Here is a 57671-nt window from a genome sequence, read left to right as displayed (position 1 = left end):
TGATTGAAGCAGATAAACGAATGGGCTCGCACTACCATCCATAATTGGAATTTCAGGTGCGTCTACTTCGATAATCAGGTTATCGATACCCATACCCGCTAGGGCTGCGTTCAAGTGCTCAACGGTTGAGATACGTACGCCTTCGTCATTAACCAAAGCTGTACACAGCATAGTGTCGCGCACAGAGTTAGCGTCCGCTGGGAAATCCACAGCAGGTTCTAGATCTGTACGACGGTAAATAATACCAGTGTTTGCTGCTGCTGGGCGAAGCGTTAGAGTCACTTTTCGACCAGAGTGAAGACCCACACCAGTAGTTTTGACAATCTCTTTTAAAGTACGCTGCCTAATCATGCAATACCCCTTATTAACACAAAATGGCTGACTAACTTAAGTCAGGTCGCACATCCTACCAGTTTTTTGACCATTGTCAAAAAATTGAGCAATTTAATCCGCTTGGTTACGTAAAAATGCCGGAATATCTAGGTATGCACTCTCAGGCTGACCTGCGTTTGCTGGTTGCTGAGCTGCACCGCCACGAGCTACTGGCTCTGCCTTCTTCGGAGCAGGTGTTGTTTGAACCTTCACCTCTTCCTGTACTGGCGCCGCAGCCACCTTAGGCTCAACTGGAGCTGGAGCAACTTTTGGCTTAGCCGTACCAGAAACTAGAGTAATCTCAGGCTTCTTCTCGTTACCAATACCGGTTGCTACTACAGTTACGCGGAATTCGTCAGACATATCTGGGTCTAGCGAGGTACCGATAACTACAGTTGCATTGTCAGATGCGAATGCCTTAACCGTGTTACCCACGATTTCAAACTCGTCCAGACGCATGTCCATACCGGCTGTAATGTTAACAAGCACACCACGCGCGCCAGCAAGATCGATATCTTCCAGTAGAGAGTGAGAGATAGCCGCTTCCGCTGCTTCTTCTGCACGGTCTTCACCCGTAGATACACCGCTACCCATCATAGCTTGACCCATTTCAGACATTACAGTGCGAACGTCCGCGAAGTCGACGTTGATCATACCTGGGCGAGTAATTAGCTCGGCGATACCCTGAACCGCGTCCTTAAGAACGTCGTTCGCATAGCCGAATGCTTCAAGTAGGGTTACGTTACGGCCGTAAACCTTAAGTAGCTTTTCGTTTGGAATAGTAATCAAAGAATCAACGTGCTTAGACAACTCCTCGATACCTTGCTCTGCAAACGCTAGGCGTTTTTTGCCTTCGAAGCCAAATGGCTTAGTTACTACCGCTACGGTTAGAACGCCAAGCTCTTTTGCAATCTCTGCGATCACTGGAGCTGCACCTGTACCAGTACCGCCACCCATACCAGCAGCAACAAACACCATGTCTGCGCCATTTAGTACTTCTTTGATCGCTTCACGATCTTCTAGGGCTGAATCACGACCAACTTGAGGGTTCGCGCCGGCACCTAGTCCTTTAGTAATATCGCCACCGATTTGAATTACTGAATTCACAGTCGATTTACGTAGCGCTTGAGCGTCTGTATTGATGGTGATGAATTCCACACCTTCAATTGACTCACGCACCATATGCTCGACAGCGTTACCACCGCCGCCGCCAACACCAACGACTTTGATTACCGCTTCATCACTCATTTCTGTCATCGGTTCAAACATGTGCTATCTCCGTTTCCTGACTTCCCAGGTCTTAAAATTCTTTTTGTATCCAATTACGCATTTTGCTGAACAAACCACTAAACGATGACTGTTTCGGCTCTGAATATTCGCCATCGTCGTTAAAGCGGCTGTCTTTCCCATAATGCAATAAACCAACTGCCGTGGAGTGGTAAGGTTCTTTTACATAGTCGGTCAGGCCTTTTACTTCTGTCGGTTTTCCGATTCGGACCTGATTGCCAAACACTCGTTCAGCACATTCGACTAGACCTTCGATTTGCGAGGCACCACCAGTCAGCACTACGCCGGCTGCAATATGATGATGCTTAACGCCACTCTCTCTCATTTTATTTTGTGCGTTTTCAATCGCCTGATTGATCAAGCCCATAAGCTCAGTATAACGCGGTTCTATAACTTCCGATAAGGTTTGTCGTTGCAAACTGCGAGATGGACGCCCCCCAACGCTAGGAACGTTAACTGTGTCATCTTTGCTCACTAGCTCACTCATAGCACAGCCATATTTCACCTTAATTTCTTCGGCGTCATTAATAGGTGTACCAAATGCAAATGCAATATCGCTAGTTACAGAATTACCTGCGTATGAGAATACCTCTGTGTGACGAAGTGCGCCGCCAGTCCATAGAGCTACGTCCATAGTGCCTGCGCCGATATCCACCACACATACGCCTAATTCTTTCTCATCTTCGGTGATCACAGCATCGCTAGCCGCTAGACCGGAGAAGACCAATTGCTCGACGGTCAAGCCACAACGCTCAACCGCTTTAATCACGTTACGGGCCATATCGTTATGGCATGAAATCATATGGACACTCACTTCCATACGCACACCAGAAAGCCCGAGTGGATTCTTAATTCCACCCAAGTGATCGATCTTAAATTCTTGTGGGATTACGTGAAGGATTCGTTCTTCTTCACCTATCTTGATTGAGCGAGCGGTATGGATAGCGCGTTCCATATCCTCTTGAGAAACCTCCTCATCAGAGATGGCTCCCATACCCTTTTCAATGCGGCTGGTAATATGCTGACCCGAGATAGATAAGAACACATTGCTTATCTTACACTCCGCCATCAACTCTGCTTGGTTGACAGCGCGCTCCACAGACTTAATAACGGAGTCAAGGTCATTCACTCCGCCTTTGTCCATTCCGCGAGAGGGACTACTGCCAGACCCAATAATATTGATCTGACCATCTGGAAGGATTTCACCAACCAGTGCTGACACTGTTGATGTACCTATATCCAGACCGACAATCAAACTATCATCCATGCCCTTGGTCATTACTACTCTCTTGCCCTTTCTGTTCCGACAACCAGCCAATAGCGGCTCCGGTGTCGTAACGTAAGTCTATATAACTGATCTGTTGAACCTTATCGTCCATATGCTGGTAAAGCTCAACAAATCGCTCAATTCGTTCGTCCAATGCATCCTTTCCTAGTTCCAGGCGGATGCCATTGTCTAAAATCAATTGCCACGCCTGCCTGTCATTGAGCACCACAGAGGTGATCTCTAGGCCTAACGCTTGAATCTTGGGGGTAATCTTATGCCAGGTATCTAACACCTTTTGGCTGGAATTCTCCGGTCCATATAGGCGCACGATATCTTGGTCTTGCTGATGCAGTCCCCCAACATCAGCCTGGAATACTACCGCGTTTTCATCGAGTAGTGCGTTTCCGTTCCACACCGCCATAGGATGATGTTCGACCACGAACACTTTCACCGTATTTGGCCACTGCTTTCGAATTGACGCATTCGCCACCCAAGGTAAAGATTCCACCGCCTGTTGCAGTTCATCTACGTCTTGAGTCATGAATGTTCCAAGTGGAAGGATACGCGAAAGTGCGCCCTGAACGTCAGAGCTTTGTACGTATTCCAAGTCACCTTGTAAAACAAACTGAGAGAGGGGTAACCGTCCACCATCTCGCATCCATGCTACCGTGGAACTTATACCGAGAGCGATTGCAACCACTACAGCAATAAAAAAGCTGAGGTCTACCCAAGAAAACTTGAATCTTTGAGCTCTATTCGTCTCAGTTTCGACGTTTAATACTGATTCCATATTATTAACAGCGTCGACTTCCTATTTAACAGCCTACTAAGTGTTTCAGGCAAGCAATACTTAAATGATTATACTTGCCTGAGACCATCTTTCCATACAATTAAAAGACAATTCTTCTCAGAAATTAGCTTTTTTGCATGGCTTCAATGTTAAGTTCGAGACTTTCCAACCTTTTAGCAACTTTACCTACGTCACCCGCACCCTGAGTAAGTACTAGGTCGCCCTCTTTAATTAGGTTTGACAGTACTTTAGGCAGGTCTTCTTTATCAGCAACGAACACAGGATCAATCTTGCCACGACTGCGGATGGTTCGACATAGTGAGCGACCATCGGCACCAGCGATAGGCGTTTCACCAGCAGAGTAAACCTCTAGCATGATGAGCACATCGACTTTATCCAGTACGTTAGCGAAATCGTCATATAGGTCGCGAGTTCGGCTGTATCTGTGTGGTTGGAAAATCATCACAAGTCGTTTGTCTTCCCAACCAGCGCGAGCTGCAGCAATGGTTACATCCACTTCACTAGGGTGATGACCGTAATCATCCACCAGCATAACCTTGCCGTTGCCTGTGTCGAACTCACCTAAGTGCTCGAAACGACGGCCAGTACCTTGTGTAGCGGATAGCGCCGCAAGGATTGCCTCATCTGAGATGTCATCTTCACTAGCTACTGCAATAGCCGCAGATGCATTCAAGGCGTTGTGCTTACCCGGAAGGTTAAGTTTGATATCAAGGTCAGCTTTACCCTTACGTTTTACCGTGAACAGGCTCTGATGACCTTGCTGGCGATAATTGGTAATGCGCACGTCCGCTTCTTCACAGAAGCCGTAGGTAATAACTTGGCGGCTAATATCAGGGATCATCTCTCGAATTACAGGATCGTCCACACACATGATCGCCTGACCATAGAACGGTAGCTTATGCAGAAAATCGATAAAGGTTTGTTTTAGAACATTAAAATCACCACCATAGGTATCCATATGGTCGGCTTCAATGTTGGTTACTATGGCAACCATAGGCTGAAGGTGAAGGAAAGATGCATCACTCTCATCCGCTTCAGCAATCAAGATACGACTCGAACCTAGACGAGCATTAGTGCCGGCACTTTTAACCAGGCCACCGTTAACAAACGTTGGATCTAGGCCTGCTTCAAAGTAGATCTGAGTAACCAGAGCAGTAGTTGTGGTCTTACCATGAGTACCCGCAACCGCAATACCGTGGCGATAGCGCATCAGCTCAGCTAGCATCTCTGCGCGGCGAACTACTGGAATACGTGCATCTTGCGCGGCTCTCAGTTCAGGGTTTTCACGGTTAATGGCAGTCGAGACTACTACTACGCTCGCGCCGTCGATGTTCGCTTCAGAGTGACCGATAAAGATGGTTGCACCTTTTTCAGTCAGACGTTCAGTAACTGCGTTCTGCGCAATGTCTGAGCCTGAGATAGCGTAGCCTTCGTTTAGCAACACTTCAGCGATACCACTCATACCGGCACCACCGATACCAACGAAGTGGATGCGTTGTACGCGGCGCATCTCAGGGATCATTGCGCGGATCTGCGCTAGGTTCTGCTTATGTTCAATTACCATAGGGTTCTCTTTTATTATTTTGTTAGCGCTTGGATAGCTTCTGCTACCACTTTATCCGCGCTGACTTTGGCAGCTTTTCGCGACTCAATTGCCATCTGCAGTAGCTCTTCACGTCCTAAGTCTGCAAGCATCTCGTGGAGTGCATCTACCGAAAGTACATTTTGTTCAATCATCTTGGCCGCACCTGCGTCCACCAAGTAGTCCGCATTTAACGCTTGTTGGCGGTCCTTATGCGGATAAGGAATAAATATGGCGGCGAGACCCGCTGCTGATACTTCAGAAACAGTCAGCGCTCCTGAGCGACATACGATGACATCTGCCCAAGCATAGGCGTCATCTACATCATCAATAAACTCGGTCACCTTGGCATCTGTAACACCAGCATCGACATATCTTTGATTCACATCGTCGAAGTTGTTCTTGCCCACTTGATGCCAAATGGTAAATCCAGCACCTAGCTTGCCTACCACTTCAGGCAGGGTATGGTTTAGGATTCGAGCCCCTTGGCTCCCTCCCATCACCAAGATTCGGATATCACCCTCTCGCTCGGCAAGTCGCTCTTCAGGGCTTGGCAAATCAACTACACTACTGCGCACTGGGTTACCCACTACCTCAGTATCTTTGAAAGCACCAGGAAAGGCTTGAAAAACCTTACTTGCAACCTTAGCCAGCCAGCTATTGGTTAAGCCCGCTACCGCATTTTGCTCATGCAAAACTAGAGGGATACCACACATCTTAGCGGCAATACCGCCTGGACCACTCACATAGCCCCCCATACCCAGCACTACGTCTGGTTGGTAGTTCTTGATATGCTGCTTTGCTTGACGAATAGCGTTCGAAATCTGAAACGGAGCCGCGACTAGCTTAGACAAGCCTTGACCGCGAAGACCTTTGACCTTGATGAAATCGATCTCGATACCATGCTTAGGTACCAGTTCCGCTTCCATACGATCTGCTGTGCCAAGCCAGCGAATCTCCCAACCTTGCTGTTGAAGATATTTCGCTACTGCCAGTCCTGGGAATACATGACCGCCGGTACCACCGGCCATCACCAACAGACGCTTATTTCTTGTCATTATCCGCTTCACCTGTATTAAAGGATTCTAAGTATTCATCAACGCGATATTCATGGTCGATTCGAATCACTATCGCCACGGCGATAGCCATGATAATCAGACTCGAACCACCGTAACTGATCAGGGGTAGTGTTAGACCTTTGGTGGGAACCATACCTGCAGCAGCCCCTACGTTTACTACTGTCTGAAATGCAAACCAGATACCGAAGCCAAACGCTAGGTAACCACTAAAGATGTGCTTAGCCTCAAAGGCGCGTTTGCCGATAAACAGGGTTTTAAATACCAAGGCAAACAGCAGTAGCAAGATGGCACATACGCCAACAAAGCCCAGCTCTTCACCGATCACCGCAAAAACAAAGTCAGTATGTGCCTCTGGCAGGTAAGCAAGCTTCTGAATCGAGTTACCCAGACCTTGTCCCATCCACTCGCCACGACCAAACGCCATCAAGGATTGCGTTAGCTGGTAACCACTACCGAACGGGTCTTCCCAAGGATTAAGGAAAGAGGTCACACGCTTCATACGATAGGGTTCAATGACGATCAGGATAACGATGCTCAGCACCCCCATGCCAGCAAGCGCAAGGAACTGCCACAATTTGGCACCTGCAATAAACAGCATGCCAAACATGGTTACTAGCATCACAACTACTGTACCTAAGTCTGGCTGTCCTAGAAGCAACACAGCCAAGGTACCGAATACAATAATGGGTTTGATAAAGCCACCGAAGAAGGTGCTACGAACCTCTTCTTGCTTACGCACCAAATAACTTGCCATAAAGATAAATAGAGAAAGCTTGGCAAGCTCAGCGGGCTGGAAGTTTATTGGCCCTAGCGGAATCCAACGTGAAGCACCGTTTACCGACTTACCAGCAAACAGCACCATAAACAGCATTAAGATACAGACCGCCAGCATTAATGTGCTCCAGTTCATCCACCGCTCGGTGGGAACATGCACCACAAATGCCATTACACTGACCGCCAAAAACAGATACACAGCATGCTTGAACATATAGTGAAACGGCACTTCGAAGTGAGAATAGCTGGCTTGTATAGAGGCCGACGACACCATCACCAATCCCACTAGCATTAGGATAAGAGATAGCCACACCAACTGTCGGTCATACATAACCGGCATGCGAGTCTCAATTTGTTGCGACTCGTCTTCAGGCACAGGCAAGCTCTGCTGCTCTACGACTTCAGTTGCGGGTAATTGGGAATCTGACTTATCGGACGATTCCTTTCCATGGAACCTAGAAAACCACTTCATATATGTTTTTTATTGCTCGTGTGGGGTAGCTTGACGTGCTAGTTCAGTAAAACGCTCACCACGCTGCATAAAGTTAGCAAACTGATCAAAACTGGCACACGCAGGTGAAAGCATCACCATATCACCACTGCTGAGTTGCTGTCGAATCGAGCCTATGGCTTCAGCCATATCCTTAAAGTAAACACTGTTTTCAGATAACGGCATAAACTTGTCGCCATCTGCACCGAAACAACATAGTTGCACATTAAGTGGCTGCAGGGCAGGTTTTAGCTCAGAGAAATCTGCCCCTTTACCGTCACCACCAACCAGTAGATACAACTTACCTGGGATCTGCAGGCCCTTGATAGCGGCAAGGGTGCTCGCCACATTAGTGGCCTTTGAGTCATTCACCCAAGTCACACCCTGTTGGCGATTTACCACCTGACAGCGATGCGCCAGACCTTGGTATTGTCTCAGGGTATCGAGAGCATTGGTCACATCAAAGCCCGACAAATCGAGAAGTGCGATAGCCACCAGCGCATTGAGTTGATTGTGCTGACCAACGATCGATAACTCATCGCCAGCAATAATTGGGTGACCTTGCTTGGTTAGCCAAATGCGTGAGTCTTGTGCTTGAAGATGATAATCACCGCTATTGATACCAAACTCAGTAACAGCTCGCTCGTTATCTGGATAGGTCGCTTTATCGTCAAGATTTACCAGGGCATGTTCAGCATGAGTAAAGATACGCAGCTTAGCCTTACGGTAATCCTCCATACCTGTGTAGCGATCCATATGATCTTCAGACAGGTTAAGGAAGGTTGCCGCTTTTGGTTTTAGGCTAGAGGTAGTCTCAAGCTGGAAACTAGATAGCTCCAGCACGTAAAGATCAGCATCCTGCTCAAGAAGATCGAGAGCAGGAACACCAATATTGCCACCCACACCAACGTTTACATCCAGCGCTTTGGCCATCTCGCCAGTGAGGTCAGTAACCGTGCTCTTGCCGTTTGAACCAGTAATAGCAATAACTGGCTTATCCACTGCCCAAGCAAATAGCTCGATATCACCGACAACCTTTACGCCCAGCTGCATAGCTTGTTGCAACTGCGCAGTTGCCAAAGCAATACCAGGATTGGCCACAATAAGATCGGCTTGGTTGAGCCACTCTTGATTCCAACCACCAGAATGCAATTGCACTTCAGACGGCAGTTTGTCCGCGCCCGGTGGCTCGGCTCGGGTATCGATAACCTGAATGGAAAGCGAGTGAGGTAGCTTATGCAGGTGGCGCACAACAGAAAGGCCGGTTATTCCTAAACCGACCACAACTACTTTTTGGATTCCTTGCCAAGCCTGCATGGATTAACGCACCTTCAGGGTCGCAAGACCGATAAGAACCAATACGATAGAGATGATCCAGAAACGTACGATTACGCGCGGCTCTGGCCAACCTTTCAGCTCATAGTGGTGGTGGATAGGTGCCATACGGAATACGCGCTGGCCACGCAGTTTGTAAGAACCAACCTGTAGGATTACCGATAGGGTTTCCATTACAAATACACCGCCCATGATCACTAGCACAAACTCTTGGCGAACAAGAACTGCAATCGTGCCAAGCACACCACCTAGGGCTAGAGAGCCCACATCGCCCATAAATACCTGAGCTGGATAGGTGTTAAACCACAAGAAGCCAAGGCCTGCACCTACTATAGCGGTACAGAAGATCACAAGCTCACTGGTGTAAGGGATATATGGAATATGTAGATACTGAGCGAAGTTCACGTTACCTGTCGCATAGGCGATCACAGCAAAGCCCGCAGCCACCAAGATAGTCGGCATGATAGCTAGACCGTCTAGACCATCAGTCAGGTTAACCGCGTTACTGGTACCCACAATCACAAAGTAGGTAAGCACCACATAAAACAGACCTAGCTGAGGCATGATCTCTTTAAAGAAAGGCACCACAAGCTGAGTTGCAGCGGTATCTTTACCATGAGCGTATAGAGCAAAGGCTACCACTATAGCTATGGTCGACTGCCAGAAGTATTTCCAGCGAGCAATCAGACCATCGGTGTTCTTGCGAACTACCTTACGATAGTCGTCCACAAAACCCACAGCGCCATAGCCAAGCAATACAAATAACACCGCCCAGATATATGGATTAGAAAGGTTTGCCCAAAGCAAAACAGTAATGGTAATAGCCGCCAAGATCATTACGCCACCCATGGTCGGAGTGCCGTGTTTGCTTAGGTGTGATTCAGGACCGTCATGACGAACAATCTGACCGATCTGCAGCATCTGTAGACGAGCAATCAGTCTTGGGCCCATCCACAATGAGATACCCAGCGCTGTCAAAATACTCATGATTGAGCGGAAAGACAGGTAGTCAAAAAGACGGAAAAAAGAGAAATATGGCTGAATTAAATCCGCTAGCCAGATAATCATTTAAGCTTCTCCTTCAAAGCAGCGGCTACCTTGCCCATTTGTGCGCTGTTGGCACCCTTCACTAGCAAGGTGTGTTGAGATTGTGAGTCTAATAAAATGTTCTGTTCGACATACTCGAGCATGCTCTGATGATCTTCAAAGTGAATACCACCAGTTTCTTCGCTGATAGCCTTAGTGTCTTCACCATAAGTCAGCACATGCTCAAACGAAAATTGAGCCGCATGTTGTCCGACTTGACGATGAAGTTCAACACTTTCTTCACCTAATTCAGCCATATAGCCCAATACCAGCCAGCGCTTACCGGAGAAGGTAGAGAGCAGATCTGCGGCTGCTTTCATGGCTGGCACGCTTGCGTTATAGGTATCATCAATAAGACGAATTGTCGGAGAAAGTCGCTCAACGGCAACTCGGCCTTTAACCTGCTGCATTGCCTGTAGGCCCTCAATAACTTGAGGCATAGGCACGCCCATATTAAGGGTAATTGCAGCAGAGGCTACTGCATTGGCGACATTATGTTTGCCGACAATATTCAGCTTTATTTCAGCCATACCAAATGGCGAATGCAGATGGAACAAGGCACATCCGTCTTCATCTACTTCAATTTTTGCAGCGTAAAACTCGGCTTGAGAGTTCTCTAATGCAAAGGTTTGGACGCGGGTCGCAGAGAGCTTCTTCTGCCACATTTCACCGCCTTGGCTATCTAGGTTGTATAGAGCTAAACCCTCAGGTTTTAGGGTGTTAAATATCTCGCCTTTTGCCTGCTTAACCCCATCGATAGAACCAAATCCTTCAAGGTGTGCGGCGGCGACATTATTCACAACAGCAATATCTGGCTGAACCAGTTTCACCGTGTAATCGATCTCACCAACATGATTCGCGCCTAATTCAATAACCGCAAAATCATGTTGCTCAGTAGCGCGCAATAGCGTCAAAGGTGCACCGATGTCGTTATTAAAGTTGCCTAACGTGGCAAGGACCTCGCCTTGCAAGCCTAAAATAGAGGCTACCATCTCTTTTACCGTGGTCTTGCCACAGCTTCCGGTGATCGCCACTTTTGGCATTTGCATCTTAGCAAATACCCAAGCGCCTAATTGACCTAGGGCAATGCGAGTATCCTCGACGATAAGCTGAGGCACATTAACTGGGAGCTCTCGCTCGACCAGCAGAGCAGCTGCACCGTCAGCAGCAGCCTGCTCACAAAAATTGTGCGCATCAAACTTATCGCCCACAAGGGCGATAAAGAGTTGTTCTGCTTGGATATTTCGGCTATCGGTGGAAACTGAAGTGATAGAGGTATCGTTACCTACTAGCTTGGCATTCAATGGCTCAACTAGTTCGGAAAGCTGGCAACGAATCATGAGGCGTTCTCCAACAAAGTCATCGCTGACTCCCTGTCTGAATAGTGAATAGTCTTATCTCCGATAATCTGATAGTCCTCGTGCCCCTTGCCTGCAATCAAGATAATGTCTTTAGTTGAGGCATTTTCAACAGCATAGGACAAGGCGCTAAATCTATCATGCTCGACCTGTACATATTTTTGATCTGACACGCCTTTTAGCATGTCTTGTATGATCTGCTGAGGGTCTTCGCTGCGTGGGTTATCGTCAGTCAGAATGATCTGGTCAGCAAATTTTTCACCAATCTCAGCCATCATAGGACGCTTCCCTCTGTCTCTATCACCACCACAACCAAATATGGCCCAGAGTTTTCCTTCGCAGTGAACACGCAAGGCGCACAACGCTTTTTCTAGAGCATCTGGAGTATGAGCATAGTCAACGACTATCTTAGCCTTGTCAGCAGTTTGAAAGAGTTCCATCCGGCCAATTACAGGATTAAGTTCGGTAGCGGTTTTCTCCAGAGATTTTCTGTCCGCACCAAGGGCTAGCAAGGTAGCAAAAGCAAGTAGTAGATTGCTGGCATTAAACTCTCCGATTAGCGGAGCATGTAGTCTGCCTTCACCCCAATGGCTTTGATACTCGATCTCGATGCCCTGTTCTGAGTAGCGAACGTTGGAGGCAAACATAAACTGTTTGGTTTGTGGCTTAGCAATCAGAGAAACCGCAATCGCATCTGGCAAGATCTCAATCCACTCCTGCCCCACGCTATCATCGGCGTTGATCACCTTATGTTGGCAATCGTGTTCAGTAAACAAACTCAGTTTCGCCTTGGCGTATTCAGCCATAGAGCCGTGGTAATCCAAGTGATCACGGCTTAGATTAGTAAACACACCCGCAACAAAATTCAGTGCCTTGATGCGGTGCTGAACCAACCCATGGGAAGAGGTTTCTAGAGCGGTATACTTAGCGCCTTTACTGGCTAACCCACTCAATATCTTACGGATCTCGACTGCGCTACCCGTGGTATTCTTAGCTACCTGCAGATCATCAAGAAAGCCATTACCGGTTGTGCCCATTACCGCGGTCGGCAGGTTCACCTTATCGAGCCACTGGGCTATTAACTGAGTAATGGTGGTCTTGCCGTTAGTGCCTGTAACCGCAATAAGCTCGAGGCCATCACTTGGATAGAGGCGGCCTGCTAGAGCTGATAAACGACTGCCAAGAGAGTCTAGATAGATAACCGGAGTATTCTCTATCCACAATAGGGTGCCGTGAGGATAGTCTTCATCGCTTTCGGCTATGACTGCATTAGCCCCGCTTTCTATCGCACCTGAAATAAACTTTCGACCATCGACCGTGTGGCCTTTCACAGCAACAAAGGTCGTGCCCTCCGAGATGGCTCGACTGTCCAACTCGAGCTCGGAGATAGAGATATTGGCTATCTTGTCATCAACGGATTTGAGCCAAGGTTCAAGTAGATAAGCTAGGGTGCAGTTCGCGTGCATAGCTAAATTATTCCTTCGGAGCATCTGGGGTAACGTTTAGGATCTGCAATGCGCCCTTCATTACCTCACCAAAAACAGGTGCTGCCACTGCACCACCATAGTATTCATCGCCTTGAGGTTCATTCACCACAACCACCATAGCAATACGTGGGTGACTGATGGGAGCCAGGCCTGCGGTCAAAGAAACATACTCATCACTATAGCCACCCGCATTTGCTTTACGTGAGGTACCCGTTTTGGCTCCCACGCGATAGCCTGGAACGCGAGCACGTATCGCAGAACCGCCTGGTTGAGTTACCGCCTCAAGCATTTCCAGCACCTCAGCGCTATTGTGTTTGGATAGTACCTGCTTTGCTTCAAGGCCTTTTTGAGATTTAACAATATGTAGTGGCATAAACTTGCCGTAGTTACCCAAAGTTGCATAGGCATGAGCAAGTTGTAACGGGGTAATCGCCATACCATAGCCAAACGCTAAAGTTGCGATCTCAAAATCTGACCAACGGCGACGATTAGGGAAAAGCCCGGGGGTTTCACCCACAAGGTTGATGCCGGAGGTAGAACCAAAACCAATTGAGCTATAGGTGCCCAGTAGCGCATCCAGTGGCATACCAAGTGCTAGCTTAGCCACACCCACGTTACTGGATTTCTTCAGGATGGTTTTAAGGTCGGCCTTACCTACGAGCGAGGTATCTCGAACGCGGCTACCACCGATTCGGAAGATACCATTACCGGTATCTATGATGGTCTCTTCGTCGGCTGTGCCTGTCTCTAGTGCTGTAAGCACCACGAACGGTTTCACCGTAGAGCCAGGCTCTAACGGGTCCGTAATGGCGCGGTTACGCATCCTAAAACTTTGTAGCTGCTCACGAGAGTTAGGGTTGTAAGATGGTGCATTTACCATAGCCAGCACGCCACCGGTTTCCACATCAAGCACTACAACAGTACCTGAGGTAGCCCTGTGGTCAGCCACTGCTTGCTTAATAGCGCGATAGGCGATCGCTTGAATGCGCTGATCGATAGTCAATTGTAGAGGTTTGCCCTGCTGGCCTTGAGTTGAAGAGATATTCTCCACCACGCGACCGTCTCTATCTTTGCGGATCTTTCGCGAACCATCAGAGCCAGAAAGCCACTTATCGAAACTCTTTTCTATACCTTCCTGACCGTGACCATCGATTCCTGTAATACCCACGATATGAGCACTGATCTCACCAGCAGGGTAATAGCGACGCGACTCACTGGACATGCCAATGCCTTTCAGCTTCAGCTCTTTGATGTACTTGGCCATAGCAGGGCTCACCTGACGAGCAAGGTAGATAAAGCGGCGTGTCTTGTTGCGTTCGATACGCGAGATCATCTCTTCAGGCTCTAGCTGTAGAACCTGAGCCAACGCCTGCCAGCGCTTCACATCGGTTAGGGCATCGCCTTTTTCAAAGATGGTTTTAGGGTCGGCATATACTGCCTGAACCGGAACACTGACCGCTATCTGCTCACCATTGCGATCGGAAACAATACCGCGAGCAGAAGGCACATTGTGTACGCGTACTGAACGCATATCACTTTGTTTTATAAGGGTATCAGGTTCGATAATTTGGATATAGGCAACGCGCGCAACTAGTGCTGCTAACAACAGAAAGGCGAATCCGAGCACTGTCATATAGCGCCAACGGATAATCCCAGATTCCATCACCTCGGTCATGGTATTGGGTTTCTTATTCACCACGCGTTTATTCTTTGGTTTTGACTTTTTTGGCTTCATTTCAGTTTAACCAAGACTTCCTTATCAGAATCAGGACGTGTCATTTCCAATTCGGAAACCGCCACTTTTTGCACTCGGCTATGCTCAGACAACGAATTCTCTTCGATGATAAGATTTCGCCACTCATCATCCAGCTTCTCACGTGCCGTTAGCGCCTGATTCTTATGATCGATAGCCTGTCTAGTTAGGTGCGTGGTGAGCACAACCGACATAGCACTAAAGAAGATAATAATGAGCAGAAACATAGGGATACGACCTGCGGTAAACAGGTCGCGCACGATATGAACACCCAGTAGCGGAATCTGTTCATGATCAGGGGTTTCAATACGCTCACCAAACGGCTGAGTGATCAACTCCTTGATAGAAGGTTTAGTGCGCTTGCGCGCGAAAGGTCGATTAACTCGAACCTTCTTTGATGCCTCGGCACGTGGTTTACGCTTAGCTGTGACCGCCTGTTTAGGCTTTATCAACTTCCTTGTCTTCTTGGTCATAGTTTTTCAGCGATTCTCAATACTGAGCTTCGAGCACGTACATTAACATCCAATTCGTTTTTGGATGGTTTAATAGCCTTACCCACGGTCTTAAATGCCGCACTTCCTAACGCCTTGATCTGATCTTCCGTCATAGGAATACCGTGTGGCACTTGCGGCCCCTTGCTCTCTTTACGCATAAACTGCTTCACCATGCGATCTTCAAGGGAGTGAAAGCTGATCACCGATAAGCGACCTTCAGGTGCAAGGATCTTCTTGGCACCATTTAGTGCTGTCGCGATCTCATCCAGCTCACTGTTGATATAGATGCGAAACGCTTGGAAAGCTCGAGTCGCAGGGTGCTTCTTCTCTTTAAAGCTCTTTGGTGCTGCTTCAGAGATAAGCTTTGCCAGTTGGGAAGTACGAGTTAGAGGTTCGTTCTCTTCATCCTCGCGGTAAGCCACGATAGCTTTGGCGATACGCCAAGCGTGTTTATCTTCACCAAACTCACGAATCACCCAAGTGATATCTTCAACGTCTGCTTCAGCGAGCCACTTAGATACCGGAATCCCAGAAGTCGGATCCATACGCATATCCAGTGGGCCATCTTTCATAAAGCTAAAGCCACGCTCTGCGTCATCAAGCTGCGGAGAAGATACGCCCAGATCTAGTAGTACACCATCAACCTTACCTTCAAGACCTCGCTCCACTGCGTACTCAGCCATACCAGAGAACGGGCCATGGATGATGTTGAAACGCGGGTCATCGATCTTGTTTGCTTCCGCAATCGCCTGAGGGTCTCGGTCAATGCTATAAAGCTTGCCGTTCTCACCTAGCTTGGACAGGATAGTTCGGCTATGGCCGCCACGACCAAAGGTGCCGTCGATATAGATACCGTCTGGCTTGATGTTAAGACCATCGATGGATTCTTCGAGCAGCACGGAAACATGCTTGAATTGTTCGCTCATTTGGAAAGCTCGGTTGGGTTGTTGAAAACAATACTTTAGTGTACTGAAAACAAAGAGTTTCGTCAGCGTTTGTGAGTGAAATCTCACAATTAATCTACCGAAAATTGTCAAACCTGAAGAGTTTACGGAACGAGATTCATACTAGTTATGAAACCTCTGCTTTCAGAAAGCAATTAGGCCCCGAACTTTCGTTCGAGGCCTAATCTTAATTGGAGGAGCTTACCGATAAGCCGGGTTCTGTCCCGCTTGCGCGGTGATAGCCATTCGTCTAGGCCAGCAATCGCTCACTGGCTCGAGCAACCTACCCGCCCCCTTACGCGAGCAACGCAATGTGAGGGCCTATTTGGTCTTGCTTCGGGTGGAGTTTACCTTGCTACGAACTGTTGCCAGTCGCACGGTGCGCTCTTACCGCACCCTTTCACCCTTACCTGTGCCCGAAGGCCATCGGCGGTATTCTCTCTGCTGCACTTGTCGTAGGCTTGCACCCCCCAGGCGTTACCTGGCACCCTGCTCTATGAAGCCCGGACTTTCCTCCCCTCCGTCAGTCTCCCTAAGGACATCAACGAAGCAGCGACTATCTGGTTAGCTCCGGCGCGGATTGTATAGCGCTCAGCAATAAAAGTCTACAACAGAGAGTTCTAGCCTTAGTCTAGGTTTTCTAGACCCCACTTATATAAGGCATTCTTCTTCAGGTTGTAGATCTCAGCCGTCATTGCAGCAGCCTTCTTCAAAGGAAGCTCTTTAACCAAGATGCCAAGGGTGCGTTTTACTTCTTCAGGCAGTTCATCACTGGCCTGCTCACGATAGCCATGCACTAGAAGTACCATCTCACCACGCGTACGATTTTCATCTTCTTTAAGCCAAGGAATTAGCTCGCCTAATGGCATGCCTTGAATGGTCTCAAAGGTTTTTGTCAGCTCACGCGCCAAGACCACCTGACGCTCAGGGCCAAGAATAGCCAGCATGTCGTCTAATGAGTCCATGATGCGATGTGGTGATTCATAAAAGATACAGGTGCGCTCAACCTTAGCTAGTTCAAGAAACTTATCACGACGCCCCTTGCTCTTTGGTGGCAAGAAGCCTTCAAAGCTAAAGCGATCTGATGGCAAGCCTGATGCACTAAGAGCCGCTATCACAGCGCACGCACCAGGAAGAGGCACGACTCTTAGCCCTGCCGCACGACATTGGTTTACTAGATGATAACCAGGGTCACTGATAAGTGGCGTGCCTGCATCAGAAACCAAGGCAATGCTCTGCCCCTGCGACAGCTTTTCTACCAGAACCTGCGCTTTTTGCTGCTCGTTGTGGTCATGCAGGGCAAAGGTGCGAGTAGAAATATTTAGATGTGAAAGTAAACGCCCCGTATGCCTTGTATCCTCGGCTGCAATCAGGTCAACCTGACTCAGAACCTGAACGGCACGCTCAGTAATATCACCCAGATTTCCGATAGGTGTGGGTACTATATAGAGGGTCCCTTGTTCGGTTACTGTAGGAGTTTCGCAAGAATTGTTATCTGTCATTTGTTTACCGTCACTTGAGGGATTAATATAGAGGAACTAACCCACACGATTTAAAGAACTCATGGCGCAAAAAAAACGATCCGAATACAGTGTATCACGCATTCTTACCCCAATTGCATTGTCTGTACTTCTTGCCGCCTGTTCAACCCAACCGGGCCCGGACGTAGCGCAACAGTCTAATATTTTGAATGAGCCGACTCAAACCTCAGAGTTTTATCTGATGAAAGCAGATGGTGCCGAAGGCTCACTGCAGGTAGATTGGCTGATTCTATCCCTTAAAGCGGCAATCGACGAGAACAATACCGATCTTGCGAACCGTATTATCCGTCGCCTTGCCCAACTTCAGATGAGCGAAGCGCAGCAGGCTGAATGGCAATTGGCTCGTGCAGAGCTTCTTTTGAACAACGACCAGCCAACCGATGCTATCAAGCAACTGAACTTCCAGAACCAGTGGAAGCTAGACCGTGACCAGTGGCATCGCTACTACGAACTGCGTGCTGATATCTACCAAGCCCTTTATCAACCAATCAAGGCAGCTGAAGAGCTAATCTATGGAGCGGACTTCCTAACCGAAGATCAGCAGCAACAGAATTCTGACCACATCTGGGCACTATTAACCTCAGCCTCTGTCGATGACCTGAGTGCCATTACAGTAAATGAAGATGAAAAAGACCTAGATGGCTGGCGTGAACTTGCTATCCACCAACTGACTTTGGGTGGAAATCTGCCAAGACTGCAAAAAACCGTACAGCAGTGGATTGATAACAACTTCAGCCACCCTGCGGCACTTTATACTCCAACCGAGCTACGTGAACTGCTGGCACTAGAGATCCTACAGCCAGCAAAGACAGCACTGGTTCTCCCTCTGAGTGGTAAGTTTGCGAAACAGGCCAAGATCATCCGCGATGGATTCGTATTTGGTATGATGCGCGATCAAGAGCGCGATCCAAACACCGACTACATAGTGATCGACAGCAACAAGTCGAGTGCCGAAGAGATCGACCAGCAGCTTATCGAAGAGAACGTCGACTTTGTTGTTGGCCCGCTGATGAAGGATGAGATTGAAAAGCTTCAGCAACTGCAGCAAGAAAGTGCGAATCCAATTCCTATGCTGGCGCTAAACTTCCCAGATGATGTGATTGCTGATAATCAGTTCTGCTATGTGACGTTATCTCCAGAACAAGAAGCAGAAGAAGCGGCAAAACACCTAGCAGAGTCTGGTGCCAAGTATCCGCTGGTGATTGCACCGAGTGGCTCTTACGGTCGCCGAATGGCTAAGGCGTTCCAAGATGCATGGCAAGAACAGCAAGATACTAAGGCGGCAACCAGCTACTTTAAATCAAACAGCCAGCTACAGCTTGCGGTAAACAGCGTGTTTGGCCTTCAGCAGAGCCAACGCCGTATTGCGCAGATGGACAAGCTACTGGGTATGGAGCTTGAATCTTCTGAGCGCTCTCGCCGTGATATCGATGCGGTTTACGTGATTGCTAAAGACTCTGAGCTAAACCTTATCAAGCCGTTTATCAGCGTAGCCATCAACCCAGAAGCAACGCCACCAAAGCTATACGCTAATTCACTGAGCAACACAGGTGTGAAGCGTGCATCGCAAGACCTGTCGGGCGTAACCTACAGCGATATTCCTATGATAGTGAGCCCGGACCAAGAGCTTGAAAAAGAGATGGGTTCTATTTGGGAGAAATCTAGCTTCCAGGTTAAGCGTCTGCGCGCGCTTGGTATGGATGCATACAGCCTAGTGAATGCACTTCCAAATATGAAGGTAAGCCCAGGGCTTACGGTTCAGGGTCAGACTGGCGTACTTAGCATAGATGACGACTGCGTAGTTCAACGCCAGCTAAGCTGGGCAGAATATGAGACTGCTCAGAAATAAGCTAAAGCTTGGACACACCTTTGAGACCAAGGCTCTGGAATATCTTCAGGGCCAAGGTCTCAAGCTCATTGAGCGAAACTTTAGAGCAAAGTGCGGCGAAATCGACCTCATAATGCTCGATAGAGAAGAAATAATTTTTATAGAGGTGAAATACCGAAGTAGCGAGGGCTATGGCAGTGCAAGCGAAGCCGTTACCTCCTCTAAGCAAGCTAAGCTATTTAAAACCGCTCAGGTATGGCTGGCTAAAAACAACAAATCACCTCATCACAGCTACTTTCGATTCGATGTCATCACTGTCACAGGCTCAGAGCATCAAATCGAATGGATACAAAATGCATTAACCGAAGGATAGACATGCACGACAGCATCAAAGCCAGTTTTACCGAAAACATCCAGATTCAGATCGCAGCGGCAGAAGCCTTGCCAGACGTCATTACCCATGCGGCACAGGCTATGGTCAGTACATTGCTTAACGGCAACAAGATCCTATGTTGTGGTAACGGTGGCTCTAACGCCAATTCCCAGCAGTTCGTCTCCTGCCTACTGAATCGCTTTGAGACTGAGCGACCAAGCCTTCCAGCTATGACATTAACCTCTGATATCGCAACCCTGACTGCAGTAGCGAACGACTACCACTACCAAGAAGTGTTCTCTAAACAGGTTCGTGCCATCGGCCAAAAAGGCGATATCCTGCTGGCAATCTCTACCAGTGGTAACAGCAAGAACATCATCAAGGCGATGGAAGCGGCGGTAACCCGTGATATGACCATCATCGCTCTAACTGGTGGTGACGGCGGTGAGATGGCAGGCCTACTGGGTGAACACGATGTAGAAATCCGCATTCCGTCGAACCGCACGCCTCGCATTCATGAAGTGCATATGTTGACGCTACATTGTCTCTGTGACCTTATTGATCAGGTACTATTCCCAAGTCATACAGAATAATCAATCTAGGGTGATTTCATGTTGTACACTCGAAAAATCAAACTGGCCGCTACAGCCTTACTTACCAGCCTACTTCTAAGTGGCTGTGCGGGCTCGCTAACTCGTGGTGCCGACACCCAAAGCGTGTCTGATATCCGCTCTACTCGCCAAGTGTGGCAAGACAACAACGTAGAGTTTGAAGCTGCTGCTATCAGTAACAAATCTCCTTTCAAGGGGCAAGCGCGCATAGCCGCCAACTCCTATCGTGGTCGCGTAGTTCTAATGGGACAGGTGCCAACTGAAGAGATGAAGCAACAAGTAACCGAGCAGGTTAAAGAGGTTGCAGGTGTAAGCAAGGTCTACAACCAATTGCGCGTTGAGCCTGTTATCGGTGTTAGTCAGATGAGCCGTGATAGCTGGATTACTACCAAGGTGAAATCTGCCTTTGCGCGAGAAGCTAAGCTAAAAGGTGCGAGCATTAAAGTAATCACTGAGAACAACGAAGTATTCCTGTTTGGTTACGTCACTGCAGAGCACGCTAACGTGGCAACAGAGGTTGCGCGTAACGTATCTGATGTTAAGCACGTTATCCGTGGTTTTGTAGTAGCAAGCAACGCTATCGATGATGTTGAGAAAGCAGCTGAGCCAGAGAAGAAAGAGGCAACGGTAGAAGATCTAACCGAATCTACCCCAGCAACACCTGAGGCGACCACGACTCAACCAAAAGAGAACCTTACTGAAGAAGAGTCTGTAGACTATGTAGACTCTTCAAACCGAATCGTTGAAGAGGACATCTAGTCCTTTTCTCGCAACAAAATAAAAAGCTCTAGCAGAGATGCTAGAGCTTTTTTAATAATTACGACTTGTCTATTTGACTACACGCAGGCTTGGACGACCTTTTGGACGAGGCGGCTCATCATCTGGGCCTGGGTCTTCGTCGCTTGGCGCAGCTTCGATCGGTTTTAGGCTCTCAGCTGAAGAGAGGTGCTGAGTTTCCTCACTCTCTTCAATCTCATCGTAGCCCTCTTCCGGCTCAAACATGGTGCCTGCACCGTTCTCGCGAGCATAAATAGCCTGCACCGCATAGATAGGAACGATTACTGAGTGTGGTCGACCACCAAAACGAGCATGGAAGGTTACTGCCTCGTTGCTCATCTCTAGGTTGCCTACTGCTCGAGGCGCAACGTTAAGGATGATTTGACCATCCTGTACGTACTCTTCAGGCACGCGAACACCCGTCATCATGGCATCAACCACTAGGTGTGGTGTCAGCTCATTCTCAACCAACCACTCGTAAAAAGCACGAAGCAGGTAAGGTCGACGTGGAGTCATTGCTGAAATATCCATTAGCGAACTAGACGCATCTCACGCTCAGCTTCTGTTAGGGAAGCTAGGAATGAATCACGTTCGAATACGCGGTTCATGTAAACCTTAAGCTCTTTAGAGCCTGGGCCAGTTAGCTCGATACCAAAGGTAGGTAGACGCCAAAGTAGCGGAGCTAGGTAGCAATCGATCAGGCTGAAGTCTTCGCTCATGAAGTACTCGCTCTCAGCGAATAGAGGGCCAAGCATCAGTAGGTCGTTACGCAGTTTTTGACGAGCTTTTTCCGCTTCTTCAGCGTTGCCAGCGATGATCTTCTCAGCAAGGCTGTACCAGTTACGTTGGATGCGATACATCATTAGACGGTTCTTACCACGGTCTACTGGGTAAACAGGCATTAGCGGCGGGTGAGGGAAACGCTCATCTAGGTATTCCATGATGATCTTTGAATCATATAGAGTCAGTTCACGGTCAACCAAGGTTGGTACAGATTTATATGGGTTTAGCTCTGTAAGCTCGGTAGGCAAGTTAGCTTCATCAACAAGCTCAACCTCTACACTTACCCCTTTCTCAGCTAAAACGATTCGTACCTGATGACTAGCCATATCAGTAGCACTTGAGAATAGAGTCATCACAGAACGTTTATTGGCAGCTACAGCCATGAGCCCTCCGGTAAATTATTCATTAAAATAAGAATGGAGGCATTACGCCTCCATTACAGAAATCAGCACCGTATGATATCACAATTAGTGAATATCGCGCCAATACTCTTTATACAGCAGGAAGGCAACGCCAGTAAATATTAGTAAGAATAGCATTGCCCACAAGCCCATTTGCTCACGTTCAACCTGAACTGGGTCACCAGCGTATTCTAGGAAGTTTACTAGGTCACGAATCACATCATCATATTCGCTCTGGCTAAGCTCACCTGTACCATCGGTTTGAACGCCAACCACTACGCTCTCTTCTTGGCCATCAACCATCTTGTTTTCATAGATAGGCTTAGGCACACCCTGAAGCTCTTCAAGTACATGTGGCATACCAACGCTTGGGAAGATAACGTTGTTCACACCAAATGGACGACTTGGGTCTTCATAGAATGAACGAAGATAAGTGTATAGCCAGTCAACACCACGAACACGCGCGGTTAGTGTTAGATCCGGCGGAGCCACACCAAACCACTTAGCTGCGTCTTCTTGAGGTACGCTGTTGGTCATCAGGTCACCGATGTTTTTGTTTGAATCAAACATCAGGTTCTCACGCATCAGATCAACTGGAATACCAAGGTCTGTAGCAACACGCTCATAACGCTGATACTGAGTAGCATGACAGCCAAAACAGTAGTTCATAAAGGTTTGAGCACCGCGCTGCAGTGACGCTTCATCACGAATATCATTGTTTGCTTTGTCCAGAGGGACTGCGCTACCACCAGCCGCAAAACCGATTGCAGGTACTAACGCAAATAATAATACGAGTAGCTTTTTCATTATTTAGTAACCCTTGTCGGTAGTGTCTTAGTCTTTTCGTTCTTACTGTAGATAAACAGCACTACGAAGAACATGAAGTAACCTAGGCTGAACAAGCGCGACAGGTTGGTATACAGCTCTGTTGCTGGCAAGGTACCAAGTACACCCAGACCCACAAATGAGATGGTGAACTGAATGAGGTTGATTAGGTGGATCTTGCTACGGTAGCGGAACGAGCGAACGTTACAACGGTCAATCCACGGCAGTAGGAATAGAACCACAATCGAACCACCAAAGAAGACGAAACCAATCAGCTTGTCAGGGATCGCACGCAGGATTGCGTAGTTTGGAGAGAAGTACCAAACAGGTGCGATGTGTTCAGGCGTTTTCAGTGGGTTAGCCACTTCAAAGTTTGGCGGCTCAAGGAAGAATCCACCCATAGCCGGTGCAAAGAACAGCACATAACTAAAGAACAACAAGAATACACCGACATAGAAGAGATCCTTCAGGGTTCCATATGGGTGGAACGGCATAGAATCGATAATGTCGTATTTCTTGCTGTAGTCTTCGTGGAACTTGAATTCAGGCTCGTAGTCGTCACCCATAGTGCCTTTTGGCAGTTTAGTGTCGATACCGTCTGGGTTGTTTGAACCTACTTCGTGCAGCGCTAGGATGTGCAGAGCAACAAGCAGTAGTAACACGATTGGAAGTGCGATTACGTGTAGCGCAAAGAAGCGGTTTAGAGTCGCACCTGAGATTACATAGTCACCACGGATCCATAGGGTTAGGTCATCACCGATTACCGGGATAGCACCAAACAGACCAATGATTACCTGAGCACCCCAGTAAGACATCTGTCCCCAAGGAAGCATGTAGCCCATGAAAGCTTCAGCCATTAGCACTACGAACAGAAGCATACCGAATAGCCAAACTAGCTCACGCGGCTTCTGATAAGAACCGTAGATAAGACCACGGAACATGTGCAGATAAACAACGATAAAGAAGAAAGATGCGCCCGTTGAGTGCATATAACGCAGTAGCCAACCGTACTCTACGTCACGCATGATGTATTCAACCGATGCGAATGCGCCTTCAGCCGAAGGAACATAGTTCATGGTTAGCCAGATACCTGTAACGATCTGGTTAACAAGAACCAACATCGCCAAGGCACCAAAGATGTACCAAAAGTTAGAGTTTTTTGGTTGAGGGTATTCCGACATGTGCTTGCGATAAGCATTCATTGCCGGGATGCGCTTCTCAATCCAGCCGAGTAAAGCCTCCATTACGCTTCTCCTTCATCTTCGCCGATCAACAGCAAGTTATCATCCAGATACATATGTGGCGGAACTGCTAGGTTATACGGAGCTGGAACGCCTTGGAATACACGGCCTGCCATATCAAATTTCGAACCGTGGCAAGGACAGAAGAATCCAGACCTAAGACCGCTCACCTGCTCGCCAAAGCTATTCGGCAAGTATGTTGGTGAACAACCTAGGTGCGTACATAGACCCACGGCAACAAAGATTTCAGGCTTCAAAGAACGGTAAGGATTTTGAGCATAAGAAGGTTGCTGTTCTTCGACTGAGTTCGGGTCACGAAGTTGACCTTCGATCTTTCCGAGTTCGGTGAGCGTTGACTCACCACGGCGAACCACCCATACCGGTTGGCCACGCCAAATAACACGAGCCATTTGGCCTTCTTCAAGCTTGCTGATGTCAAACTCTACTGGGGCACCCGCGGACTTAGCTCGAGCACTTGGATTCCAAGATTTTATAAAGGGTACGGCCACTGCAGCTGCTCCCAAGCCACCAACTACTGCTGTAGTGGCGGTCAGAAACTTGCGGCGTCCATTATTTAGCGGCGCATTGCTCATCCAACATTCTCCCATTTGCTCCTTAGGACAAAACTACTCCATTAACAGAGCTAGATATTTCTATTTTTATGGTGGGAAATGATAAAGAAAGCGCTACTTTAAGACAAGATAAAGCTACTTTTTTACAACATATGTAAACAAAATCAGAGCACAGGTCACAAAAAGGATAAAAGTGACAGCGAGGGGATAGAAGCGGTTATCAGATAAGGAGTTTTTGGAGAGCAAAAAAACAAAAAGCCCGGTATAAAACCGAGCTTTTTTGACACAATTCCAGCATAAAACTGGAGCATTGCTCTTTCTGTAAAAGAAAGATTAACGCTTCGAGAATTGTGGACGACGACGTGCTTTACGTAGACCAACTTTCTTACGTTCAACGCGACGAGCGTCACGAGTAACGTAACCAGCTGCACGTAGAGCAGGACGTAGAGACTCATCGTACTCCATAAGAGCGCGAGTGATGCCGTGACGGATAGCACCAGCTTGACCAGAGATACCACCACCAGAAACAGTGATGTATAGGTCTAGCTTCTCAGTCATTTCAACTAGCTCTAGAGGCTGACGAACAACCATGCGAGAAGTTTCACGACCGAAGTACTCATCAAGGCTACGCTTGTTGATTACGATGTTACCAGCGCCCGGTTTGATGAAAACACGAGCAGCTGAGCTTTTGCGACGGCCAGTGCCGTAGTATTGATTCTCTGCCATTTTCATAATCCCCAATTAGATGTCTAGTACTTGTGGTTGTTGAGCAACATGGTTGTGCTCAGCGCCAGCGTAAACTTTTAGCTTACGGTACATAGCACGGCCTAGAGGACCACGTGGTAGCATACCTTTAACCGCTAGTTCGATAACCATCTCAGGCTTACGCTCAATCAGCTTGTCAAAAGTGATTGATTTAAGACCACCTGGGAATTCAGAGTGACGGTAGTAAGTTTTACCTGCAGCTTTGTTACCAGTTACAGTAACTTTCTCAGCGTTGATAACGATGATGTAATCACCAGTGTCAACGTGAGGAGTGTATTCAGCTTTATGTTTGCCACGTAGGCGAGATGCAATTTCACTTGCTAGACGGCCAAGAGTTTTACCTTCAGCGTCTACAACGTACCAGTCGCGTTTTACAGTTTCTGGTTTAGCAACGAAAGTTTTCATGCTAATAATAACCCGTTATTTAAAAATTAAACTAAAAGGAGCTTATGCTCCCACTGTCTAAGAGCCCATTCATCACCCCTTCGAGTGGTGGCACTCTTCGGTAATTTCTGTGAAGAAAATCACCCGCAGTAACGGTGGGTCGCAAGATTATACCCGTGTGCGGTTAAAACGCAATCCTCTTTGAGACTTTTTTGACCGTTATTTTTACACCTTTCCCCTGCTACGCAAGGTGTTCACGGCTGAGGTAGTCTTGACTTTGCATCTCAGTCAGGCGCGATTCACAACGCTGAAACTCAAAGCTCAATCTTTCACCGACATACAATTCGTTTAACGGTACAGCCGCCGAAATTATCAAGCACACGTTCCGCTCGTAGAACTCATCCACCAAAGCGATAAAGCGCCTTGCTGCATCATCGTTGTTGCTGTCTATCTGAGGAAGTTCGCTAAGCAGCACAGTGTGATACTCACGCGAAATCTCTATATAGTCATTCTGGCTGCGAGTGGTCTGACAGAGCTCTGCGAAGCTCGCCATCAATACACCGTTATATGCCTTGTTGATGTCGATAAGGCGATGATTCACCTCTATCTGATTCCAGGCATTGCCCTCTTCTACCTCAATGGCACTAAGCTGCTTGAAGTAGCGCTCGAGGTTTTCACCAGCCACCTTATCTAATGGATGATGATAAAGCTCCGCCTGCTCCAAGGTGCGCATCCTAAAGTCATTCTCACTGTCGAGCTCATGAATAACGCAGTTCTTTTCAATAAGCGCAATAGCAGGAAGAAAGCGCGCACGTTGCAGACCATTACGATACAAGAGATGCGGAGGAATATTCGAGGTTGCCACTAGCATAATGTTTCGAGCAAACAGAGCTTGGAATAAAGTACCAAGCAACATGGCATCAGTGATATCCGACACAAAAAACTCGTCAAAGCAGATAACGTCTGTCTCTTGCTTAAATCTATCGGCAACTACCTCAAGCGGATCACTCTGCTTATCTAGTGCCTTTAATTCATCGTGTACACGATACATAAAGCGGTGAAAGTGCATCCGCACCTTTCGCTTAGTCGGCAAGAGATCATAAAAGCTATCCATCAAATAGGTTTTGCCCCTACCTACCCCACCCCAGACGTATAATCCCTGTGGCGCTTCTATTGGTTCTGGCTTACTGAACCAAGCCTTCCACCCCGTTGGCTTTTCAGGTCTGCTATGTTGAAAGGTAACAAAGCGTTGATAAAGGTGTTCAAAAGCCTCAACTGCTTTATATTGTTCAGAGTCATACTGAAAACCATGAATGTCTATGTCTTGTTGGTATTTTTGTAAAGGTGTCATAGGTATCAATAAGTGAAGACTGGGTTCTTTATTGGTAGGGCTTCTCATAGTAACATGAGGTGGGTTAAGGTGTAAGCGCACGGTAACTCAGTTGTTAACAAAATAATAAAAGGAACGACTATGCCTTGGATTTATGCAATCATCGGCCTATTCGCGGGAATCATCATCGGAATTATCATTTCTCGCATTACTACCCCACAATATCAGAAGCAAAAAGAGCTTCAAAAAGAGCTAGAAACCTCTAAGTTCGAGCTCGAACAACAGCGCCAAGATCTCAACGATCACTTCTCTGAAACGGCGAACATGCTAGACAACCTGGGCAAAGAGTATCGCAAGCTTTATGAGCATATGGCGAAGACCTCAAACGACCTACTGCCAAACCTTCCAGAGCAAGATAACCCGTTTGCTAAGCGCATCGAAGCCAAGCAAGACGATACATCTAAGCCTGAAGCGGATGCTCAACCAAAAGACTATGCCAACGGCGCAACAGGCATGTTGAAGGAAGAAGAAAAGGTAATTTTAAAAGCACCTGAAGCAGTAAAAGCCACCTAGGCTAACTTTTGTGCAACTTTAGATTGATGCTTCAAGCGTCAAAAAGTTAAGTAAAAATGGAACTGGCACTGGTTTTTTGTGTCATATTTCTTCGTACACCTTAGTGCCCTTTTGAATCACTTTTCGGGCGATTCGAGGTTTAATCGTGAAAGGAGTTTATGATGAAAAAACCTTTGCTGGCTCTATCAGTCGTTGCTTTAAGCTTAAGTTCAATCATCACGCCGCTGCATGCCAGTGCCGCTTTGCCTACTCAAGTAGAAGGGCAAGCATTACCTAGTCTAGCGCCTATGCTAGAGCAAGTTTCCCCTGCCGTTGTCAGCATTGCTGTCGAGGGCACCCAAGTTTCAAGACAACGAATCCCAGAGAGCTTTCGCTTCTTCTTCGGCGATGAATTCCCAGCAGACCAAGTCCGCGAGCGTCCATTTAGAGGGCTAGGCTCAGGCGTTATTATCGATGCCGATAAGGGCTATATCGTTACCAACTACCACGTAATCAATGGTGCTAATACCATCAAAGTTCAGCTTACTGATGGTCGTGAATACGACGCTGAGCTAGTAGGCGGCGACCAGATGACCGACGTTGCTCTTCTCAAGCTAGAGAAGAAGGTTAAGAACCTGACTCAGATTAAGCTCGCCGATTCAGACAAGCTACGCGTGGGTGACTTTACAGTAGCCATCGGCAACCCGTTTGGCCTAGGGCAAACCGTTACCTCAGGTATTGTCTCAGCCCTTGGCCGCAGCGGCCTAAACCTTGAGAATCTAGAAAACTTTATTCAAACCGATGCGGCTATCAACAGCGGTAACTCTGGTGGTGCTCTGGTAAACCTAAATGGCGAGCTAATCGGTATTAACACCGCCATCCTAGGTCCTAATGGCGGTAACGTGGGTATCGGCTTTGCCATTCCTTCCAATATGATGAAAAACCTGACCGATCAAATTATTCAACATGGTGAGGTGAAGCGAGGCATGCTTGGTGTTCAAGGTGGAGAGATCACATCCGAGCTTGCTGAAGCGCTAGGCTACGAGTCGAGCAAGGGTGCATTCGTCAATCAGGTAATGCCTGACAGTGCTGCCGAGAAAGCGGGTCTGCAAGCGGGCGATATTATCGTTTCTCTAAACGGTAAGAGCATCAACACCTTCAGCGAACTGCGCGCCAAAGTAGCTACTCTAGGTGCGGGTAAGGAAATTACTCTAGGCGTTATCCGTGACGGTGATAAGAAGGACTTCGATGTTACCTTGGGTGAATCTCAGATGCAGCAAGCCAAGGCTGAGCAGATCCACAAAGGGCTATCAGGTGCTGAGCTGAGCAACACTAGTAAGAGCGATGAGACTAAAGGGGTGAAGGTCACCTCGGTAGCCGAGGGCTCTCCTGCTCAATCCTATCAACTGCAAGCTGGCGACATTATTGTTGGTGTGAACCGTCAGCGCGTCTCTAATCTAGGCGAATTCCGCAAGGTAGTGGAAAAAGCTGGAGACGTATTGGCGCTAAACGTACAGCGTGATGACCGTAAGATAGTCATTGTAGTGAGATAATCATTCACGCCATTTATAGGAAAGGGAAGCCGAGGTGCTTCCCTTTTGTTTAATTAAAAGAGAGTGTTATGCTTAAGTCTCGCGCTGGTTTGTCGAGATACTTATGTTTAAATTTTTATTACGCTCCACTCTACTTGGATTGTTCGCTGCTGCCTTGGTTATCGCTGTGGTGCCCGAATTGCGTAGTAATCTCCTACCAAATAACGCACCAGCCAAGATAGAAATTGCTCAAGATTCACCTATCTCGTTTAACACAGCTGTACGTCGCGCCGCTCCTGCAGTAGTAAACATCTATAGCCGCCAATACTCAGAAGATGACCGCAGCAAGCTTAAAACTCAAGGACTGGGCTCTGGGGTAATCGTGAATGACAAAGGCTATATCATTACCAACTACCACGTTATCGCTAAAGCCGATCAGGTGATCGTTGCACTACAAGACGGTCGCATCGCTAGCGCGCAGCTTATCGGTCAAGATCAAAGAACCGATATTGCGGTGCTGCAGATATCCCTACCTGATCTTCCGGTTATCCCACTAAATCCAGACTACACAGCTAAAGTCGGTGATGTAGTACTGGCTATCGGTAACCCGTATAACCTAGGCCAAACCACAACCTTCGGCATTATCTCAGCAACGGGTCGTTCGTCTATCAGCAGTGATGGCAGACAAGCCTTTATCCAGACCGATGCAGCAATCAACGAGGGTAACTCAGGTGGCGCTTTGGTAAATACTCAAGGCGAGCTAGTGGGTATCAATACCGCCTCTTTCCAGCAGGCTACTGACCTTGAAACCTATGGTATCTCTTTTGCTATTCCATCTCAGTTGGCTCGCAAGATCATGAGTAAGATCATCGCCGATGGTCGCGTAATCCGTGGCTATATAGGGGTGGATGGACAAGATATTAGCCGTATGACTAACCGCCTACTGTTAGGCAACTTCACCGGTGGCATTGTTGTGCTTCGAGTGGAAAAAGATGGCCCTGCTGACGTTGCCGGAATCAAGCCTCGAGATGTTATTGTGAAGATTGGTGATACAACCGCAGATAATCGTGAGAACGTGATGGACGCCATCACTGATGCCAGACCCGGTGCTAAGGTAAATATCTTAGTGATTCGAGATGGTAAACAGGTGACTATCCCTGTGACGGTAGGCGAAGACACTCGCACCGTAATGGAATAAAAAATGGAGCCGATTAGCTCCATTTTTGTTTTTACTCTTGGTCTATATCTATAGCGGTTACACGCTGTAGACCCCTTGGTAGCATAGAGCCTCGACGGCCACGTTCACCACGGAAATTCTCTAGGTCTGAAGGTTTCAAGCCTAGCTTACGTTTTCCTGCAAACAGAGTAATAGAAGCCCCAGCAGGAACGACCGCTAGATGAGACAGTACCTCTTCACGAGACTTAGCCTTAGCCGATGGGATATTAATGATCTTGTTACCCTTGCCTTTACCAAGCTGTGGCAGGTCTTTAATAGGGAACATCAACATGCGGCCTTGGTTAGTGATGGCAAGAATCTCATCTTGATCTAGATCAGCAATCTGGCTCGGTTGCATGATCTCAGCACCCTGCGGAAGATTCACTAGCGCTTTACCACTACGGTTTTTCGATACTAGGTCATTGCCCTTACACACAAACCCATAGCCAGCATCAGAGCCCACTAGCCATAGCTGATCATCTTCGCCCATCAGTACTTGACGTATGGTGGTGCCAGTAGAGATATTCAAGCGACCCGTAATAGGTTCACCCTGACTACGCGCCGACGGCAATGAATGAGATTCAAGGGCATAACTTCGGCCATCAGAGCCGAGGAACACAGCTTGCTGATTACTCTTACCTCGTGCAGAAGCTAAGTATTTATCACCAGACTTATAGTTTAGGGTTGAGGCATCCACCTCATGGCCCTTGGCGTGACGGATCCAGCCCTTCTCAGAAAGCACAACCGTAATTGGCTCGCTTGGTAGCAGGTCTTTCTCAGTCAATGCGCGCGCCTCGGCACGCTCGATGATTGGTGAGCGGCGATCATCACCATACTTGTCTGCGTCCGCCTTGATCTCTTTCTTGATCAAAGTATTCAGACGACGCTCAGAGCTTAATAGAAGCTCAAGCTGCTTGCGCTCCTTCTCTAGCTCTTCCTGCTCACCGCGAATCTTAAACTCTTCCAGTTTGGCTAACTGACGAAGTTTGGTATCTAGGATGGCATCGGCTTGGATCTCTGAAAGCTCAAAGCGTTTCATCAATTCAGCTTTTGGATCGTCCTCATTACGGATGATCTCTATAACCTCATCGATGTTGAGATAAGCAATCAGCAAACCTTCAAGGATATGTAAACGAGCCAGAACCTTGTCTAGACGGTATTGCAGGCGACGACGCACGGTTTGACGACGGAACTCTATCCATTCAGACAGGATCTGTACCAAACCCTTAACCTGAGGACGCTTATCTAGGCCTATCATGTTTAGGTTCACACGATAGTTCTTCTCAAGATCGGTAGAAGCAAACAGGTGATTCATCAGCTGATCGCAATCAATTCGATTCGAGCGAGGTACTACTACGATACGGGTTGGGTTCTCGTGATCCGACTCATCGCGCAGGTCATCCACCATAGGCAGTTTCTTGGCACGCATTTGCGCTGCAATCTGCTCTAGAAGTTTAGAGCCAGACACCTGATGCGGAAGCGCAGTAATAACGATCTCACTGCCTTCTTTGTGCCAAACCGCACGCATCTTGATAGAGCCGCGACCGGTGCGATAGATCTTCTCGATATCCGTTTTTGGCGAGATGATCTCAGCTTCTGTTGGATAATCTGGGCCCTGCACATGTTGCATTACATCCGCAAGCTCGGACTTTGGATTATCAATCAGAGCAACAGCAGCATCCGCTACTTCACGCACGTTATGTGGCGGGATGTCGGTAGCCATACCTACCGCGATACCTGTAATACCGTTTAGTAGGATATGTGGCAGACGAGCCGGCAGCATCATTGGTTCTTTCATCGAACCATCGAAGTTTGGTTGCCACTCAACCGTGCCCTGACCAAGTTCGCCCAGTAGAACCTCAGCAAACTTAGACAGCTTAGATTCGGTATAACGCATCGCCGCGAACGACTTAGGGTCATCCGGTGCACCCCAGTTACCCTGACCGTCTACCAATGGGTAGCGATAGGTAAATGGCTGCGCCATCAATACCATGGCCTCGTAACATGCGGAATCACCGTGCGGGTGATATTTACCTAACACGTCACCTACGGTACGTGCTGATTTCTTATATTTAGCTGAGGCACTCAGACCCAGTTCAGACATTGCATAGATGATGCGTCGCTGAACCGGCTTTAGACCGTCACCGATATAAGGCAATGCACGGTCCATGATCACGTACATTGAGTAGTTTAAATAGGCGTCTTCAGTAAACTTGCGCATTGGCAACTGTTCAACGCCGTCATATGTAATCTCGTTAGACATTGTTATACCTCTGCCAAGTCGCCGTTATTCTGTAGCCAGTGGCGACGATCATCTGCTCGCTTCTTGCCAAGCAGCATGTCCATCATCTCCATAGTTTGGTCGCTATCGTCGATAGTCAATTGCACCAGACGACGCGTATTTGGATCCATTGTGGTCTCACGCAATTGAAGCGGGTTCATCTCACCCAGACCTTTGAATCGCTGAACGTTGATCTTGGCGCGCTTCTTACTAAGGCGCTCCAAAATGCCCTCTTTCTCATCGTCATCTAGGGCATAGAAGACTTCTTTGCCACAGTCGATACGATACAGAGGCGGCATAGCCACATATACGTGCCCCGCATTAACCAGAGCGCGGAAATGGCGAGTAAACAGAGCGCACAGCAAGGTTGCGATGTGCAGACCATCCGAGTCCGCATCAGCTAGGATACAGATCTTACCGTAGCGAAGACCGTCTAGGTTTTCTGAGTCTGGGTCGATACCCAAGGCTACTGAGATATCGTGCACTTCTTGCGAAGCCAGTACCTGATCCGCAGACACTTCCCATGTATTTAGGATCTTACCGCGAAGCGGCATTACCGCTTGAAATTCACGATCACGTGCTTGCTTAGCAGAACCACCCGCCGAGTCACCCTCCACCAGGAAAAGCTCAGTACGGTTAAGGTCTTGCACAGAACAATCGGTAAGTTTGCCTGGAAGTGCTGGACCAGAGGCTACCTTCTTACGCACTACCTTCTTGCTTGCACGCATACGGCGATGGGCATTAGCAATACAGGCTTCAGCAAGCTGTTCAGCAATGTGTGGGGTTTCGTTTAACCATAAGCTAAACGCATCTTTTACTACACCCGATACAAAGGCTGCACACTGACGAGACGATAGACGCTCTTTGGTTTGGCCGGCAAACTGAGGGTCTTGCATCTTGATGGACAGCACATATGAGCAACGCTCGAATACATCATCACCTGTCAGCTTCACACCGCGTGGCAACAGGTTGCGGAACTCACAGAATTCACGCATGGCATCCAACAAGCCTTGGCGAAGGCCATTGACATGGGTACCACCTTGGGCCGTCGGGATAAGGTTTACATAGCTCTCGGTGATCATCTCACCACCTTCTGGCTGCCAGATAATAGCCCAGTCGGCCGCTTCTGTTTCCGCAGAAAATTGACCAGTAAACGGTGATTCAGGAAGAACCGGATAGCCCTTCACACCCTCGGCTAGATAGTCTTTTAGACCACTCTCGTAATACCACTTGTGTTCTTTGCCGTTCACCTTATCGCTAAAGGTGATCTCTAGACCTGGGCAAAGCACTGCTTTCGCACGCAGGTTGTTTACCAAGCGAGAAACAGAGAAGTTAGCTGAGTCGAAGTATTTGGCATCTGGCCAGAAATGTACGCTGGTTCCGCTATTGCGCTTACCACAAGTACCGGTAACCTCAAGCTCTTGAACCTTGTTGCCATGTTCGAAGGCGATCTCATACACCTGTCCATCACGGCGTACCGTCACTTCAACGCGCTTAGAAAGGGCGTTTACTACCGAGATACCTACACCGTGAAGACCACCAGAAAACTGATAGTTTTTATTAGAGAACTTACCACCTGCGTGCAGCTTACATAGGATAAGCTCAACACCGGAAACCTTCTCTTCTGGGTGGATATCAACGGGCATACCTCGACCATCATCGATAACCTCGAGAGACTGATCGGCATGAAGGATTACTTGTACCTTAGAGGCGTGGCCAGCAAGCGCTTCATCGACACTGTTATCGATAACCTCTTGCCCCAAGTGGTTCGGTCGAACCGTATCGGTATACATCCCTGGGCGACGACGAACAGGCTCCAAGCCATTTAAGACTTCTATCGCTCCAGCATTATATTGTTCTGTCATATTCTGAAATTTTACTCTTGAAATAGTCTTGCATCAGGCCCGAAGAAAACGGGCAATAGGTTCCGCTGAGCAAGAGCATATGCCTCGGTGTTTGCTAAATTCCCTTTGTTCAAACCAGTCCGAGTCATGATTATTAGCGCAGAAAGATTCTCTATCATACTCTGGCGCACAAGCTTTTCTGTCAAGTTTCAGCACGCTTCGAGGGCAAAAAGCATGAGGTTTGTTGATATATCGAACAAAAGAGGGTTAAAGCTGTAAAAAATCCACTATCTGGCTAGCGTAGCGCTCGAATCCTACGAAGCTGTGATTGCCTCCCTGTTCTACCGTTTGCTTGGCATCTCGATACTTATCGACCGCTTGTCGGTAGTCGAGCACCTCGTCACCCGTTTGTTGTAATAGCCAGAAGTCGGCCGAGTTATTGAGTATGGCAACATCGATAGTCTTCAGGTCTTCAACATGAGATTGCTCAAGCAGGTATTCCTGCTGCGTATAGGGATTTTCTTGTGGACCAAGATAATCTTGCAGTAGCTCATAGGGACGTACAGCTGGGTTAACCACAACAGCCTTGAAACCAAATTTACTGTTTAGCCAAGTAGCGAGATAGCCACCAAGAGAGCTGCCCACTAGGGCTATCTGATAGTCCGATTTGTACTTCGCAACTATCTCTTCGAGTAACTCGAAGCAAGGGCGAGGATGTACAGGCAGCTGGGGCGCGATAAAGGTAATGTCAGGTCTATGCTCAGCGCAATACTTCTTGATGATCTCCGCCTTCAACGATAGCGGAGAACTATTAAAGCCATGCAGATAAAGCAAGAGTGAGGGTTTAGATTGCAAGTTTAACTCCCTTTAAAACCAACAAAGCGGCATAAACGCCGCTTTCTATTGTTTGATATCGAATTAGTAGCCTTCCGCCTCGAAGTCTGGCACAAAGCTACCGTCAGGTAAGCGATACACCTTGGACTCTATGCTGCCATCGCTATGTAAGCTCAGATGACGCCATCCAGGAGACAGATTATCCAAGGCAAACTCGTCATTGTTGGCCTTGAACTGGATACAGGTCGATGGTGTGGCCAATACCTGGACTCCATGATGTTCTGTCTGAAACTCTTGGTGTACGTGTCCACACAAAACCGCACTTACGTTTTTGTGACGGTCTAACACCTGCCAAAACTCAACGGCTTTTTGTAGCTTGTGCTGATCGAGCCACGCACTACCAATAGGCAGTGGGTTGTGATGCAAAAGCACTAGGCTATGACGTTCAGGGTACTCAGCCAACATATCGTCGAGGTAAGCTAACTGTTCTTGTTCTAGGTAACCATGGGGAAGTCCGGTCACTTGGCTGTCTAGCAGAATAACCTGCCACTTTTCACCAGCCAGAAAATGATTGCATGCTTGTATCTGCGCACTCGGCAGTACCGAACCCATACTTGGCTTATAGTCATGATTACCTGGAAGCCAGAAACATGGTTTCACTAAGGGTTTTATCCCCTCAACAAATTTCTCATACGAAGCCGCCGTGTGATCCTGCGAGATATCACCGGTGGCTATAATGGCATCGAAGGCCAATTCTTTGCTGATAACGTCCTCAACAACAGCATGGAAGCTATGCTCGGTATTTACACTCAGCAAGGTCCCTTCACTGTCTTCGAATAGGTGCGTATCAGTAATTTGTACTAATTGGACAGATTCACCTGTCTCAACTATTCGCGGTTCCACTTTTTTATTTCCAATTCTTTATGTTGTCACGAGCCTACAATAGTGGCTCTCGGCTGATGCCCATTTTTAGGCAGAAAGTCAGCCAGTCCCCAAGAAACTGATTTAACTGATGCTTTTCATCTTTTTGCATCATTTTTGAGTTGGGGTAGTCATATCGTGCATGTATAACTTTCATTTTTTCACTTGCACATACTTCTGCAACCTTAGCATCGTGATAAAGGCGCACTGTCATATGCGGAAGTGGAAAAATGGGAACTTGATCACACTGAAAAACATCCACCAGGGTGGTATATCGCGTCACTTCTATGACATTGATTTGATATACCTGAGACTGAACTTGGTAGGTTCTAGTATCCCCTTCATCATGATTAACGGGCAGTAAGGCGTTTAGCTTTGCATAATTGGTCTCATACAGACGCATAAGACCTGCAAAGTCTACGTGATACTCTCTTTCTGCTAACGGTTTAGCCATGACGTTCTCACTTGTTGATGATTCAGCATCAACCATTGCAAGGTGATAATGGAAGCTGCATTCTCAATTGTACCATTTTTAACCAACTCATAGGCTTCTTCTCTGGTCAAAATGTGTACTTTGATGTCTTCGTTCTCAGATTCGACACCAAATACACCGCCTTGTTCAGGCGCATTAACCTGACCTATATAGAGTTCCAAGCGCTCAGAGCAGCCACCAGCAGATGGATAGTAGCCAGAAATATGCTGAATATTACTCAGCTCAAGTCCCGCCTCTTCAAAGGCTTCACGCTGTGCAACCTCTTCTGCTGATTCACCGTCTTTGTCCAACATGCCAGCGACTATTTCAAGCTGCCAAGGTCTAGCCTGCTCAAGGGCTCCCACCCTTATCTGTTCTACCATGATCACCTTGTCTGCCACGGGATCATAAGGCAGGACTGCGACCGCATGTCCGCGCTCCAGCAACTCACGTTGAACTATATCGCTCCAGCCACCCTCAAACAGTTTGTGCCTAAACCTATACTTAACCATTTTGAAGAAGCCTTGATATAGGGTTTCCTGTTCTATGATTTCAACATCCTGGTTGCTGTAGCTTGGGTAGCTGCTAGGTTTAGACATATTTATCCATATCCTTGTTAGAGAACAGAAAACACCCATGTTACTCAACATAGATAATAAAAGTTACTATTTTTTTTGAGAGCTCTGTAAAAGTTTTGAGCAAGCGCATGTAATATTAGAGTTTTAGTAGCTTTTGGTAGTATGCTAAGTAATTAGATGTACAATCTTTCAACTTAACCAAGATCCATAAACTCAGTAGCAGGAAAGAGTTAAAAAAATGAAAAAAGTGCTGTCTGTTCTGATTGCAGCTTCGCTTGGAACACTTTCTATTTCAGCATCGGCAGAAAACCTGTCTGAAATATACAAGCAAGCCATAGACAATGATCCTCAATTGCTACGCTCTGCTGCGCAACGTGACGCCGCATTCGAAGCAGTTTCATCTGCAAGAGCCCCTTTGCTTCCACAAATCTCTTTGACTGCAGGTTATAACTACGGCGAGAGCTACTTTGGCCAAGAAAGCAATGCTTTCACAGCTGGTATTGGCTTGACGCAAGAGCTATACCAACGTTCAAGCTGGGTAACGCTCGAGACTTCTGAAAAGACGGCTCGCCAACAAGATTCTGCCTACGCTGCACAACAACAGAACCTGATCTTGCGAGTTTCTACCGCATACTTTGAGGTACTGCGTGCACAAGATGGCTTAGAGTTTGTTCAAGCCGAGAAGAAAGCGGTTGAACGTCAACTTGACCAAGAGAAGCAGCGCTTTGAGGTGGGTCTATCAGCGATTACCAACGTACACGAAGCACAGGCTGAGTACGATAGCGTTCTGGCCGCTGAGGTTACTGCGAAGAACGACCTAGTAAACAGCTACGAAGCACTGCGCGAAATCACAGGTCAAGGTCATCAAAACCTAGACGTGCTGGATGTAAACCGTTTCTCTGCTTCTCCATCTGACAAGTCTACCGATGAGCTAGTGGATCAAGCACAGACTCAAAACCTGAGCCTACTAGCGGCACGTATTAACCAAGATATCGCACGCGACAACATCAAGCTTGCAAGCTCTGGTCACCTGCCATCGCTAACCTTCAACGCTAATGCAGGTTATGCAAATGGTACATTGAACGACGCGGATGTTGATGACACTGACTACAACCTAGGTATTAACCTATCTGTGCCTCTGTACACAGGTGGTAACACTACCGCTCAGGTTAAGCAGGCAGAGTACAACTACGTAGCAGTAAGTGAAGACCTAGAAGCGTCATACCGCTCAGTAGTGCGAACCGTTCGTGCATCTAACAACAACATTGATGCAACCATCGGCTCTATCAAGGCATTCGAACAATCTCTTATCTCAGCTGAATCTGCACTTGCTGCAGTTGAAACGGGTTATGAAGTAGGTTCACGTACCATCGTTGACGTTCTTGACTTCACCCGTCGTGTGTTTGAAGCAAAACGTAACCTATCGGATGCGCGCTACAACTACATCATCAGCGTACTTCAGCTAAAACAAGCGGTAGGTACTCTTAGCGAGCAAGATATTCTAGATATCAACCAAGGCTTGATGAGAGCAACCTCAGATCCGCTAGCGGAAGAAAACAGCTAACCACTGTTCATTAGATGCAAAAAAGGATGGCACAGCCATCCTTTTTTATGTTCGCTACCTTAAGTGAACTAGTGCTTATCGCCTTTGATAGCTTCGATGATCTCTGTGGTAGAGACCCCCTCTTCAAAGTTCAGCACCTCAACCTTACCACCAGCTGCAATTACTTCTTTGCCACCAGCGATCTCTTCAGGCTTATAGTCCCCACCCTTAACTAGAAGATCAGGCAGTACCTCAGAAATCAAGCGTTGCGGTGTATCTTCAGAGAAAGGCACCACCCAATCCACTGCGCCAAGTCCCGCAAGAACAGCCATACGACGATCAGTAGGATTTACTGGACGCGCTGGGCCTTTTAGGCGCTTAACTGAATCATCAGTATTGACCGCCACAATCAGGCGATCGCCCAACTCAGCGGCATGATTTAGGTAAGAGACATGGCCAGCATGCAAGATGTCGAAACAACCATTGGTCATCACCACCTTCTCACCCTTAGCCTTTGCCTTACGCACAGCCTCAATCAGTGCCTGCTCGGCGATCACGCCATAATCGGTGTCTTGAGAACCGTGTACCGCTTCCGCAAGTTCGATAGTAGACAGAGTAGATGTACCCAGCTTGCCAACTACTACACCTGCAGCAGCGTTAGCCAGTGCACATGCCTCTTCTAGCGGTTTACCAGCTGCAACAGAAGCAGCAAGTACAGAGATCACTGTATCGCCAGCACCAGTTACGTCATACACTTCTTGCGCTTGCGTAGGCAGATGGAACACATCAGCATCACGAGGAATAAGCGTCATGCCGTGCTCACTGCGAGTCACTAGCAGTGCCTCAAGGTCAAACTTCTCAACCAGTTCACGGGCTTTTTGCTCTAGCTCTTCATCGCTGTTTACCGCACCAACAACATGCTCAAACTCACTCATGTTTGGAGTAAGCAGTGTCGCGCCGCGATAACGCTCAAAATCAGCCCCTTTAGGGTCGATAAACACAGGGACACCAGCCTCACGAGCCTTAGCAATCATAGCTTTTGAGTGCTCCAGTGCACCTTTAGCATAATCTGAAAGAATGACCGCCTTCACCTTATCGAGGGATAGGTCCATTCGAGATAGAACCGCCGCTTCGTCGATATCGCTGAACTTGTCTTCAAAGTCCAAACGGATAAGCTGCTGCCCGCGGCTCATCACGCGAAGCTTGGTAATGGTTGGATAATCAGGAAGCGATACAAAATCGCAGTTAACCTTAAGAGCCGATAGCTTCTCTGTCAGCACGCGTGCAGGCTCATCAATACCCGTTAAGCCTACCAGGTGAGTATGACCACCGAGGGCTGCGATATTCATTGCAACGTTGGCAGCACCACCAGGGCGCTCTTCATTATTTTCTACTTTCACCACGGGCACAGGAGCCTCAGGAGAAATTCGTCCCGTCGGGCCGTACCAGTAGCGATCAAGCATTACGTCGCCAACGATAAGTACACCCGAGTCACTGTAATCGGGAAGAATCGGTTTCATAGTTACTCCGAACTGTAAAATTTGCTTTCAATTCTAGCACAGCTAACTCACTGACTTTTAGTGCTATTCATTTAGTTTGCTGTCAATTAAGCATCCACTCTTGCCATGCGTGACTCACCCACTCTCGCTCTTGCTGATACTTATCCAGAGCAACATCGGCATCCAAATTAAGAAGATTGCGTCTATGAATCTCATTTCGCATCTGGGTATAGGCAGAAGTTAAATTCGAGGCTTGTTCTTTTTCCAGTAGTCCTTCCTCAACCAGGCTTTCAAGGATGCGAACATTGTCCGACCAGACTGTTAATGCTGGATTAGTATGGCTAAAGTTAAGTACCCAATACTGAGTTAAGAACTCAACATCTGTGATACCACCTTGGTCTTGCTTTAGCATAAAGCGCTCAGACTTTTTACCACCGAGGTGATCACGCATCTTCTCGCGCATTTCAAGCACATCTTTCTTCAGCGCTTCGCTATCTCGGCTTTGCTGTAGCACCTTACGACGCACTTCATCAAACGCAGAAACCAGTGCATCAGAGCCATAAATAGCTCTTGCTCGGACCAAGGCCTGATGCTCCCATGTCCAGGCTTCAGTCTGTTGATACTCCTCGAATGCCTCGATAGGGCTCACCATCAGCCCTGAAGCGCCAGACGGTCTCAAGCGAGTATCTACCTCATACAAGATGCCTGATGCGGTGCGGGTAGAAAATAGATGGATGATACGCTGGGCAAGCCTTAGATAAAATTGCCTGCCATCGATGCACTTCTCACCGTCGGTTATGGATGAGGTTGGACAGTCGTGCACAAACACCACATCCAGGTCAGAATTGTAGCCAAGCTCCCAACCGCCGACCTTACCATAACCCAGCACGGCAAAGCCTTTACCTTCATTAAGGTGATTAGGCTCACCGTATTTAGCCTTCATCTGAGACCATGCCTGATTCACCACCTGCTCTACTATCGCTTCGGCGAGATAAGTCAGGTGATCACTCACCTTCATCACTGGAAGCACGCCCGCGATATCAGCGGCAGCAATACGCAGGATACAGGTCTGTTTGAACTGTCTCAGCGCCTCCATCTGCTGCTCCATATCCTCTTCCGGAATACGGGCTAGGTATTCCCCAAGCTCAGCTCGATAACTTGTCAGCTCCACTGGACGATACAACTGCTGCGGGTCTAAAAGTTCATCCAATAGGATTGGGTATTTGCCTAACAGCTCTGTGATCATCGGGCTGGCAGTACATAGGCGTACCAACTGTTCAAGGGCGGCTGGGTGCTCATCCAATAGCTCAAGGTAGGTGGTTCGCGTGATGATCTTTGACAACACACTCAACACCCTTTCAAGGCCAAACTCGCCTTCTGGATGCGCCCAGATACTGGATAGCACCTTTGGCATAAGGTGATTAATCACCTCACGACCACGAGGTCCTAATGTCTTCTTACCAAGTTCACCCTTAAATCTATGCAGAACCTCAGCAAGCTCGGTTGCCGACTTTTCTTTTAACCGCCCTTGCCCTTCAGCAAAGATGGTTTCTAGCGCTTGTTTGTCTGCCGCTACCGCCCAAGATTCGATAAATACAGGTTCGATACCTTGCTCTTGCTCATCCTCACCACCAATCAAATCATCAAACACTTGATGAACATGGCAGGTATGAGCGTGAAGCGCCTCTAGCAGTTCAGAGTAGTCCGCAAAACCCATAACCTTGGCTAGGCTTGCTTGCTTCTCTGCTGTATCAGGAAGGGTTTGAGTCTGCTTATCTTCTGCCGCCTGAAGCAGGTTTTCGAGTTTGCGCAGGAACGAATAAGCGTCTCTCATTCCATCCACTTCTGCTGGCTTGAGTAGTCCTTGTTCTTTAATCGCCTCTAGGGTTGGAAGCAGTCCACGCCCTCTCAGACTCGGCTCACGGCCTCCTCGAATAAGTTGGAAGACCTGAGCAATAAACTCAACCTCCCGAATACCACCTGGCCCGAGCTTGATATTATTTTGCAGACCGCGTCGTCTTACCTCTGCCGTGATCATGCTCTTCATGCGACGCAAAGATTGGATTGCGCTGAAATCGATATAGCGACGGAATACGAATGGACGTAGCATTTGACGCAGCTCTTGATACTGCGGATACATCTCGCGCCCCATTACTCGAGCCTTGACCATGGCGTAGCGCTCCCAGTCGCGACCCTGCTCTTGATAATAATCCTCTAGAGCAGCGAAGCTCATGACTAGAGGACCACTGTCACCAAAGGGCCTCAGTCGCATATCCACGCGATAGCAAAAACCATCGATAGTTTGCTGGTCTAGAGATTTAATGATGCGCTGGCCTAAACGGGTAAAGAATTGAGCATTGGCAATGGAGCGCCTTGCCCCGACGGTTTCACCGTTCTCTGGGTAGGTAAAGATAAGGTCGATATCAGACGAGAAGTTGAGCTCGCCACCACCGAGCTTACCCATACCTATGATCAGCAGTGCTTGCTCTTCACCCTCAGCACTCTTTGGAGTACCCCAAAGAGTGCAGCAAGCCTTGTAGTGCCATGCATAGGTCTCAAAAATAATGGCTTCAGCCAACTCAGAAACATGCTGCAGGCTATGTTCAACTGGGCCTAGGTCATTGATATCTCGCCAAGCGATCCAAGCTAACTCGCGATGCCGAAACAAACGCAACTTCTTCATCAATGCATTTTCGTCAAAGCACTCAGCGAGCTCAGCCTTTAAACGCTCACGATAGTCTTCATATCGACTCTCATCGGCTAGTATACTCGGCAGAAGCTCAACAAACTCAGGATCGACATCGAGCCTATCGGTGATAAAGCGACTAAATTCAGTAACTCGCTTTAATTGCTCCAGATTCTCTTGACTCCATGTTTCAATAACCTGCGGATATTTCTCGGTTATTTGCTCAAACGCCGTTTCCTGTTCCATTTTCCATCACCAATCGACTGAGTTTTCTCTAGCATAAAAAAAGCGCTTACCCTTGGGCAAGCGCTAAACCTTTACCTTTTGCTAATGCTCAAGCTTTCCAATACGGTTCGACCTCGAGACACATGGCTCGAGTCTGCTCCATAGCATGCAAAATAGAGGTCTGTTGTCTATCCAACCAACGCTGCAGTTGCTCTTGTTCATCGCCTTCAAACTCTTCCACCAGCGGACGCACGGTTTCGAGGGTAAGAAGGTCGTCAATACCTTGAGCTAAGTCCGCCCATGGCAAACGAAATACCTGACGCAACTCTTGATCAAAAATAGCCGCAAAGCAGATGCCTGAGAACAGGCTGCGATTTAGGTGGTATTGCTCTTTGACGTAATCTTGCGCACTCAGTGGCTGCTCTATCGGGAATGAACTCTGAAGTTCAGCCCAAGTACGGTCTAACTGGTCTTTAGAGAACTGCACCACGTTAGAAGCCATCTTCTTACTGGCTTTCTCTTCCAAGAATGGTTGCCACCCTTTAGTTAAAAGCCAACGGCTAAGGTCTAAGATAAGGCCTGCGTATCGCGCCGATTGGAATAGCTCCAATATATCTTCATGAGATGGCAGTTCATCTCGCATCTCTGTGAGGCGTTGAACCAGCTCTTTGCGCGCATCTAGCTTGCGAAGTGCGTGTCCTTTATCTTCAGTTAATTCATCCAGATAATCCGCATTCTTTAGCCAATCTAACTCTTGCTCTAGCCACTTAAGCTCTTGACGCACAATGGCACTGGCACGCTTAGGGATAATGCCACCAAAGACCGCTAGGGTCTGACGGACAAAGCTCAGCGCATGGCTAATCTCATGCAAACAGTCCATAGATGGCTCTTCAACATAGGCTTGCTCATGATAAAGCCAGTGTGCCAATGCGTGCTCTAGGGATTTGATAAAGCACTCTTCAACGCTATCTTGAGCTTGGGTTTGTACTAAGCCTAGTGGACGAGGTTTACTGCCCTCATAGCCTTGAGCAAGACGATAACCGCGGGCAGCCTTGCTTAGGTTACCCAAACGAACGCCACCCTCTTCGCTAAGCTGTCGAGCGAGCGTAAATAGCGCATCGGTCTGACCCGATTTAAGCTCAAGCTCTACCTCACAGATTGGAGTGGTATTTTCACCAGCAACCACCTCTCCCTGATCGAACACTACCTCTACCTGGCTACCATCGGCCATACCGATAAGCCAAAGCTCACGATTAAAGTTGGTAGCAAAAATAGGCGTCAGCTGTTCGCTTAGCTCAGCAACAGAGCGCCCTTCAGGCCAGATATCGTCTGGGTGTAGGCTAGGGTCTGGATTGTTGCTGGAGTGTTCTGCGTTGTACTCTGGGCGCTGATGAAGACCAGCCACAACTCGACCGGAGGTTTTCACCGTTTGCACAAACACATCGTCGAAGCGACGGATGCGCATTCCAGTGTCGTGTTGGCGGAGCCAGTTATCTTGTGTATCGAAATAGGTGTTACCCAGGTCACGGGTATTCTGCTGTAGGATTTTTTGTTCAGTAAGCTTCTGTTTTAGAACGTCTGAAAATTCTGGAGATACAAAAAATTTCAGCTCTATTTCATTTTCCATGGGGTACTCGTAGTGTCGATCTAACTAGACCAAAATTGTTACTAGCAGATTAAGACCAATTGCCTTTATCAGCAAGTAGCTTCAAAAAGTGAAATACGTAGTGAGATCAATATTCACCACTACTGCTGGCCATTTATTCTATATTACAGGCAATAATCAGGATTAAAAACTAAACATAGAGCCAATTAAACTATGCTTTGCTCTTCAAATTACAAGAAAACCTATTATAGTTACACTCCACCATGACAACTTAATGACAAAGCTTCTATGCCAGTAAATACCATTATGGGTTTGTTCGCCAAATCACCGATCAAGCCTCTGCAGCAACACGTCGCTAAAGTACACGAGTGCTGTAATTTACTACCGCAATTTTTTGACGCTGCGAATAATTGTGATTGGGATAAAGCCACCGAATATCGTCAGCAGATCTCTTCTCTTGAGAGAGATGCGGATGTTCTAAAGCGTCAAATCCGCTTAAACCTTCCTACCGGCCTGTTTATGGCAATGGACCGAGGTGACCTACTAGACCTGCTTACTCAGCAAGACAAGGTAGCTAACCTAGCCAAAGACATATGCGGTCGCGTTCTGGGACGCCAACTGGTTGTTCCAGAAGACTTGTATATCGATTTTGTAGCCTATGTAAACCGCTGCCTAGATGCCGTGGGCCAAATGCATAAGGTTATCAATGAGCTAGACGAGTTACTCGAAACAGGCTTTAAAGGTCGAGAAGTCGACCTAGTGGAATCTATGATAGATGAATTGGACCGTATCGAAGACGATACTGACCAGATGCAGATTGATTTGCGCCAAGGTTTACGAGCCATTGAAAACGACTACAACCCAATTGATGTGATGTTCTTATACAAGATCCTCGAGTGGGTAGGTGCGATCGCCGATCAGGCTCAACGCGTATGTGCGCGTCTAGAGCTAATGATTGCTCGCAGTTAATTCTTAATCTTCCTGCATAGATTCCAAAGGAAATTCCATGGATATTCTCGCTAACTACGGCACACTAATTCTGATTATTGCCGCAGTATTTGGCTTTATGATGGCGGTTGGTATTGGTGCCAACGACGTCGCAAATGCTATGGGTACCTCAGTAGGTTCTAAAGCACTTACTGTAAAACAAGCGATCATCATCGCTATGATCTTTGAGTTCGCTGGTGCATATCTTGCCGGTGGTGAAGTAACCGACACCATTCGTAAGGGCGTTATCGACACCTCACTGTTCGCCGCACACCCAGATCAACTCGTATTCGGTATGATGTCTGCACTACTTGCAGCAGGTACCTGGCTACTGCTTGCTTCTTACATGGGCTGGCCTGTATCTACCACTCACTCAATCATCGGTGCCATCATTGGTTTCGCATTAGTTTCTGTTGGTTCAGAAGCGGTTGATTGGAGTTCTGTACAAGGCATCGTGGGTAGTTGGGTGGTAACGCCATTTATCTCCGGTTTGTTCGCTTACTTCATCTTTATCAGTGCTCAGAAGTTTATCTTCAACACTGAGCGACCACTAGAGAATGCAAAACGCTACGTTCCTGTGTACATGTTCCTAACCACTATCGTTATCGCGCTAGTAACCATCAAGAAAGGCCTTAAGCACGTTGGCCTGCACCTATCTAACGGTGAAGCATGGTTCTGGGCGACAGCGGTTTCTCTAGTGGTTATGGCTCTTGGTTACCTATACATTCAGAAGCGTTTCAAGCTAGACCATGAAAACCATGAGCACAGCTTCACCGGTGTAGAGAACGTATTTAGCACACTTATGGTAATCACAGCCTGTGCGATGGCATTTGCTCACGGTTCCAATGACGTTGCGAATGCGATCGGTCCACTGTCGGCTATCGTATCTACCGTTCAGAACCTAGGTGAAATCCAAGAAAAAACGCGTATCGCATGGTGGATTCTTCCTCTTGGTGGTATCGGTATCGTGGTTGGTCTAGCAACTCTTGGTCACAAGGTAATGTCTACCGTAGGTACGGGTATTACTGAACTAACTCCAAGCCGCGGCTTTGCAGCTCAGCTAGCAACTGCAAGTACTGTAGTTCTTGCATCGGGTACTGGCCTGCCAATCTCTACCACGCAGACGCTAGTAGGTGCGGTATTGGGTGTTGGTTTTGCTCGTGGTATTGCTGCACTGAACCTAGGCGTTGTACGCAACATCGTGGTTTCTTGGGTGGTTACCCTACCAGCAGGTGGTTTCCTAGCGATTGTCTTCTATGAGATCCTTATCCGACTATTCTGATTATCAATGTCAATCAGGTGTCATTTTTTGACAATCTCAGGTTATAGAGGGAGCTTGGCTCCCTCTTTTAGTTGCAGGGCGCCTTGAATCTACTTACTATTTAAGCAATCTTGGAAGGATAGATTAGAGCATGCGGTAAAGATGCCTCCCTTCCTAAAAAACGTTTAATATTCCGAAGGACGAACAGTGAAAAAACTTTTCCTCATCGCAGTGGCAGCCGTGCTTTCCGCGCCCGCATTTGCGAAAACCAGCTACATCTCAGACGACCTTTTCACCTACATGCACTCAGGCCCTAGCGCTCAATACCGTATTATTGGTAGCGTGAATGCTGGCGATCAGGTGACCACAGTACAAACCAACCGCAACAGTGGCTACACCGAAGTTGTTGATTCTCGCGGTCGTAAGGGTTGGGTCGAGAGCAAGTACGTGAGCGCAACCGAAGGTCGTGCAACGCGTATGCCTCGTCTAGAGAAAGAGCTTGCTGAGGTAAAGGCTGAGCTTGCTGGCTTTAACCAGAAAGCGGAAAATGAGCAGAAGAGCCTAGTAACCTCTCTAGAAGCGCGTAACACTCAAATCGCTGAGATGGAAGAGAACTATAAGCACGTTAATGACCAGCTGACTGCGGCTCAAACCGAAGTTCGTGCGCTGCGTGCTCGTCTTGATACCCAAAAAGAAGACCTGCTTCTGAAGTATTTCATGTACGGTGGTGGTGTTGCCGGTCTTGGTCTGCTATTTGGCTTGATTCTTCCTCACATCATTCCACGTCGTAAGAAGTCACCAAGTGGCTGGGCATAAGCCCCAAACGAATTGAACAAAAGCTGCCTATGGCAGCTTTTTTATTATCCAGCCCAGTCATACAGAGCTGGCAGTTTAAGTTTCTCACCCTGATATTCTATGACTACATAGCGAGGTGCTATCTGCATCAGCTTAACCCCGCTGTCAGTTGCGCTCCCCTCTTGCAACTCCTGCCCATTAATCTTCACCCAGCGATGAGTCGGATTGCTGGCGTACATGTGGGTCTGTAGGTTCAGCGGAGGAAGTTTGCCATGATACTCATCGGTATGCGTCTCAAGGTCTTTAATCGCCTGATCTTGCTTCTCCTGCTCGCTAAGCTCCTCTGGTATGGTTGGACTCTCTTTCAGAATACTCGACACCTGACTTGCAAGCTCTGGTGACAAACCACTCAGGTCGAGCTGAGATAGATTCCACTCAGGGCTCTGAGTTTGAGGTGCAGTCACTGGCTCAGGCTTAACCTCTGGCACTGAAGGTGTTGACGCTACCACAGTAGCAGGTGCAGAAGGCGTGATACGCGGTAGAGGTTCTAGTTCCTTGGTTTGACTATCTAAAAAGGTCAACTCTAGTGGCGGCTGCACAATCGGCTCAACCTCCAATGCAACAGGCTTCTCTGCCATAGTGCTTACCGCGTGGTAAGTTAGCTCATCCACGGGTTTCCCCATATGAGGCAGATAAAACTTAACCGAAGCACCGATTAAAATACCCACAGCTCCAACTAGCAACCAAGAGGTCGCAGAGTCTCTATTTTCACTAGGTTGCTTGGCAATCACAGGAGTGCGCACCAGCTGTGCTTGTTCATACTCTTGCTGTGATTTTTGCAGCGCCTTTAATACCTGAGACATTACATCGCCTCCTTACGCTGACCAAGTAGGCTTGGCGCTTTGGTTGTAGTAAGCCTATCCAATTGGCGCAAAGTGCGACTTCCAGCCACACCGTCGGCAGAGAGACCCTGCCACTCTTGAAACATAGTCACTCTGCTCTTGAGCTCCTGGTTGAACACAGAGGTATCGAGCGGCTCAGCATTGAGCACCTGCGCAACTAGCTTATCGAGCTGACGAACCTGCTCGCCACTGTTATTAAGCTTCAAGGTCTCAGTGATCTCGCTGTACCACAGGTATCTGAACTCCCCCTGCCAATGAGCACGAAGCCACTCAAGTGGCAGTTCTACCCTCTGCTGGTTAAGCACTAACTCAACTCTTTCTTGCTCAATGTGACTAAACACAGCAAAGAATGGCAGCCCCTCTTGATAAAGGGTTAGTACCACAGGGCGATTGGAAGCAATTACCTGCTCTAAAGAGGCATTGCCTCGATAGCAATGAAATGGCGCTCGAGTGCCGCTCTGGCAATCAGAGTCCACGATAGAAGCTTGATAGCCCCACAATGCATATAGAGATTGCATCGCTCCCATAGGAGAGCGACTGCGCTCAATCAAAGCATTGAGCTGATTATCCTGCGCCTGCACTTTCTGTGATATCGCTTGATTCGCTTCTAACTGCTGCTGACGTTGCTCAGCTAGTTGACTGTTCTCCACCTCCACTCGATACATCTGTTGCCATGCAGACATGGCGGTGAAGCCAACACCCACACAAGCTAAAAGAAGAGCAAGCACTGCCGGCCGTAAAACACTCTTCTGGACCTGCTGCGGCTGAGATTGGAGACTCGGAGCCTGAAAAGAGAGAATATCTTGGCTAGCTTGAGTAGCCAGTTTTCCATCCACCTCTTGAGCTTGGCTGAGCATAGCGTAGTGAAGTGCTTTGTCGCACACTAGGTTAATTAGCCTAGGCACTCCTTGAGTCTGGCTAGCAATGATGCGAATAGCTTTAGGGCTGAATAGTTTCTTATTACAGCCAGCTACGTGCAGACGAAACTGGATATAGTCCGCCACCTCTTTTTCCACCAAAGGCAGTAGGTGATAGCGCCCGGTTATGCGCTGAGCCAGCTGACGAAGTTCTGAAGTTTGTAGCTTATGTTGAAGCTCTGGCTGACCGATCAATAGCACCTTGAGCAGCTTATGATTCTCTGTCTCAAGGTTGGTCAATAGGCGAAGCTGCTCTAGTACCTGAGGCGAAAGATGCTGGGCTTCATCGATAAACAGCAGGGTTTGTTTACCCTGCTGATGGTTTTCTAGCAAATATTGATAAAGAAGCTGAGAGAGCTGTTTTAGCGTTGTCGGCTGCTGATAGGTAAGGGAGAACTCATCGCAGATAGCCTCCAACAGTTCAAGCTCAGAGAAGGTCGGATTGAGGATAAGCCCAGCTACCCAATTTGATTCCAAATTGGCCAGCATTGCCTTGGACACTGTGGTTTTACCTGTACCTACCTCACCGGTAAGCATGGCAAAGCCACCGCCCCCACCTAACCCCATCTGCAGATGTGTCAACGCCTCACGATGACGCGCGCTCAAAAACAGAAACTTAGAGCTTGGTACTATCGAGAATGGCTCCTCAATAAAACCAAAATAATCTTTATACATAAGAGAAGCCTAACTCCACTTCTTTTCTAGTTAGCCTCAAGCTACCATTGAACATAATTAATGTAGGGTATTCGATTAAGGTTAACATTTTGCGACGCTATCTAGTAGGTGGTGCAGTTCGAGATAAGCTACTGGGCATTAAAAACTACGACAGAGACTGGGTTGTGGTCGGCTCTACCCCAGAAGAACTGCAACAGGAAGGCTTTCAGGCGGTAGGCAAAGACTTCCCTGTTTTTCTGCATCCAGAGACTAAAGAAGAACATGCGCTTGCTCGCACAGAGCGTAAATCCGGCGCTGGCTATACTGGCTTTGAGTGCTTTTTCGCCCCTGATGTCACCCTAGAGGAAGACCTTATCAGGCGTGACCTCACCATCAATGCTATCGCAGAAGATGAAAGCGGAGAGCTGACCGACCCTTATGGTGGCGCACACGACCTTGAAGCTCGTTTGCTCAGACATGTGTCTGAGGCTTTTGTCGAAGACCCACTTCGTGTGCTTCGCGTGGCACGATTTGCCGCCAAGCTACATCACCTCGGCTTTGTGGTGGCAGATGAAACTATGGCCTTGATGAAGCACATCAGTGGTTCTGGTGAGCTCAAAACCCTTACTGCTGAACGCGTTTGGCAAGAGTGGCAAAAATCTCTCACCACAAAGAATCCAGAAGTATTTCTGCAAGTGCTACGTGACTGCGGCGCCCTAGCAGAAGTTATTCCCGAAATAGATAAGCTGTTTGGTGTTCCTCAACCCGAGAAATGGCATCCTGAGATAGATACAGGTATCCACACCTTAATGGTGGCCAGAGAGGCCTCTTTGTTGAGCGACTCTGAAGAGGTGCGATTTGCTGCACAGGTACATGACTTAGGCAAAGGTGTTACACCACAAAGCGAATGGCCAAGCCACAAGATGCATTGCCACACAGGGCTAAAGATAATCGAGAAACTGTGCGCTCGTTTAAGACTCCCTAATCAATTTAAGCAACTGGCTCTTAATGTCTGTGCTCAACACTCTAACGTACATAGAGCTCAAGAGCTGAAGGCCGCAACTGTATTAAAGGTGCTAGACAGCTTAGATGTATGGCGCAAGCCGGAGCGACTGGAGCAGGTTCTCCTATCTTGTATGGCCGATTCTCGCGGCCGCACTGGTTTTGAAGATATCGACTATACACAACGAGACTACTTTAAGCAGGCCCATCAAGCCGCGCTCGAGGTCGACGTGCAATCCATCATAGCCGATGGTTTTAAGGGCAAGGATATCCGCGATCAGCTGTCTCAGAGACGAATCGATGCGATTCAAGGTATCAAGGAAGAATGGCAGGCACAAAAAAAGTGGCCCTAGAGCCACTTTCTTGTTTTTTCCTTAGCGAGTCATTAAGAAGGCAAATAGACCTACACCTAGAATGAGTCGATAGATAACGAACGGGGTCATACCCATACGAGAGATCAGTTTCAGGAAGTAGTGAATACAGAAATAAGCACTGACAAAGGAAACTGCAATCCCGGTTGATAGCACACCAAGGTGCATAGGCTCTGGGCTCAACGCTAGCTTAGTGCCTAGATAACCACCCGCCAAGGTGATGATAGGAATAGACATCAAGAAAGAGAAGCGAGCCGCCGCTTCACGAGTAAAGCCAAGATAAAGTGCCGCAGTAATGGTTGCACCAGAGCGAGAAGTACCAGGGATCATCGCCATCGCTTGAGCGACACCGATAAATAGAGATTTCTTCCACGTGGTCTGGTACTCGTCATCGCGTAGAGCCGAGGTCTTATCCACGTACCATAGAAGCAAGCCAAAGATGATAGTGGTACACGCGATCACCCAAGCACTGCGTAGATAGAGCTCAATCAAGTCATTCAGGAACAGACCTGCAAGACCTGCTGGAATGGTTGCTAGGATAATCATCCACGCCAGTTTCGATTCTTTACTGTGCTCTTGTTTAAACACAGATGCGAAGAAGGCTCTTAGCAGGCTAACAACCTCGTTGCGGAAGTAAATAACAACTGCTAGCAAGGTACCTACGTGTACCGCAACGTCGAATGCCAGCCCTTGGTCTTCCCAGCCCAATACAGCTGAAGGCAGGATCAGGTGAGCAGAACTTGAAATAGGCAAGAACTCAGTAAGACCTTGAATCAAGGCCAAGACAAAAGCTTCAAAATAACTCATTAATTATTAATCACTTAAAATAGATTGATACAGGCGAGAGGTTTGCATCTCCGCCGATGGATTCAAAAGTCTGCTCCCAAAGCTTTGCTACTGTGCGGCCGTCAGTTGGGATCACCAGTTCAGGACAAAGCTCCTTCAATGGTTGCAGAACAAAATTAAACTTAAAGATATCGCTTCTCGGTAGCTGAGGTTTATCGGTGCAAACCTCCTCACCAAACAACAAAATATCGATATCTAGGGTGCGGTCTTTATTCTTTTTCGCATCCAAGGGACGTCCATATTGAACCTCAAGGTTGCGCAGGTGCTGCCTGAGTTGGTCTAGCTCAAGAGAAACCTCTAGACCTACTACAAAGTTGAAAAACTCAGCACCTTCAAAGCCGCTGGCTGGGCATTGATAAACGGTAGACACTTGCAGATTAGCATCTAGTTTTTTCAATTCAGTGACGGCAGCAACAGCGTGACGCTGCCTATCTATATTGGTACCTACGCCGAGGTAGACTCGAGTCACAAGCTTCCTCGCTCAATCACCACACCCACGCTAGTGGCTTGTGGTACTGCGCCTGGTTTGCGAACACGGATTTTCACCCAAGGGACGCTAAAATCATTCATTATGATAGCAGCAACCTCTTCGGCTACTCTCTCAACCAATAGGAATCGACCATTTTCGATATGCTTCAAGATAGCTTGGCTCACTGAGAAATAATCTAAGGCGTCATTCACGTCATCGCTTAGACCAGCTTTAGTGTTGTCATGGGCCATTTCGATATCAAGCACCAGCTTTTGCTTAATCTCTTGTTCCCAGTCGTACACCCCAATAGTGGTGATAACCTCTAGCTGCTCAATAAATACGCGGTCTTGAATCATATCCCTGCTCCTTGCTCTCATCCGCTAAAGTTTGAGGTCGGATAAGCCCAATTAAGAAAAAAACGTAATATACTACATCCAGCGTCCATCTATCATCCTGATTTGTGGACAGGCCGAGACAAAATTGTAAAGGATATCTATGTCTGCAATGGTACTGATCATGATTATCTGCGCCTATCTATTGGGCTCAGTTTCCAGTGCCGTGCTGATCTGTCGCATATTCAAACTGCCTGATCCTAGGACCTCCGGCTCGAACAACCCAGGGGCTACCAATGTGCTGCGCATAGGTGGGAAACTCCCAGCCTTCTTGGTTTTGTTCTGCGATATGGCAAAAGGCATCATCCCGGTTTGGACAGGTTACTTTCTCGATATCGACCCTGTGATGCTAGGGCTTATAGGTATTGCCGCCTGTATTGGCCACATCTACCCTATCTTCTTTCACTTTAAAGGGGGCAAAGGAGTGGCTACGGCTATCGGGGCAATTGCGCCAATCGGATGGGATCTAACAGGCATGTTGATGGGCACTTGGCTCACTGCGGTTTTTCTATTCCGCTATTCCTCGCTTGCTGCGTTAATCACAGCACTCGTCGCTCCATTTTATACCTGGCTTATCAAGCCTCAGTACACTTTACCCGTTGCTATGCTGTGCTGTCTTATCATTTGGCGTCACCAAGGAAATATAAAGCGACTGATCAGCGGTGAGGAACCTAAGGTAGGCCTGAAAAAAAAGTAGAGATGTCAGGCCAACCCTAAGATTGGCCTGAAAGGAATTAGCTTTGGTGTGCTGGTAGATCTTTTGCTTGATAAGAGTCTGCAAAGCCATGGTTGCGGTCTCTATGCTTGGCTTCATCTTCACGGATACGCAGAACAACATCTCTTAGCTTGGCATCGGCCGGCAGTTGATAGTATTTAATTGCGATCTCTGGAGCATCGACATTATCAACGATACCACTATCGATTTTCTCAAGGTACTCAGTGTAGCTCTTACACGCCTCTTCCTCGAAATAACCTACGATACGGTGTGCGATCTTTGAGGAAAGCAGATAAAGCACGCTATAAACCACGATAAATACGCCCTGTCCTAACAGCACTAGTAAGCGTTCGATCCAGCTTGGTTTAGCGATATCGAGGAAAATCATTAGGTGCATGCGCTCGTTCTCTGCCTCATCCAGTAACTCACGAATCCAACCCTCATCATCACGCATACGACGAAGAGCCTTAAGGTGATTGAACATACCCGCAACCATACCTGGAACCGCTGCTATGGTTTCTAGTATCACTGCACGCTTAGCGTACTTCTTGCCATAGAAGATATTGAGACAAAACTTCAACACCTGAGTGATCTTGTAAGCAATGTAGTCACTCAGCTTGCTGGTATCTCTATGTTTTAATTGAAACTCCGCCATGTTTCTTTCTCCCCAACGATTAAGATGCATTAAATATACAATTTTAAGTCTGTATTACAAGCTTATTGTTAAAAAAAATTTTAATCATTAAAAAAAAGTTTAACGGATATGTCAGAGCCAAAAAAAACGCTCCACGTGGGAGCGTTTATGCTGATTATTCACTAATGGGCTGGAGCTGATCGATCGGCCAACGTGGCTGAGCTTTTACTGAGAGGTCTGAGACCTCTTTATTCTTCAGTCGCTGCATGCCCGCATACGCGATCATGGCACCATTGTCGGTACAGAATTCTGTTCTAGGGTAATAAACCTCTCCGCCCACTTTCGCAGCTAGTGCCTCTAAATCTTTACGCAGTTGCTTATTCGCACTCACACCACCTGCAATCACGATACGCTTCATACCGGTTTGCTCAAGGGCACGCTTGCACTTAATGGCTAGAGTCGCGCACACCGCCTCTTGGAAGGCATAGGCAATATCAGCGCGAGTCTGGTCATCATCCCCATTTGCCGCAATGGTATTAGCAGCGAAGGTCTTAAGGCCAGAAAAGCTCATGTCTAAGCCAGGTCTGTCTGTCATTGGGCGTGGGAACTTAAAGCGACCCGGCGTGCCGTTTTCTGCTAGACGAGAAAGTAGTGGACCACCAGGATAATCTAGGCCCATTAGCTTGGCCGTCTTATCAAAAGCCTCACCGGCAGCGTCATCGATAGACTCACCAAGGATCTGATACTCACCGATCCCTTTCACTTCAACGATCATGGTATGGCCCCCAGAAACAAGAAGCGCAACAAAGGGAAACGGTGGTGGGTTATCCTCTAGCATAGGCGCCAGCAAATGCCCTTCCATGTGGTGCACAGGCACTGCTGGAACATCCCAAGCATAAGCAATACTGCGACCAATAGTTGCACCCACCAGAAGCGCCCCAACAAGACCTGGGCCTGCGGTATAGGCTACGCCATCGATGTCATCTTTGGTAAGATTGGCATCGGCTAGCGCTTCTTTAATAAGAGGAATAGTCTTTTTAACGTGATCTCGAGATGCCAGCTCAGGTACAACGCCACCATAATCGGCGTGCAGTTTTACTTGGCTGTAGAGTTGGTGTGACAACAAGCCTTGCTCATCATCATAAATAGCAATGCCTGTCTCATCACAGGATGTTTCGATTCCTAAAATTCGCATAGTTTTCTCGAGATGCTGACAATTTGGCGCATATTAGCACTGTCCTACATCCGCTACCAAATAATTGATCGTTTTATCCCCAATAAAGTGCTTTACAAACACGGTCACTTCAGATTAAAATTCCGCACCATTTTTGATCAAGCTGGTTATTCTCCACGCATAAACATTTGCTTGGAACCGTGAAAACCAGTAGTAACGAATAACCCCTGAGGTGAAAGGCATATGCCAGTAGTTAAAGTACGTGAAAACGAACCGTTCGACGTAGCTCTACGTCGCTTTAAACGCTCTTGCGAAAAAGCAGGTATTCTTTCTGAAGTGCGCCGTCGTGAGCACTACGAGAAACCAACTACAGTTCGCAAACGCGCTAAAGCAGCGGCTCAAAAGCGTCACGCTAAGAAGCTAGCTCGCGAAAACGCACGTCGCGTTCGTCTTTACTAATCCCCGTTTAATCAGGAATTAGTAATGGCTCTGATTGATACACTCAAAGAAGAGCAAAAACTAGCGATGAAGGCCAAGGACAAACCGCGCCTTGGCACTATCCGTTTAGCTCTATCAGCAATCAAGCAACGTGAAGTTGACGAACAGATTACTCTGAACGACGACGATATCATTGCAGTGCTGACCAAAATGGTTAAACAACGTCGCGATTCTGTGGCTCAATACGAATCAGCAGGTCGTGAAGACCTTGCAGAGGTAGAAAGAGTAGAAATCACAGTACTTGAGGAATTTATGCCTCAACCGCTTACCGAAGAAGAAGTTGCTGCCCTCATTGAAGGTGCAATCACTGAATCAGGTGCTGCGGGCATGCAAGACATGGGTAAAGTGATGGGCGTTCTGAAACCACAAATTCAAGGGCGCGCAGACATGGGTAAAGTAAGTGGTTTAGTTCGCTCTAAACTTGCTTAATTCCCAAGCCAATATTTAAATCAAGCCGTGCTATTCTTTGAATGCGCGGCTTGTTTGTATCTCGCAATCGGCAATTTCTTTAGGATTTATGGCAGGACACATCCCTCGTAGCTTCATAGATGATTTGCTCGCTCGACTCGATATCGTCGACATCATCGATGCACGCGTAAAACTAAAGAAACAAGGCAAAAACTACGGTGCTTGCTGCCCATTCCACAACGAGAAAACCCCATCATTTAGCGTAAGCCAAGAGAAACAGTTCTATCACTGCTTCGGCTGTGGCGTA

Annotated in this window: 55 protein-coding genes and 1 other RNA gene (2 of these 56 cut by a window edge); 16 read left to right on the top strand and 40 right to left on the bottom strand. The window is 47.7% G+C overall.

The window, feature by feature from the left end:
- The 16 genes from lpxC to rsmI all read right to left on the bottom strand — a co-directional run.
- Window positions 1-351, bottom strand: the 5' portion of a protein-coding gene (gene lpxC / locus Pcarn_RS01975) for a UDP-3-O-acyl-N-acetylglucosamine deacetylase (protein ID WP_261834733.1). Its footprint begins 567 nt before the window's first position; the window shows 351 of its 918 coding nt (coding positions 1-351); its start codon is at window positions 349-351; its stop codon lies off the left edge, out of view.
- 93 nt (window positions 352-444) lie between these two features.
- A complete protein-coding gene (ftsZ, locus tag Pcarn_RS01970; RefSeq protein ID WP_261834732.1) occupies window positions 445-1641 on the bottom strand; it encodes a cell division protein FtsZ in 1197 nt (398 codons plus the stop codon).
- Window positions 1642-1672: 31 nt separating this feature from the next.
- Complete coding sequence (gene ftsA, locus Pcarn_RS01965) at window positions 1673-2938, bottom strand: cell division protein FtsA (RefSeq protein WP_261834731.1); 1266 nt, start codon at window positions 2936-2938, stop codon at window positions 1673-1675.
- Window positions 2919-3716, bottom strand: coding sequence for a cell division protein FtsQ/DivIB (locus tag Pcarn_RS01960; protein ID WP_261834730.1), 798 nt, complete (start codon window positions 3714-3716; stop codon window positions 2919-2921). Before Pcarn_RS01960 ends, ftsA begins: the two co-directional genes overlap by 20 nt.
- A gap of 124 nt (window positions 3717-3840) precedes the next feature.
- Window positions 3841-5301 carry a UDP-N-acetylmuramate--L-alanine ligase gene (gene murC / locus Pcarn_RS01955; RefSeq protein ID WP_261834729.1) on the bottom strand — a complete coding sequence of 487 codons (1461 nt, stop codon included), beginning with the start codon at window positions 5299-5301 and terminating at the stop codon, window positions 3841-3843.
- A 14-nt stretch (window positions 5302-5315) separates the two neighbouring features.
- On the bottom strand, window positions 5316-6377 hold the full coding sequence (gene murG / locus Pcarn_RS01950; protein ID WP_261834728.1) for an undecaprenyldiphospho-muramoylpentapeptide beta-N-acetylglucosaminyltransferase: 1062 nt from the start codon (window positions 6375-6377) through the stop codon (window positions 5316-5318).
- Window positions 6364-7644, bottom strand: a complete 1281-nt coding sequence (gene ftsW / locus Pcarn_RS01945) for a cell division protein FtsW (protein ID WP_261834727.1) — start codon at window positions 7642-7644, stop codon at window positions 6364-6366. Before ftsW ends, murG begins: the two co-directional genes overlap by 14 nt.
- A gap of 9 nt (window positions 7645-7653) precedes the next feature.
- The gene (gene murD / locus Pcarn_RS01940) at window positions 7654-8979 is read right to left on the bottom strand and encodes a UDP-N-acetylmuramoyl-L-alanine--D-glutamate ligase (RefSeq protein WP_261834726.1); all 1326 of its coding nucleotides are present in this window, start codon (window positions 8977-8979) and stop codon (window positions 7654-7656) included.
- Between the two features lie 3 nt (window positions 8980-8982).
- Window positions 8983-10065 (bottom strand): phospho-N-acetylmuramoyl-pentapeptide-transferase, encoded by a 1083-nt coding sequence (gene mraY, locus Pcarn_RS01935; protein ID WP_261834725.1) that lies wholly within the window; start codon window positions 10063-10065, stop codon window positions 8983-8985.
- Complete coding sequence (locus Pcarn_RS01930) at window positions 10062-11423, bottom strand: UDP-N-acetylmuramoyl-tripeptide--D-alanyl-D-alanine ligase (RefSeq protein WP_261834724.1); 1362 nt, start codon at window positions 11421-11423, stop codon at window positions 10062-10064. The genes mraY and Pcarn_RS01930 overlap by 4 nt, the downstream gene beginning before the upstream one ends.
- A complete protein-coding gene (gene murE, locus Pcarn_RS01925) occupies window positions 11420-12907 on the bottom strand; it encodes a UDP-N-acetylmuramoyl-L-alanyl-D-glutamate--2,6-diaminopimelate ligase (RefSeq protein ID WP_261834723.1) in 1488 nt (495 codons plus the stop codon). Before murE ends, Pcarn_RS01930 begins: the two co-directional genes overlap by 4 nt.
- 7 nt (window positions 12908-12914) lie before the next feature.
- Window positions 12915-14663 (bottom strand): penicillin-binding transpeptidase domain-containing protein, encoded by a 1749-nt coding sequence (locus Pcarn_RS01920; protein ID WP_390904462.1) that lies wholly within the window; start codon window positions 14661-14663, stop codon window positions 12915-12917.
- The gene (ftsL, locus tag Pcarn_RS01915; protein WP_261835625.1) at window positions 14660-14965 is read right to left on the bottom strand and encodes a cell division protein FtsL; all 306 of its coding nucleotides are present in this window, start codon (window positions 14963-14965) and stop codon (window positions 14660-14662) included. Before ftsL ends, Pcarn_RS01920 begins: the two co-directional genes overlap by 4 nt.
- Before the next feature lie 185 nt (window positions 14966-15150).
- Window positions 15151-16101: a 16S rRNA (cytosine(1402)-N(4))-methyltransferase RsmH gene (gene rsmH / locus Pcarn_RS01910; RefSeq protein ID WP_261834722.1), complete on the bottom strand. Its 951-nt coding sequence runs from the start codon at window positions 16099-16101 to the stop codon at window positions 15151-15153.
- A 210-nt stretch (window positions 16102-16311) separates the two neighbouring features.
- Window positions 16312-16691: RNase P RNA component class A (rnpB, locus tag Pcarn_RS01905), an RNA gene on the bottom strand.
- 54 nt (window positions 16692-16745) lie between these two features.
- Window positions 16746-17621, bottom strand: coding sequence for a 16S rRNA (cytidine(1402)-2'-O)-methyltransferase (gene rsmI, locus Pcarn_RS01900; protein ID WP_261834721.1), 876 nt, complete (start codon window positions 17619-17621; stop codon window positions 16746-16748).
- 61 nt (window positions 17622-17682) lie between these two features.
- Here rsmI and Pcarn_RS01895 point away from each other — a divergent pair, with 61 nt between their 5' ends.
- From Pcarn_RS01895 to Pcarn_RS01880, 4 genes are read left to right on the top strand one after another with little or no spacing between them, the layout of a single operon-like run.
- Window positions 17683-19509 (top strand): penicillin-binding protein activator, encoded by a 1827-nt coding sequence (locus tag Pcarn_RS01895; protein WP_261834720.1) that lies wholly within the window; start codon window positions 17683-17685, stop codon window positions 19507-19509.
- Window positions 19490-19861, top strand: a complete 372-nt coding sequence (locus Pcarn_RS01890; RefSeq protein WP_261834719.1) for a YraN family protein — start codon at window positions 19490-19492, stop codon at window positions 19859-19861. Before Pcarn_RS01895 ends, Pcarn_RS01890 begins: the two co-directional genes overlap by 20 nt.
- 2 nt (window positions 19862-19863) lie before the next feature.
- Window positions 19864-20454: a phosphoheptose isomerase gene (locus tag Pcarn_RS01885; protein ID WP_261834718.1), complete on the top strand. Its 591-nt coding sequence runs from the start codon at window positions 19864-19866 to the stop codon at window positions 20452-20454.
- A gap of 18 nt (window positions 20455-20472) precedes the next feature.
- On the top strand, window positions 20473-21231 hold the full coding sequence (locus tag Pcarn_RS01880; protein ID WP_261834717.1) for a BON domain-containing protein: 759 nt from the start codon (window positions 20473-20475) through the stop codon (window positions 21229-21231).
- Window positions 21232-21300: 69 nt separating this feature from the next.
- On the opposite strand, the gene sspB is transcribed toward Pcarn_RS01880, so the two are convergent.
- The 8 genes from sspB to zapE all read right to left on the bottom strand — a co-directional run bounded on the left by sspB (window position 21301) and on the right by zapE (window position 27571).
- The gene (sspB, locus tag Pcarn_RS01875) at window positions 21301-21780 is read right to left on the bottom strand and encodes a ClpXP protease specificity-enhancing factor (RefSeq protein ID WP_261834716.1); all 480 of its coding nucleotides are present in this window, start codon (window positions 21778-21780) and stop codon (window positions 21301-21303) included.
- A complete protein-coding gene (gene sspA, locus Pcarn_RS01870; RefSeq protein WP_261834715.1) occupies window positions 21780-22415 on the bottom strand; it encodes a stringent starvation protein SspA in 636 nt (211 codons plus the stop codon). The genes sspB and sspA overlap by 1 nt, the downstream gene beginning before the upstream one ends.
- An 84-nt stretch (window positions 22416-22499) precedes the next feature.
- Entirely contained in the window at window positions 22500-23240 is a 741-nt protein-coding gene (locus Pcarn_RS01865) for a cytochrome c1 (RefSeq protein ID WP_261834714.1), read from the bottom strand.
- Window positions 23240-24502 carry a cytochrome b gene (locus tag Pcarn_RS01860; protein ID WP_261834713.1) on the bottom strand — a complete coding sequence of 421 codons (1263 nt, stop codon included), beginning with the start codon at window positions 24500-24502 and terminating at the stop codon, window positions 23240-23242. The genes Pcarn_RS01865 and Pcarn_RS01860 overlap by 1 nt, the downstream gene beginning before the upstream one ends.
- Window positions 24502-25092 (bottom strand): ubiquinol-cytochrome c reductase iron-sulfur subunit, encoded by a 591-nt coding sequence (gene petA, locus Pcarn_RS01855; protein WP_261834712.1) that lies wholly within the window; start codon window positions 25090-25092, stop codon window positions 24502-24504. The genes Pcarn_RS01860 and petA overlap by 1 nt, the downstream gene beginning before the upstream one ends.
- 312 nt (window positions 25093-25404) lie before the next feature.
- The gene (gene rpsI, locus Pcarn_RS01850; protein ID WP_261834711.1) at window positions 25405-25797 is read right to left on the bottom strand and encodes a 30S ribosomal protein S9; all 393 of its coding nucleotides are present in this window, start codon (window positions 25795-25797) and stop codon (window positions 25405-25407) included.
- A 15-nt stretch (window positions 25798-25812) separates the two neighbouring features.
- Complete coding sequence (gene rplM / locus Pcarn_RS01845; RefSeq protein WP_261834710.1) at window positions 25813-26241, bottom strand: 50S ribosomal protein L13; 429 nt, start codon at window positions 26239-26241, stop codon at window positions 25813-25815.
- 220 nt (window positions 26242-26461) lie between these two features.
- On the bottom strand, window positions 26462-27571 hold the full coding sequence (gene zapE, locus Pcarn_RS01840) for a cell division protein ZapE (protein WP_261834709.1): 1110 nt from the start codon (window positions 27569-27571) through the stop codon (window positions 26462-26464).
- Window positions 27572-27691: 120 nt separating this feature from the next.
- Between zapE and zapG the strand changes: the two genes are divergently transcribed.
- The 3 genes from zapG to degS all read left to right on the top strand — a co-directional run bounded on the left by zapG (window position 27692) and on the right by degS (window position 30832).
- A complete protein-coding gene (gene zapG, locus Pcarn_RS01835) occupies window positions 27692-28123 on the top strand; it encodes a Z-ring associated protein ZapG (RefSeq protein WP_261834708.1) in 432 nt (143 codons plus the stop codon).
- Window positions 28124-28284: 161 nt separating this feature from the next.
- Window positions 28285-29655 (top strand): DegQ family serine endoprotease, encoded by a 1371-nt coding sequence (locus Pcarn_RS01830; protein ID WP_261834707.1) that lies wholly within the window; start codon window positions 28285-28287, stop codon window positions 29653-29655.
- Between the two features lie 103 nt (window positions 29656-29758).
- On the top strand, window positions 29759-30832 hold the full coding sequence (gene degS / locus Pcarn_RS01825; RefSeq protein WP_261834706.1) for an outer membrane-stress sensor serine endopeptidase DegS: 1074 nt from the start codon (window positions 29759-29761) through the stop codon (window positions 30830-30832).
- A 31-nt stretch (window positions 30833-30863) separates the two neighbouring features.
- Here degS and parC read toward each other — a convergent pair whose 3' ends face one another.
- From parC to nudF, 6 genes are all read right to left on the bottom strand, one after another.
- Window positions 30864-33113, bottom strand: coding sequence for a DNA topoisomerase IV subunit A (parC, locus tag Pcarn_RS01820; protein WP_261834705.1), 2250 nt, complete (start codon window positions 33111-33113; stop codon window positions 30864-30866).
- Window positions 33114-33115: 2 nt separating this feature from the next.
- Window positions 33116-34996: a DNA topoisomerase IV subunit B gene (parE, locus tag Pcarn_RS01815; protein WP_261834704.1), complete on the bottom strand. Its 1881-nt coding sequence runs from the start codon at window positions 34994-34996 to the stop codon at window positions 33116-33118.
- Between the two features lie 246 nt (window positions 34997-35242).
- Complete coding sequence (yqiA, locus tag Pcarn_RS01810; protein WP_261834703.1) at window positions 35243-35830, bottom strand: esterase YqiA; 588 nt, start codon at window positions 35828-35830, stop codon at window positions 35243-35245.
- A gap of 63 nt (window positions 35831-35893) precedes the next feature.
- Complete coding sequence (gene cpdA / locus Pcarn_RS01805; RefSeq protein WP_261834702.1) at window positions 35894-36712, bottom strand: 3',5'-cyclic-AMP phosphodiesterase; 819 nt, start codon at window positions 36710-36712, stop codon at window positions 35894-35896.
- 34 nt (window positions 36713-36746) lie between these two features.
- Window positions 36747-37184: a DUF1249 family protein gene (locus tag Pcarn_RS01800; protein WP_261834701.1), complete on the bottom strand. Its 438-nt coding sequence runs from the start codon at window positions 37182-37184 to the stop codon at window positions 36747-36749.
- Window positions 37169-37801: an ADP-ribose diphosphatase gene (gene nudF, locus Pcarn_RS01795; RefSeq protein WP_261834700.1), complete on the bottom strand. Its 633-nt coding sequence runs from the start codon at window positions 37799-37801 to the stop codon at window positions 37169-37171. The genes Pcarn_RS01800 and nudF overlap by 16 nt, the downstream gene beginning before the upstream one ends.
- A gap of 217 nt (window positions 37802-38018) precedes the next feature.
- Between nudF and tolC the strand changes: the two genes are divergently transcribed.
- On the top strand, window positions 38019-39344 hold the full coding sequence (gene tolC, locus Pcarn_RS01790) for an outer membrane channel protein TolC (protein ID WP_261834699.1): 1326 nt from the start codon (window positions 38019-38021) through the stop codon (window positions 39342-39344).
- A gap of 68 nt (window positions 39345-39412) precedes the next feature.
- Here the strand turns inward: tolC and hldE are convergent, their stop codons facing one another.
- The 3 genes from hldE to Pcarn_RS01775 all read right to left on the bottom strand — a co-directional run bounded on the left by hldE (window position 39413) and on the right by Pcarn_RS01775 (window position 45360).
- Entirely contained in the window at window positions 39413-40843 is a 1431-nt protein-coding gene (gene hldE, locus Pcarn_RS01785) for a bifunctional D-glycero-beta-D-manno-heptose-7-phosphate kinase/D-glycero-beta-D-manno-heptose 1-phosphate adenylyltransferase HldE (RefSeq protein ID WP_261834698.1), read from the bottom strand.
- Window positions 40844-40925: 82 nt separating this feature from the next.
- On the bottom strand, window positions 40926-43754 hold the full coding sequence (gene glnE / locus Pcarn_RS01780; protein WP_261834697.1) for a bifunctional [glutamate--ammonia ligase]-adenylyl-L-tyrosine phosphorylase/[glutamate--ammonia-ligase] adenylyltransferase: 2829 nt from the start codon (window positions 43752-43754) through the stop codon (window positions 40926-40928).
- Between the two features lie 88 nt (window positions 43755-43842).
- Window positions 43843-45360, bottom strand: a complete 1518-nt coding sequence (locus Pcarn_RS01775; protein ID WP_261834696.1) for a CYTH and CHAD domain-containing protein — start codon at window positions 45358-45360, stop codon at window positions 43843-43845.
- A 267-nt stretch (window positions 45361-45627) separates the two neighbouring features.
- On the opposite strand from Pcarn_RS01775, the gene Pcarn_RS01770 reads away from it, so the two are divergent.
- The 3 genes from Pcarn_RS01770 to Pcarn_RS01760 all read left to right on the top strand — a co-directional run bounded on the left by Pcarn_RS01770 (window position 45628) and on the right by Pcarn_RS01760 (window position 48403).
- Complete coding sequence (locus tag Pcarn_RS01770; protein WP_261834695.1) at window positions 45628-46308, top strand: TIGR00153 family protein; 681 nt, start codon at window positions 45628-45630, stop codon at window positions 46306-46308.
- A gap of 37 nt (window positions 46309-46345) precedes the next feature.
- Complete coding sequence (locus tag Pcarn_RS01765) at window positions 46346-47608, top strand: inorganic phosphate transporter (protein ID WP_261834694.1); 1263 nt, start codon at window positions 46346-46348, stop codon at window positions 47606-47608.
- 186 nt (window positions 47609-47794) lie between these two features.
- Window positions 47795-48403, top strand: coding sequence for a TIGR04211 family SH3 domain-containing protein (locus Pcarn_RS01760; protein ID WP_261834693.1), 609 nt, complete (start codon window positions 47795-47797; stop codon window positions 48401-48403).
- 44 nt (window positions 48404-48447) lie between these two features.
- Here the strand turns inward: Pcarn_RS01760 and Pcarn_RS01755 are convergent, their stop codons facing one another.
- Both Pcarn_RS01755 and Pcarn_RS01750 read right to left on the bottom strand, forming a co-directional pair.
- Window positions 48448-49245 (bottom strand): general secretion pathway protein GspB, encoded by a 798-nt coding sequence (locus Pcarn_RS01755; RefSeq protein ID WP_261834692.1) that lies wholly within the window; start codon window positions 49243-49245, stop codon window positions 48448-48450.
- The gene (locus tag Pcarn_RS01750) at window positions 49245-50876 is read right to left on the bottom strand and encodes an AAA family ATPase (RefSeq protein WP_261834691.1); all 1632 of its coding nucleotides are present in this window, start codon (window positions 50874-50876) and stop codon (window positions 49245-49247) included. The genes Pcarn_RS01755 and Pcarn_RS01750 overlap by 1 nt, the downstream gene beginning before the upstream one ends.
- 89 nt (window positions 50877-50965) lie before the next feature.
- Between Pcarn_RS01750 and Pcarn_RS01745 the strand changes: the two genes are divergently transcribed.
- Window positions 50966-52210 carry a multifunctional CCA addition/repair protein gene (locus tag Pcarn_RS01745; RefSeq protein WP_261834690.1) on the top strand — a complete coding sequence of 415 codons (1245 nt, stop codon included), beginning with the start codon at window positions 50966-50968 and terminating at the stop codon, window positions 52208-52210.
- 21 nt (window positions 52211-52231) lie between these two features.
- Here the strand turns inward: Pcarn_RS01745 and Pcarn_RS01740 are convergent, their stop codons facing one another.
- From Pcarn_RS01740 to folB, 3 genes are read right to left on the bottom strand one after another with little or no spacing between them, the layout of a single operon-like run.
- On the bottom strand, window positions 52232-53035 hold the full coding sequence (locus Pcarn_RS01740; RefSeq protein ID WP_261834689.1) for an undecaprenyl-diphosphate phosphatase: 804 nt from the start codon (window positions 53033-53035) through the stop codon (window positions 52232-52234).
- Between the two features lie 10 nt (window positions 53036-53045).
- Complete coding sequence (gene folK, locus Pcarn_RS01735) at window positions 53046-53543, bottom strand: 2-amino-4-hydroxy-6-hydroxymethyldihydropteridine diphosphokinase (RefSeq protein ID WP_261834688.1); 498 nt, start codon at window positions 53541-53543, stop codon at window positions 53046-53048.
- Window positions 53540-53899: a dihydroneopterin aldolase gene (folB, locus tag Pcarn_RS01730; RefSeq protein ID WP_261834687.1), complete on the bottom strand. Its 360-nt coding sequence runs from the start codon at window positions 53897-53899 to the stop codon at window positions 53540-53542. The genes folK and folB overlap by 4 nt, the downstream gene beginning before the upstream one ends.
- Before the next feature lie 139 nt (window positions 53900-54038).
- On the opposite strand from folB, the gene plsY reads away from it, so the two are divergent.
- Window positions 54039-54632 carry a glycerol-3-phosphate 1-O-acyltransferase PlsY gene (gene plsY, locus Pcarn_RS01725; protein WP_261834686.1) on the top strand — a complete coding sequence of 198 codons (594 nt, stop codon included), beginning with the start codon at window positions 54039-54041 and terminating at the stop codon, window positions 54630-54632.
- A gap of 37 nt (window positions 54633-54669) precedes the next feature.
- Here plsY and Pcarn_RS01720 read toward each other — a convergent pair whose 3' ends face one another.
- Together Pcarn_RS01720 and tsaD are read right to left on the bottom strand one after the other, a co-directional pair.
- Window positions 54670-55305 (bottom strand): alternative oxidase, encoded by a 636-nt coding sequence (locus tag Pcarn_RS01720; protein ID WP_261834685.1) that lies wholly within the window; start codon window positions 55303-55305, stop codon window positions 54670-54672.
- Window positions 55306-55459: 154 nt separating this feature from the next.
- On the bottom strand, window positions 55460-56479 hold the full coding sequence (gene tsaD / locus Pcarn_RS01715) for a tRNA (adenosine(37)-N6)-threonylcarbamoyltransferase complex transferase subunit TsaD (RefSeq protein ID WP_261834684.1): 1020 nt from the start codon (window positions 56477-56479) through the stop codon (window positions 55460-55462).
- A 222-nt stretch (window positions 56480-56701) separates the two neighbouring features.
- On the opposite strand from tsaD, the gene rpsU reads away from it, so the two are divergent.
- From rpsU to dnaG, 3 genes are all read left to right on the top strand, one after another.
- Entirely contained in the window at window positions 56702-56917 is a 216-nt protein-coding gene (gene rpsU / locus Pcarn_RS01710) for a 30S ribosomal protein S21 (protein WP_001145625.1), read from the top strand.
- A gap of 24 nt (window positions 56918-56941) precedes the next feature.
- Window positions 56942-57385, top strand: a complete 444-nt coding sequence (locus Pcarn_RS01705; RefSeq protein ID WP_261834683.1) for a GatB/YqeY domain-containing protein — start codon at window positions 56942-56944, stop codon at window positions 57383-57385.
- Window positions 57386-57473: 88 nt separating this feature from the next.
- Window positions 57474-57671: the 5' end (the start) of a DNA primase gene (dnaG, locus tag Pcarn_RS01700; protein WP_261834682.1), read on the top strand. 1569 nt of this gene lie beyond the right edge of the window; 198 of the gene's 1767 nt are visible here — the first part of the coding sequence; it begins with the start codon at window positions 57474-57476; the stop codon falls past the right edge of the window.

Origin of the sequence: Vibrio ishigakensis, from assembly GCF_024347675.1 — a bacterium.
GTDB classification, from domain to species: domain Bacteria; phylum Pseudomonadota; class Gammaproteobacteria; order Enterobacterales; family Vibrionaceae; genus Vibrio; species Vibrio ishigakensis.
The sequence above is the reverse complement of the archived record's forward strand: the minus strand, read 5'-3'. Positions and strand labels throughout refer to the sequence as shown.

Bases quoted from the DNA above. Each gene is read 5' to 3' on its own strand.
- ftsZ (WP_261834732.1), bottom strand. From the start codon at position 1,641: ATGTTTGAACCGATGACAGAAATGAGTGATGAAGCGGTAATCAAAGTC.
- ftsA (WP_261834731.1), bottom strand. From the start codon at position 2,938: ATGACCAAGGGCATGGATGATAGTTTGATTGTCGGTCTGGATATAGGT.
- Pcarn_RS01960 (WP_261834730.1), bottom strand. From the start codon at position 3,716: ATGGAATCAGTATTAAACGTCGAAACTGAGACGAATAGAGCTCAAAGA.
- murC (WP_261834729.1), bottom strand. From the start codon at position 5,301: ATGGTAATTGAACATAAGCAGAACCTAGCGCAGATCCGCGCAATGATC.
- murG (WP_261834728.1), bottom strand. From the start codon at position 6,377: ATGACAAGAAATAAGCGTCTGTTGGTGATGGCCGGTGGTACCGGCGGT.
- ftsW (WP_261834727.1), bottom strand. From the start codon at position 7,644: ATGAAGTGGTTTTCTAGGTTCCATGGAAAGGAATCGTCCGATAAGTCA.
- murD (WP_261834726.1), bottom strand. From the start codon at position 8,979: ATGCAGGCTTGGCAAGGAATCCAAAAAGTAGTTGTGGTCGGTTTAGGA.
- mraY (WP_261834725.1), bottom strand. From the start codon at position 10,065: ATGATTATCTGGCTAGCGGATTTAATTCAGCCATATTTCTCTTTTTTC.
- Pcarn_RS01930 (WP_261834724.1), bottom strand. From the start codon at position 11,423: ATGATTCGTTGCCAGCTTTCCGAACTAGTTGAGCCATTGAATGCCAAG.
- murE (WP_261834723.1), bottom strand. From the start codon at position 12,907: ATGCACGCGAACTGCACCCTAGCTTATCTACTTGAACCTTGGCTCAAA.
- Pcarn_RS01920 (WP_390904462.1), bottom strand. From the start codon at position 14,663: ATGAAGCCAAAAAAGTCAAAACCAAAGAATAAACGCGTGGTGAATAAG.
- rsmH (WP_261834722.1), bottom strand. From the start codon at position 16,101: ATGAGCGAACAATTCAAGCATGTTTCCGTGCTGCTCGAAGAATCCATC.
- rsmI (WP_261834721.1), bottom strand. From the start codon at position 17,621: ATGACAGATAACAATTCTTGCGAAACTCCTACAGTAACCGAACAAGGG.
- Pcarn_RS01895 (WP_261834720.1), top strand. From the start codon at position 17,683: ATGGCGCAAAAAAAACGATCCGAATACAGTGTATCACGCATTCTTACC.
- Pcarn_RS01890 (WP_261834719.1), top strand. From the start codon at position 19,490: ATGAGACTGCTCAGAAATAAGCTAAAGCTTGGACACACCTTTGAGACC.
- Pcarn_RS01885 (WP_261834718.1), top strand. From the start codon at position 19,864: ATGCACGACAGCATCAAAGCCAGTTTTACCGAAAACATCCAGATTCAG.
- Pcarn_RS01880 (WP_261834717.1), top strand. From the start codon at position 20,473: ATGTTGTACACTCGAAAAATCAAACTGGCCGCTACAGCCTTACTTACC.
- sspB (WP_261834716.1), bottom strand. From the start codon at position 21,780: ATGGATATTTCAGCAATGACTCCACGTCGACCTTACCTGCTTCGTGCT.
- sspA (WP_261834715.1), bottom strand. From the start codon at position 22,415: ATGGCTGTAGCTGCCAATAAACGTTCTGTGATGACTCTATTCTCAAGT.
- Pcarn_RS01865 (WP_261834714.1), bottom strand. From the start codon at position 23,240: ATGAAAAAGCTACTCGTATTATTATTTGCGTTAGTACCTGCAATCGGT.
- Pcarn_RS01860 (WP_261834713.1), bottom strand. From the start codon at position 24,502: ATGGAGGCTTTACTCGGCTGGATTGAGAAGCGCATCCCGGCAATGAAT.
- petA (WP_261834712.1), bottom strand. From the start codon at position 25,092: ATGAGCAATGCGCCGCTAAATAATGGACGCCGCAAGTTTCTGACCGCC.
- rpsI (WP_261834711.1), bottom strand. From the start codon at position 25,797: ATGGCAGAGAATCAATACTACGGCACTGGCCGTCGCAAAAGCTCAGCT.
- rplM (WP_261834710.1), bottom strand. From the start codon at position 26,241: ATGAAAACTTTCGTTGCTAAACCAGAAACTGTAAAACGCGACTGGTAC.
- zapE (WP_261834709.1), bottom strand. From the start codon at position 27,571: ATGACACCTTTACAAAAATACCAACAAGACATAGACATTCATGGTTTT.
- zapG (WP_261834708.1), top strand. From the start codon at position 27,692: ATGCCTTGGATTTATGCAATCATCGGCCTATTCGCGGGAATCATCATC.
- Pcarn_RS01830 (WP_261834707.1), top strand. From the start codon at position 28,285: ATGAAAAAACCTTTGCTGGCTCTATCAGTCGTTGCTTTAAGCTTAAGT.
- degS (WP_261834706.1), top strand. From the start codon at position 29,759: ATGTTTAAATTTTTATTACGCTCCACTCTACTTGGATTGTTCGCTGCT.
- parC (WP_261834705.1), bottom strand. From the start codon at position 33,113: ATGTCTAACGAGATTACATATGACGGCGTTGAACAGTTGCCAATGCGC.
- parE (WP_261834704.1), bottom strand. From the start codon at position 34,996: ATGACAGAACAATATAATGCTGGAGCGATAGAAGTCTTAAATGGCTTG.
- Pcarn_RS01800 (WP_261834701.1), bottom strand. From the start codon at position 37,184: ATGGCTAAACCGTTAGCAGAAAGAGAGTATCACGTAGACTTTGCAGGT.
- nudF (WP_261834700.1), bottom strand. From the start codon at position 37,801: ATGTCTAAACCTAGCAGCTACCCAAGCTACAGCAACCAGGATGTTGAA.
- tolC (WP_261834699.1), top strand. From the start codon at position 38,019: ATGAAAAAAGTGCTGTCTGTTCTGATTGCAGCTTCGCTTGGAACACTT.
- hldE (WP_261834698.1), bottom strand. From the start codon at position 40,843: ATGAAACCGATTCTTCCCGATTACAGTGACTCGGGTGTACTTATCGTT.
- glnE (WP_261834697.1), bottom strand. From the start codon at position 43,754: ATGGAACAGGAAACGGCGTTTGAGCAAATAACCGAGAAATATCCGCAG.
- Pcarn_RS01775 (WP_261834696.1), bottom strand. From the start codon at position 45,360: ATGGAAAATGAAATAGAGCTGAAATTTTTTGTATCTCCAGAATTTTCA.
- Pcarn_RS01770 (WP_261834695.1), top strand. From the start codon at position 45,628: ATGCCAGTAAATACCATTATGGGTTTGTTCGCCAAATCACCGATCAAG.
- Pcarn_RS01765 (WP_261834694.1), top strand. From the start codon at position 46,346: ATGGATATTCTCGCTAACTACGGCACACTAATTCTGATTATTGCCGCA.
- Pcarn_RS01755 (WP_261834692.1), bottom strand. From the start codon at position 49,245: ATGTCTCAGGTATTAAAGGCGCTGCAAAAATCACAGCAAGAGTATGAA.
- Pcarn_RS01750 (WP_261834691.1), bottom strand. From the start codon at position 50,876: ATGTATAAAGATTATTTTGGTTTTATTGAGGAGCCATTCTCGATAGTA.
- Pcarn_RS01740 (WP_261834689.1), bottom strand. From the start codon at position 53,035: ATGAGTTATTTTGAAGCTTTTGTCTTGGCCTTGATTCAAGGTCTTACT.
- folB (WP_261834687.1), bottom strand. From the start codon at position 53,899: ATGATTCAAGACCGCGTATTTATTGAGCAGCTAGAGGTTATCACCACT.
- plsY (WP_261834686.1), top strand. From the start codon at position 54,039: ATGTCTGCAATGGTACTGATCATGATTATCTGCGCCTATCTATTGGGC.
- Pcarn_RS01720 (WP_261834685.1), bottom strand. From the start codon at position 55,305: ATGGCGGAGTTTCAATTAAAACATAGAGATACCAGCAAGCTGAGTGAC.
- tsaD (WP_261834684.1), bottom strand. From the start codon at position 56,479: ATGCGAATTTTAGGAATCGAAACATCCTGTGATGAGACAGGCATTGCT.
- rpsU (WP_001145625.1), top strand. From the start codon at position 56,702: ATGCCAGTAGTTAAAGTACGTGAAAACGAACCGTTCGACGTAGCTCTA.
- Pcarn_RS01705 (WP_261834683.1), top strand. From the start codon at position 56,942: ATGGCTCTGATTGATACACTCAAAGAAGAGCAAAAACTAGCGATGAAG.